The 45,844-nt window shown below is 64.6% G+C and carries 49 protein-coding genes and 1 tRNA gene (1 of these 50 only partly in view); 13 read left to right on the forward strand and 37 right to left on the reverse strand.

Features of this window, described 5'->3' with window-relative positions:
• The 4 genes in view from OJJ21_RS01110 to OJJ21_RS01125 are tightly spaced (at most 25 nt apart) and all read right to left on the reverse strand, a layout consistent with a single transcriptional unit that may run on beyond the window.
• Positions 1–533: the 5' portion of a M81 family metallopeptidase gene (locus OJJ21_RS01110; RefSeq protein WP_297682472.1), read on the reverse strand. It extends 925 nt beyond the left edge of the window; the window shows 533 of its 1,458 coding nt (coding positions 1–533); it begins with the start codon at positions 531–533; the stop codon falls past the left edge of the window.
• Positions 534–558: 25 nt separating this feature from the next.
• Positions 559–1,818 (reverse strand): cytochrome P450, encoded by a 1,260-nt coding sequence (locus tag OJJ21_RS01115; RefSeq protein ID WP_297682473.1) that lies wholly within the window; start codon positions 1,816–1,818, stop codon positions 559–561.
• On the reverse strand, positions 1,772–2,551 hold the full coding sequence (locus OJJ21_RS01120) for a DUF502 domain-containing protein (protein ID WP_297682475.1): 780 nt from the start codon (positions 2,549–2,551) through the stop codon (positions 1,772–1,774). The genes OJJ21_RS01115 and OJJ21_RS01120 overlap by 47 nt, the downstream gene beginning before the upstream one ends.
• Before the next feature lie 3 nt (positions 2,552–2,554).
• Positions 2,555–3,433, reverse strand: coding sequence for an alpha/beta hydrolase (locus OJJ21_RS01125; RefSeq protein WP_366092150.1), 879 nt, complete (start codon positions 3,431–3,433; stop codon positions 2,555–2,557).
• Positions 3,434–3,583: 150 nt separating this feature from the next.
• Between OJJ21_RS01125 and OJJ21_RS01130 the strand changes: the two genes are divergently transcribed.
• From OJJ21_RS01130 to OJJ21_RS01140, 3 genes are all read left to right on the forward strand, one after another.
• Positions 3,584–4,342 carry a glucose 1-dehydrogenase gene (locus tag OJJ21_RS01130; RefSeq protein WP_297682477.1) on the forward strand — a complete coding sequence of 253 codons (759 nt, stop codon included), beginning with the start codon at positions 3,584–3,586 and terminating at the stop codon, positions 4,340–4,342.
• Positions 4,333–4,905, forward strand: coding sequence for a hypothetical protein (locus tag OJJ21_RS01135; protein ID WP_297682479.1), 573 nt, complete (start codon positions 4,333–4,335; stop codon positions 4,903–4,905). Before OJJ21_RS01130 ends, OJJ21_RS01135 begins: the two co-directional genes overlap by 10 nt.
• Before the next feature lie 121 nt (positions 4,906–5,026).
• Positions 5,027–6,571 (forward strand): amidohydrolase family protein, encoded by a 1,545-nt coding sequence (locus tag OJJ21_RS01140; protein WP_297682481.1) that lies wholly within the window; start codon positions 5,027–5,029, stop codon positions 6,569–6,571.
• 7 nt (positions 6,572–6,578) lie between these two features.
• On the opposite strand, the gene OJJ21_RS01145 is transcribed toward OJJ21_RS01140, so the two are convergent.
• The 6 genes from OJJ21_RS01145 to OJJ21_RS01170 all read right to left on the reverse strand — a co-directional run bounded on the left by OJJ21_RS01145 (position 6,579) and on the right by OJJ21_RS01170 (position 9,449).
• Entirely contained in the window at positions 6,579–7,112 is a 534-nt protein-coding gene (locus tag OJJ21_RS01145; protein WP_297682483.1) for a hypothetical protein, read from the reverse strand.
• On the reverse strand, positions 7,112–7,312 hold the full coding sequence (locus tag OJJ21_RS01150) for a hypothetical protein (protein ID WP_297682485.1): 201 nt from the start codon (positions 7,310–7,312) through the stop codon (positions 7,112–7,114). The genes OJJ21_RS01145 and OJJ21_RS01150 overlap by 1 nt, the downstream gene beginning before the upstream one ends.
• A 111-nt stretch (positions 7,313–7,423) precedes the next feature.
• Complete coding sequence (locus OJJ21_RS01155) at positions 7,424–7,759, reverse strand: hypothetical protein (protein WP_297682487.1); 336 nt, start codon at positions 7,757–7,759, stop codon at positions 7,424–7,426.
• 1 nt (position 7,760) lies between these two features.
• On the reverse strand, positions 7,761–8,435 hold the full coding sequence (locus OJJ21_RS01160; protein WP_297682489.1) for a hypothetical protein: 675 nt from the start codon (positions 8,433–8,435) through the stop codon (positions 7,761–7,763).
• Positions 8,436–8,605: 170 nt separating this feature from the next.
• Positions 8,606–8,794 carry a hypothetical protein gene (locus OJJ21_RS01165; protein ID WP_297682491.1) on the reverse strand — a complete coding sequence of 63 codons (189 nt, stop codon included), beginning with the start codon at positions 8,792–8,794 and terminating at the stop codon, positions 8,606–8,608.
• 100 nt (positions 8,795–8,894) lie between these two features.
• A complete protein-coding gene (locus tag OJJ21_RS01170; protein WP_297682493.1) occupies positions 8,895–9,449 on the reverse strand; it encodes a hypothetical protein in 555 nt (184 codons plus the stop codon).
• Positions 9,450–9,486: 37 nt separating this feature from the next.
• On the opposite strand from OJJ21_RS01170, the gene OJJ21_RS01175 reads away from it, so the two are divergent.
• The 4 genes from OJJ21_RS01175 to OJJ21_RS01190 all read left to right on the forward strand — a co-directional run bounded on the left by OJJ21_RS01175 (position 9,487) and on the right by OJJ21_RS01190 (position 11,626).
• A complete protein-coding gene (locus OJJ21_RS01175; RefSeq protein WP_297682495.1) occupies positions 9,487–10,506 on the forward strand; it encodes a hypothetical protein in 1,020 nt (339 codons plus the stop codon).
• Between the two features lie 110 nt (positions 10,507–10,616).
• Positions 10,617–10,692, forward strand: a tRNA-Lys gene (locus OJJ21_RS01180).
• Positions 10,693–10,771: 79 nt separating this feature from the next.
• Entirely contained in the window at positions 10,772–11,263 is a 492-nt protein-coding gene (locus OJJ21_RS01185; RefSeq protein WP_297682497.1) for a PAS domain-containing protein, read from the forward strand.
• 48 nt (positions 11,264–11,311) lie between these two features.
• A complete protein-coding gene (locus OJJ21_RS01190) occupies positions 11,312–11,626 on the forward strand; it encodes a hypothetical protein (RefSeq protein ID WP_297682499.1) in 315 nt (104 codons plus the stop codon).
• A gap of 6 nt (positions 11,627–11,632) precedes the next feature.
• Here OJJ21_RS01190 and OJJ21_RS01195 read toward each other — a convergent pair whose 3' ends face one another.
• A complete protein-coding gene (locus OJJ21_RS01195; protein WP_297682502.1) occupies positions 11,633–12,034 on the reverse strand; it encodes a cupin domain-containing protein in 402 nt (133 codons plus the stop codon).
• A gap of 83 nt (positions 12,035–12,117) precedes the next feature.
• Between OJJ21_RS01195 and OJJ21_RS01200 the strand changes: the two genes are divergently transcribed.
• Positions 12,118–12,966 carry a metallophosphoesterase gene (locus OJJ21_RS01200; RefSeq protein WP_297682504.1) on the forward strand — a complete coding sequence of 283 codons (849 nt, stop codon included), beginning with the start codon at positions 12,118–12,120 and terminating at the stop codon, positions 12,964–12,966.
• A 92-nt stretch (positions 12,967–13,058) separates the two neighbouring features.
• On the opposite strand, the gene tgt is transcribed toward OJJ21_RS01200, so the two are convergent.
• From tgt to dusB, 17 genes are all read right to left on the reverse strand, one after another.
• On the reverse strand, positions 13,059–14,183 hold the full coding sequence (gene tgt / locus OJJ21_RS01205) for a tRNA guanosine(34) transglycosylase Tgt (RefSeq protein WP_297682506.1): 1,125 nt from the start codon (positions 14,181–14,183) through the stop codon (positions 13,059–13,061).
• Entirely contained in the window at positions 14,180–15,238 is a 1,059-nt protein-coding gene (gene queA, locus OJJ21_RS01210; protein WP_297682508.1) for a tRNA preQ1(34) S-adenosylmethionine ribosyltransferase-isomerase QueA, read from the reverse strand. The genes tgt and queA overlap by 4 nt, the downstream gene beginning before the upstream one ends.
• A 28-nt stretch (positions 15,239–15,266) precedes the next feature.
• Positions 15,267–15,749 carry a peptidylprolyl isomerase gene (locus OJJ21_RS01215; RefSeq protein WP_297682510.1) on the reverse strand — a complete coding sequence of 161 codons (483 nt, stop codon included), beginning with the start codon at positions 15,747–15,749 and terminating at the stop codon, positions 15,267–15,269.
• 18 nt (positions 15,750–15,767) lie between these two features.
• Positions 15,768–16,217: a peptidylprolyl isomerase gene (locus OJJ21_RS01220; protein ID WP_297682574.1), complete on the reverse strand. Its 450-nt coding sequence runs from the start codon at positions 16,215–16,217 to the stop codon at positions 15,768–15,770.
• A 119-nt stretch (positions 16,218–16,336) separates the two neighbouring features.
• A complete protein-coding gene (gene coaD, locus OJJ21_RS01225; protein ID WP_297682512.1) occupies positions 16,337–16,858 on the reverse strand; it encodes a pantetheine-phosphate adenylyltransferase in 522 nt (173 codons plus the stop codon).
• 14 nt (positions 16,859–16,872) lie between these two features.
• Complete coding sequence (gene gyrA / locus OJJ21_RS01230; protein WP_297682514.1) at positions 16,873–19,629, reverse strand: DNA gyrase subunit A; 2,757 nt, start codon at positions 19,627–19,629, stop codon at positions 16,873–16,875.
• Positions 19,630–19,783: 154 nt separating this feature from the next.
• Positions 19,784–20,608 (reverse strand): inositol monophosphatase family protein, encoded by an 825-nt coding sequence (locus OJJ21_RS01235; protein ID WP_297682516.1) that lies wholly within the window; start codon positions 20,606–20,608, stop codon positions 19,784–19,786.
• A 7-nt stretch (positions 20,609–20,615) separates the two neighbouring features.
• A complete protein-coding gene (locus tag OJJ21_RS01240; protein ID WP_297682518.1) occupies positions 20,616–21,449 on the reverse strand; it encodes an inositol monophosphatase in 834 nt (277 codons plus the stop codon).
• The gene (gene hflX / locus OJJ21_RS01245) at positions 21,446–22,774 is read right to left on the reverse strand and encodes a GTPase HflX (RefSeq protein ID WP_297682520.1); all 1,329 of its coding nucleotides are present in this window, start codon (positions 22,772–22,774) and stop codon (positions 21,446–21,448) included. Before hflX ends, OJJ21_RS01240 begins: the two co-directional genes overlap by 4 nt.
• Before the next feature lie 60 nt (positions 22,775–22,834).
• Complete coding sequence (gene hfq / locus OJJ21_RS01250; protein WP_297682522.1) at positions 22,835–23,104, reverse strand: RNA chaperone Hfq; 270 nt, start codon at positions 23,102–23,104, stop codon at positions 22,835–22,837.
• 249 nt (positions 23,105–23,353) lie between these two features.
• Positions 23,354–24,241 (reverse strand): D-amino-acid transaminase, encoded by an 888-nt coding sequence (locus OJJ21_RS01255; RefSeq protein ID WP_297682524.1) that lies wholly within the window; start codon positions 24,239–24,241, stop codon positions 23,354–23,356.
• A gap of 29 nt (positions 24,242–24,270) precedes the next feature.
• The gene (gene trkA, locus OJJ21_RS01260) at positions 24,271–25,647 is read right to left on the reverse strand and encodes a Trk system potassium transporter TrkA (protein ID WP_297682526.1); all 1,377 of its coding nucleotides are present in this window, start codon (positions 25,645–25,647) and stop codon (positions 24,271–24,273) included.
• Between the two features lie 13 nt (positions 25,648–25,660).
• A complete protein-coding gene (locus OJJ21_RS01265; RefSeq protein ID WP_297682528.1) occupies positions 25,661–27,058 on the reverse strand; it encodes a sigma-54 dependent transcriptional regulator in 1,398 nt (465 codons plus the stop codon).
• Positions 27,048–29,423 carry a PAS domain-containing sensor histidine kinase gene (locus OJJ21_RS01270; protein WP_297682530.1) on the reverse strand — a complete coding sequence of 792 codons (2,376 nt, stop codon included), beginning with the start codon at positions 29,421–29,423 and terminating at the stop codon, positions 27,048–27,050. The genes OJJ21_RS01265 and OJJ21_RS01270 overlap by 11 nt, the downstream gene beginning before the upstream one ends.
• Before the next feature lie 217 nt (positions 29,424–29,640).
• Positions 29,641–31,089, reverse strand: a complete 1,449-nt coding sequence (gene ntrC / locus OJJ21_RS01275) for a nitrogen regulation protein NR(I) (protein WP_297682532.1) — start codon at positions 31,087–31,089, stop codon at positions 29,641–29,643.
• Positions 31,086–32,207, reverse strand: a complete 1,122-nt coding sequence (locus OJJ21_RS01280) for an ATP-binding protein (protein WP_297682534.1) — start codon at positions 32,205–32,207, stop codon at positions 31,086–31,088. The genes ntrC and OJJ21_RS01280 overlap by 4 nt, the downstream gene beginning before the upstream one ends.
• Positions 32,207–33,193: a tRNA dihydrouridine synthase DusB gene (dusB, locus tag OJJ21_RS01285; RefSeq protein WP_297682536.1), complete on the reverse strand. Its 987-nt coding sequence runs from the start codon at positions 33,191–33,193 to the stop codon at positions 32,207–32,209. Before dusB ends, OJJ21_RS01280 begins: the two co-directional genes overlap by 1 nt.
• Before the next feature lie 137 nt (positions 33,194–33,330).
• Between dusB and OJJ21_RS01290 the strand changes: the two genes are divergently transcribed.
• From OJJ21_RS01290 to OJJ21_RS01300, 3 genes are read left to right on the forward strand one after another with little or no spacing between them, the layout of a single operon-like run.
• Positions 33,331–34,500, forward strand: coding sequence for a bifunctional 2-C-methyl-D-erythritol 4-phosphate cytidylyltransferase/2-C-methyl-D-erythritol 2,4-cyclodiphosphate synthase (locus tag OJJ21_RS01290; RefSeq protein ID WP_297682538.1), 1,170 nt, complete (start codon positions 33,331–33,333; stop codon positions 34,498–34,500).
• A 13-nt stretch (positions 34,501–34,513) separates the two neighbouring features.
• Positions 34,514–34,972, forward strand: coding sequence for a phosphatidylglycerophosphatase A (locus OJJ21_RS01295; RefSeq protein ID WP_297682540.1), 459 nt, complete (start codon positions 34,514–34,516; stop codon positions 34,970–34,972).
• A 5-nt stretch (positions 34,973–34,977) separates the two neighbouring features.
• Positions 34,978–35,487 (forward strand): CinA family protein, encoded by a 510-nt coding sequence (locus OJJ21_RS01300; protein ID WP_297682542.1) that lies wholly within the window; start codon positions 34,978–34,980, stop codon positions 35,485–35,487.
• Positions 35,488–35,498: 11 nt separating this feature from the next.
• Here the strand turns inward: OJJ21_RS01300 and OJJ21_RS01305 are convergent, their stop codons facing one another.
• The 9 genes from OJJ21_RS01305 to OJJ21_RS01345 form a co-directional block, all read right to left on the reverse strand.
• A complete protein-coding gene (locus OJJ21_RS01305; protein WP_297682544.1) occupies positions 35,499–36,938 on the reverse strand; it encodes a malonyl-CoA decarboxylase in 1,440 nt (479 codons plus the stop codon).
• Between the two features lie 41 nt (positions 36,939–36,979).
• On the reverse strand, positions 36,980–37,456 hold the full coding sequence (locus OJJ21_RS01310) for a type II toxin-antitoxin system RatA family toxin (protein ID WP_297682546.1): 477 nt from the start codon (positions 37,454–37,456) through the stop codon (positions 36,980–36,982).
• A gap of 6 nt (positions 37,457–37,462) precedes the next feature.
• A complete protein-coding gene (lipA, locus tag OJJ21_RS01315; protein WP_297682548.1) occupies positions 37,463–38,416 on the reverse strand; it encodes a lipoyl synthase in 954 nt (317 codons plus the stop codon).
• A 99-nt stretch (positions 38,417–38,515) separates the two neighbouring features.
• Positions 38,516–39,922 (reverse strand): dihydrolipoyl dehydrogenase, encoded by a 1,407-nt coding sequence (gene lpdA, locus OJJ21_RS01320; RefSeq protein ID WP_297682550.1) that lies wholly within the window; start codon positions 39,920–39,922, stop codon positions 38,516–38,518.
• Between the two features lie 11 nt (positions 39,923–39,933).
• The gene (locus OJJ21_RS01325) at positions 39,934–40,635 is read right to left on the reverse strand and encodes an SDR family oxidoreductase (RefSeq protein ID WP_297682552.1); all 702 of its coding nucleotides are present in this window, start codon (positions 40,633–40,635) and stop codon (positions 39,934–39,936) included.
• Between the two features lie 10 nt (positions 40,636–40,645).
• Positions 40,646–41,938, reverse strand: a complete 1,293-nt coding sequence (locus tag OJJ21_RS01330) for a pyruvate dehydrogenase complex dihydrolipoamide acetyltransferase (RefSeq protein ID WP_297682554.1) — start codon at positions 41,936–41,938, stop codon at positions 40,646–40,648.
• Between the two features lie 14 nt (positions 41,939–41,952).
• Positions 41,953–43,356 (reverse strand): pyruvate dehydrogenase complex E1 component subunit beta, encoded by a 1,404-nt coding sequence (locus OJJ21_RS01335; protein ID WP_297682556.1) that lies wholly within the window; start codon positions 43,354–43,356, stop codon positions 41,953–41,955.
• A 22-nt stretch (positions 43,357–43,378) separates the two neighbouring features.
• Complete coding sequence (gene pdhA / locus OJJ21_RS01340; protein WP_297682558.1) at positions 43,379–44,392, reverse strand: pyruvate dehydrogenase (acetyl-transferring) E1 component subunit alpha; 1,014 nt, start codon at positions 44,390–44,392, stop codon at positions 43,379–43,381.
• A 163-nt stretch (positions 44,393–44,555) separates the two neighbouring features.
• A complete protein-coding gene (locus OJJ21_RS01345; RefSeq protein WP_297682560.1) occupies positions 44,556–44,867 on the reverse strand; it encodes a septum formation initiator family protein in 312 nt (103 codons plus the stop codon).
• Between the two features lie 156 nt (positions 44,868–45,023).
• Between OJJ21_RS01345 and OJJ21_RS01350 the strand changes: the two genes are divergently transcribed.
• Both OJJ21_RS01350 and OJJ21_RS01355 read left to right on the forward strand, forming a co-directional pair.
• The gene (locus tag OJJ21_RS01350; protein ID WP_297682561.1) at positions 45,024–45,623 is read left to right on the forward strand and encodes a DUF1190 domain-containing protein; all 600 of its coding nucleotides are present in this window, start codon (positions 45,024–45,026) and stop codon (positions 45,621–45,623) included.
• Between the two features lie 19 nt (positions 45,624–45,642).
• Positions 45,643–45,844: glutathionylspermidine synthase family protein (locus OJJ21_RS01355; protein WP_297682563.1), on the forward strand; the 202-nt coding region annotated here is incomplete at its 3' end.

Below are 45,844 nucleotides of genomic sequence, written 5' to 3' on the forward strand. Positions count from 1 at the left end.
GCCAGCACGATGGCGGCTGTTTTGTCCATGTCGACATGCGGGTGTGTCTTGTAGCCTGAGGCGAAATCGACGCATTGCACCAGTTCGGGCGCAATATTGGCATGCAGGTCGAAACTGACGCCCAGCGGCGTGGTGCCAATGGCGGCACGCACGCGGCGGATCAGCTTCAGATCGGCCTGCGGCTCAGACACTGTGACCAGCGCGCCATGCAGCGAGAGATAGACGGCATCCCACGGCCCCTCGCCCAGCCCGCGCAGCATGTCGGCGACGATACGCTCGTACAGCGCATCCTCCACCGGACCGCCGGGCGGCGCTGAGGCGCAGCGCAGCACCGTCACATCCCAGTCGGGCTGCGTGTCGATGAAGGCGGCGACGGCGCCCAGTTCGGTGCCGGTGCCGCGATAGCGCGCGAGGTGATCGGCACCCTCGAACCATTCGCGGCGTTCGAAATCGGCCAGTGTGGTGGGCAATGGCGAGAAGCTGTTGCCCTCATGCCAGAGGCGGGCAACGGCGAGGCGTTTTTTTACAGTCATGAGTCCGCTTTAGCCGAATTCGCCACTAGAATTCTATGGGAAAAGACAGATAGCCCCGGAACCGCGCCCGGCCGCCGCGCACCGCCTGGCCGCTGCTGCGGAAAGCGGGGAAGCGCGCCAGCAGGCGGCCGATGGCGATCTGGCCTTCCAGCCGGGCGAGCGACATGCCGGCGCAGGCATGGATACCGGCACCGAAAGCCAGGTGGCGGTTCGGGTTGCGGCCAATATCGAGCCGGTCGGGATCGGGAAACTGGTCCGGGTCGCGGTTGGCGGCGCCGATGCACAGCGTCACCAGCGCACCGGGCGCAAACATCACCCCGCCGATCCCGGCCTCTTCCACCACGCGGCGGTTGCCGAGCTGGTTGGAGGACTCAAACCGCAGGAATTCCTCGATGGCGGTGCGGATCAGGCCTGGCTCGGCGATCAGGCGCTGTTTCTGGTCGGGCCAGTCGAGCAGCGCGGCGATGCCGTTGCCGATCAGATTCGTGGTGGTCTCATGGCCGGCATTGAGCAGGAAGATGCAGTTCTGCACCAGTTCGGCCGCCGACAGACGCTCACCGCCCGCTTCACCCGCGATCAGTGCGCCGAGTACATCGCCATAGCCATCCTCGCCGGTTTTCGACGACCAGGCGGCGATATGCTTTTCGAGATAGGTCTCGAATTCGACCGTCGCGCGGTTACCCTGCTCCGCCCGCTCGGGCGTCAGCACCGGTTCCAGCGCCCCGAGAATGGCGAGCGACCAGTCGCGCAGCAGATGGCGGTCTTCATGCGGCACCGCCAGCATGTCGCCGATGATCTCGACCGGCAAAGCCGAGGCGAAATCGGCGATCACATCCATACCGCCCTGCTTCGCCGCCCGATCCAGCATGCGCTCCACCAGCAGCATGAAACGGCCTTCGAGCAGTTTCAGTGCACGCGGCGTAAACGCCGGCGCCAGCAGCCGCCGCACGCGGGTGTGCAGCGGCGGATCGTTGAACACCAGGCTGGTGGTGTGATGGCGGTAGAGCGGCGTGTCCGCGCCGTATTTCGGCGCGAATTCGATCTTCTTGTCTGAAGAAAACTTTTTATTGTCCCGGTAGACCGCCTGCAGGTCGTCGTAACGGGTCAGGAACCAGCTGCCGTCGGGCATCTGCCGCACCGGATCGTGTTCGCGCAGCAGGCGGTAGACCGGATAGGGATTGTCGAGGAATCCCCGGTCCAGTGCGCGCAGGTCGAAGCCCGCAACGGCGTGCGGAAGATCACGGCGTGAAGTTGCCGTCTCCGTTCCCATTCCCGGGTTTGACATCGGGCTTTCCTCCGGCGGCCGTCTTGCTCGCGGCCATGACATCCGGCGGCACGATCACGCCGCAGGAAATGATCAGCTTCATCGCCTGGTCGACGGTCATCGACAGTATCTTGATGTCGCGCCGGCGGTAATAGGTCATGTAGCCGCCGGTCGGGTTCGGCGTGGTCGGCACATAGACGGTGACGAGATCCTCGCCCAATTGTTCCGATACCTCGCCCCCCTGCACATAGTTGGTGACGAAGGCGATGGTCCAGGAACCGGTCGACGGCCAGGGTACCAGGGCAACCTGGCGGAAGGAATTGCCCGACTGGCTGAACACGGTTTCGAAAATCTGCTTCAGCGCCGAATAGACGCCGCGCACGATCGGCATGCGCGCCACGATGCGCTCGCCCAGCCTGAGCAGCGTGCGCCCCATCAGGTTGGTGGCGAGGAAGCCGATCAGCGTGAGCAGCACGACGGCCGCGATCAGTCCCAGCCCCGGAATGCCAAACGGCAGATTGTAGGACGGGATGAAACGTTCCGGTTCGTAGCCCAGCGGCACCAGGCTGCGCACGTTGCGGTCGATCGCCTCGATGGTGATGAAGACCAGATAGATGGTCAGGCCGATCGGCGCGGTGACGATGATGCCGGCGAGAAAATAATTGCGCAGCCGGGTGAACAGGCTGAGCCTGGGCGCCGGGGCCAGGATATGCAACTCACCGTCGGACGGCGGGGTTTCGGGTGTCTGGGTCATGGGTTACGACCTGAAGAAATCGCGGAGCGCGACATAGGTCTCATCAGGCGCTTCCTCGGGCAGGAAATGGCCGCTGTCGACCGGGTGGCCCGACAGCGGCCCGCTCACCTTGTCGCGCCAGCAGTCGAGGACATCATAGGCCTTGTGCATCAGACCCTTCGATCCCCAGAGAATCAGGGTCGGACAGACCACCCGCTTGTCCTGATCGGCACGGTCATGTTCCAGGTCGATGGAGGCGGCGGCGCGGTAATCCTCGCAGCTGGCATGGATGGTGGCCGGATCGCTGAAGCAGCGCAGATACTCTTTCATTGCCTCCGGGTCGAAGACATGGCCGGCACCCGACCACTGGCCGGTCTTCTTGCGGAAATAGAATTCCGGATCGGCGCCGATCATGCGTTCGGGCATCGGCTCGGGCTGGATCAGGAAGAACCAGTGGTAATAGCCGGTGGCGACCTGCTGGTTGACGTTCTCATACAGCGTGCGGGTCGGGATGATGTCGAGGGTCGAGAGCTTTTTCACCCGATCGGGGAAATCCAGCGCCAGCCGATGCGAGACGCGGCCGCCGCGGTCATGCCCGGCGAGGAAGAAACTGTCGAAACCGAGCGTGGCCATCACCTTCGCCTGGTCGGCCGCCATGGCGCGGAAGGAATAACTGGAATGATCGGGCAGCGTCGCCGGCTTGGAACTGTCGCCGTAGCCGCGCAGGTCGGGGCAGACCACGGTGAACTCCTCGGCCAGCCGGGGCGCCAGCCTGTGCCACATGACATGGGTCTGCGGATAGCCGTGCAGCAGCAGCAGGGCCGGCCCCTTGCCGCCGATGCGCAGGTTGATCTCGGCGCCCTCGCCGGCAATGCGTTTCTGCTCGAATCCGGGAAACAACACGCAGCACATCCTCCATCCGGGCCCGGCCTGGGGCCTGGGCAGGCTGGCAGTCTAGCAGGGGAATCAGGCGCTTGCATGCCCCGGCCGGGCGGCTAGAGTGAGCGGAAGCCGTTTTTTAGAGAAGACCGTTTCTGGGAAGGAATCAATTTCATGCGTCTGTCGGGCAAGGTGGCAATCGTAACGGGTGGCGGATCGGGTTTCGGCGCGGGCATCGCCACGCGATTCGCGGCCGAAGGCGCCGCGGTGGTGATCGGCGACCTCAACCTGGCCGCCGCCGAGAAGGTGGCCGGCGAGATCAACAAGGCCGGGCACAAGGCCCTGCCGGTGGCCGCCGATGTGAGCCAGGCCGTGCAGATGAAGGCCCTGGTGGCCAAGGCGGTGGAAGCCTTCGGCGGCCTCGACATCATGGTCAACAATGCCGGCATGCCGCAGCGCAACGCGTCGCTGCTGGACACCGACGAGGCCACCTTCGACAAGATTTTCGCCGTCAACGTGAAGAGCATCTATCTTTCGGCCATGCATGCCGTGCCGGAGATGCGCAAGCGCGGCGCCGGCTGCTTCATCAACATCGCCTCCACCGCCGGCGTGCGCCCCCGCCCCGGCCTGGTGTGGTATAATGGTTCTAAGGGCGCCGTCATCACGCTGACCAAGGCGATGGCAGTGGAACTGGCACCGGAACAGATTCGCGTCAATGCGCTGAACCCGGTGGCAGGCCTGACCCCGATGCTGAAGGAATTCATGGGCGGCACCGAAACCGACGAGATGAAGGCGAAATTCGTCAGCACGATCCCGATCGGGCGTTTCTCGACGCCGACCGATATCGCCAATGCCGCGCTGTATTTCGCGTCCGACGAAGCCAATTTCATCACCGGCGTCTGCATGGAGGTCGATGGCGGCCGATGCATCTGATCTCCCGCATTGTCCTGCTGGGCGCGGCCCTGCTGACCGCAGCGCCGGCACTGGCCCAGCAGCCGGCGCAGCAGACCGCGCCTGCCCAGGCTGCCCAGCCCCAGACTGCCCAGCCCCAGACTGCGCCGGCCCGGACGCCATCCACGCAGACTGCGCCTGCCCAGACTGCTCCGGCGATGCAGCCCCCCGGCCAGGCCGAATCGCCCAAGGCCGAACCGCCGAAGAAACCCGCCGCCAAGAGCAGCAACAGCAGCCCGCGCGGCACCACCCGCAGCATGGCTTTCGAAGTGCCGCCGCTGGTGCCGATTGCGGAAATCCCGCGCGGCAAGGCAGTGACGATCCAGGGCGTGGTGCTGTCGCCGCAGGCCACCACCTTCGTGCTGAATGACGGCAATGCCAGCCAGGTGATCACCATCGGCCCGACCTGGCGCGACCTGACCAAGGTGAAGCCGGGCGACCGCGTGCGCGTGATCGGCCAGATGGACCCCTATGGCACGGCGGTTTTCCGCGCTGGCAGCATCCTGCTGGAAAACAACCGCATCGTGGTGGTGCCGGCGAGCTGATGGCGGCGAGTTAGGCCGCACCTCATAACCCCAGGTTAAGGCCCCTGGCCAAAAAGGCAGGCGACAGCCGCGCGCTGCGGGACAAGGATAGGCTTCGCGATTTCCTCGCCCGGAGCTTTGCATGAGCGACATCCTGATCCTGCGCGGCAAGCATCTGCTGACCGATCCGCGCCTCAAAGCCGCCGGCCTGATCGCCGATGGCGCGGTCGCCATCCAAAACGGTCGGGTGCTGGAAACCGGCGCCTTCGCCGTGCTCTCTGCCAAACATCCCGGCGCCAAGGTGCTGGGCAACGGCAGGCAGCTGCTGCTGCCCGGCCTGGTGGATGCGCACAGCCATGGCCGCGGCCTCTCGCCGATCCAGAAAGGCGTGCAGAACGACTTCCTGGAGAACGCACTGTTCGACTGGGCCTATATGCCGGTGCTGCCGCCGGAACTGACCGCCGGGCTGTGTGCCTGGCGCCATCTGCGCAGCGGCTGCACGACTTTGCACCATAACGGCTTTGACGATGATGGTCCGGAAGGCGCCCGCCGCGCCCGCATCGCGATCAGGACCTATCTCGACAGCGGTATTCGCCTCGCCTTCAGCCCCGGCTTCCGCGACGAAAGCAAGCTGGCGATGGGCGGCGAGGACTTCCTCACCACCCTGCCCGACGAGTTGCGCGACAAGGCGCAGGCGCTGTTCGCCTTCGACCGCGACGCGCTGATGGACAGCTATTTCGGTCTGTTCGACGAGCTGTATTCAGATTTCGATGGCGACGACACCAGCATCCTGCTCGCGCCCTGCTGGGCCCATGGCGCCAGCGAGGACTTTCTCAACCGGGTGCGCGAGGCGAGCGACAGCCACGGCAACGCCATGATCCACATGCATCTGCTGCAAAGCCCGGTGCAGAAGCAGTGGGGCCTGCGCCGCAACAACAAGCCGACCGTGCAGTGGCTGCACGAGCTGGGCCTGATCAGCGAACGCACCGCTTTCGGTCATGCCATCTGGGTGACGGAAGAGGATATCGCGCTGATGGGCGCGCAGGGCGCCACGGTGACCACGCATCCGAGCTGCAATTTCCACATGCGCAACGGCATCACCCCGGTGATGGCGATGCGCAAGGCCGGCGTCAACATCGCCATGGGCATGGACGACAAGACCATCAACGACGACGAAGACGCCGTGATGGAACTGCGCATGATGCACAAGGTGCACCGGCTCAGCACCTTCGACCTGCGTGAACGCCCGATGGATGCCTACGAGGCGCTGGAGACCGCCACGCTGAATGCCGCCAAAGCCAGCGGCTTCGATGGCCGTGTCGGCGCGCTGCTGCCCGGCTGGAAGGCCGATGCCATTCTGGTCGACCTGGAGCGCGTGAACAACGATCCCTGGACCGACCCCGCCTTCGATCCGGTCGAGGCCTTTGTCGAACGTGCGCTGGGCATGGATGTGAATACCGTGGTGGTCGGCGGCAAAGTCTGCGTCGAGGACCACGCCGTGAAATCCATCGACGTGCCGGCGCTGTGCGATGAAGTGCGCAAATTCTGCAGCAAGGGCCTGACACCCGAGCATCGTGCCCGCGCCGACCTGCTGGCGCGCATCAAACCCTATGTGCAGGACTGGTATGCCGGCTGGGAAACCGGGCTGATCGACCGGCCCTTCTACGCGGTGAACAGCCGGGTGTGAGCCGTACTCACCATTCCTGTTTGCGCCGCTGGGCGCCGACCGTGCCCTTCGGGCATTGCTTGTACAGGGTCTTGACCTGGCCGACTTCGGTGCGGCGGATATGCACGAGATAATCGGTCCAGGTCTTGAAGCCACCGACCAGGTCCTTCAGCACCACGCATTCGACCGGCGAGAAATCCACCAGCTGGCGCGAGGCCACGGTTTCGTTGGCGGCGCGCTGCGCGGCATTCGGATCGTCCGGCCAGTTGCGCTTGTAGGCGCCGGCGCGAATTTCCGTCGCATCCTGGAATTTTTCGGCATTGGCGGTGTCGAAGGCGGCCCAGAGATGGATGATGCTGCCATCGAGGCCGCGCCGGGCGCAGGCGCGCGCATGGTCGCGGATCACCATGCCGCCGCGCACCATGGCCTCGGCTTCGATCTCGATGGTGTTCATGCAGATGTCGGGGCGCTTGGCGCGCCGGCCCGGCCCCAGCCCTTCCTGCGCGACGGCAGGCAGCGCAATCGCGGCGATCAGCAGGCCAGGCAGCAGGCGCCGCAGCATTATCGCTTGTTCGAGATCGCGGCGACGAAGGTGGCCGCGGCATCGGCGGCCACATCGACATGCGAGGACGCCACATTGGGGGTCTGGTCGAGCGCCTGCCGCACCGCCTGCGCCTCTTGCGGCGGCAGGCGTTTGAGGATTTCAGCGGTGCGCTCCGGCCCCGCCACGCGCAGGAAAGCCACCAGCTTGTCCCGGCTCATCTTGCTTTGCTCCCACAGGTCCGCATGGACCGGACTGTATTTTAGTGCAGTTCCGCCGCAATACCAGAGCGCGGTTAAGGCCCCGTTATCCCGAGCCTGCGCTCCGGGTCCCTAGCCCTTGGCCTTGGGTGCCGATTTCATCATCGCCAGGTAGATCGGCATGACGATGTTGGTGAACTTGTTCTGGCCGTATTGCAGCTCGTCCATCGCCGCCTTGACCATTTCCACGGTCGGGTAATAGGGCACGATCACATAGCCATGCTTGCGCAGGGCGGTGACGACGGCATTCGCCTGCTTGGTGTAATTCTCGAAGAAGTAGCTGTTATCAGCTTCCTTGATGGCTTCCGAGATCACATCCACCGCGGCGATCGGCTTGATCGCCTGCGGGCGCCAGTTATAGCCCTCCGGCGGGCCATTCGGATTGTTGCGGTCGTCGGACGAGGCCATCTCAGCGGGCCGGCTTCGCCGTTTTCACCAGGGCCGGGTCGCGCAGTTCGGTCGACCATTCGCGGCCGGTATTCTTCAGCTCGGGCGGCTTCACCGCCGTCACTTCAGGCCGTTTGCTGTCGAGCGCCCGCACCGCATGGGCGACCTTGTGTTCCATCGCCGCATCGGAAGGCTGGCGCAGGCGCATCTTCAGATAGGCTTCGCGGAAGGCTTCGGCCACGCGGCGTTCCAGCACGGTGCCGGGGCCGGCGATGCGACGGCGGATGATGATGCCCAGCGCATCGATATTGAGGCCGATGATGGCATGCAGGCGATAGGTCGGGTTGGTGAGGCCATCGCAGAGATTCTTCAGGGAGTCGGCATAGAGGGTGACCAGCGGATAGCCGAACAGGCTGCCCTGCCCCTTCAGGTCGAGCGCCAGATCGCGGATCCATTCGTAATAGCGGGCGCGGCCGATCGAATTGAACGAGGCCGACCCCCAGGCTTCCTTGAGGGTCACCAGCGTTTCCCGCGCGGCGGTTTCGAATTCGGCCTGGTTCTTCACGATCACCTTCTCGATCTTGCCCCGCAGTTCGGCATTCAGACGCACGTCATGTCCGCGCGCGAAATTCACCGCCTTGCGTTTCAGGTCGCCCCGGTTGGCGATCAGCCGCCCGGCAGCGTAAGGATCGAACATCGCCCCTTGCTTTCGCATTACAACATCGCGCACCAGCGCCGCAGATCGACCATGATGGCCGAATCGGATGGTCCGCCATGAAATCATCGTGGCAGCCAAACCGCTTAGCAACAGGGAAAGCACGGCAGACCCCGGCAGACCGGGGGCGACTCCGGCCGTCTCGGGGACGATCAGGCGTCGCGCTGGATCACGCGCAGGCGGTGGTTGCAGATGTCGATCTTGTCCGCCATGCGGGCGCGCCAGATCTTGTCGGCTTCCTGTTCGCTGGGAAACGGGCCGTAGCGCTCTTCGGTTCCGGCAATCGGAGCCGGATCGGCCAGGTCTTTGAAAATCCCACCTTCGACGTAAAACTTAGCCATGGTCCTCATCCTCCCGGCTCACTGGTCCGGAATGGCAATAGTATCTCGCAACTGCGAAGGAATTTGTAGCCCCTTAAAGGTTGTAAATCGGTAATGACCGCTACGGTTTCCGGGGAAACCGGGCGATCAGGGCCGGGCCGAGGGCGGCGACGGCATCGTCCCATTGCCCTGGCCGGGCCTGCCGGAAGCAGCGGACCGAAGGATAGAACGGGCTGTCCTGCCGCCCGAGCTGCCAGTACCACAGCAGGCCGAAACCGGGCGCCGGCAGCAGCAGCCAGGTCGGCACCCCCAGCGCACCGGCCAGATGGGCGGCCGTATTGCTGGTGGTGATCACCAGATCGAGGGCGGCAAACTGGCTCGCCGCCGCATCCAGATCCAGCAGGGGATCGATGGCCGGATCGCGCCAGAGATCGACGCCGGCCGCAGCGCGTTCGGCCGCCGTGTCGCCGTATTGCAGATCGATCCAGAACAGGTCGGGCCGTGACCGCAACAGCGGCGCCAGATCGGCCAGCGCCAGCGATTTCTGCGCGCCATAGGCGGCATTGCTGCTGCGCCAGGACAGGCCGATACAGGGACGGTCGCCGGACTGCGTCGCCAGCCGGTCGCGATAGGCGGCACTGGCATCGGCATCGGCCTGCAGGAATCCGGAAATCATTGCGGCAGCTTACGGGGCAGACCATGCTGGCGCCAGCATGACTGCGAATCAGACCTCCCCTTCGCCGCACGCCGCCGGCCTGATGCAGGCCGGTATGGCGGCAGTGCAGAGCGGCGATATCGACGGCGCGCTGCTGCGTTTCGCCGCCGCCCGCCGCATGACGCCGGGCGATATCGGCCTGCTGCGCACGCTGGCCGCGCTGTACCAGCATGCCGGCCGCGCCGCTGAGGCCTGGTCGGCCGCCGAAACCGGCCTGGCGCTGCTGCCCGCAGACCCCGGCTTTGCCGCCGCACGGATTGCGGCCCTGGGTGGCGCGGGATTTGCCGATGCGGCACTGACACTGGCCCGCCTGCAGCTGCAGGACACGCCCGAAGATGCAGCCCTGCTGCAGCATTACGGCAATCTGCTGCTGCAGATCGGCGATGCGGCCGGCGCGCTGCAGGCGGCCGAAACGGCTCTGGTCCGCCAGCCCGACGCACCGGCGCTGCTGAGCATCGCCGCGGAAGCCGCCTTCCGCCTGGGCGATCACGGCGCCGCCCGCGCCCGGCTGGACCGCGCCATCACGCTGGAACCGCAGAACCGCACCCTGCGCATGGCACGTGCCACCATGCTGCTCAGTCTGGGCGAGTGGGCACAGGGCCTGCGCGATTACGAATATCGCCTGCAGCCGGATGCAACGCGTGAGATCGTGCGCCACGGCCTCGCTCTGCCGCGTTGGCAGGACGAGGACCTGCGGCAATGCCATCTGCTGGTGGTGGCTGAACAGGGCGTGGGCGACCAGATGCGCTTCCTGCGCGATGTCATCGCCCTGCATCCGCTGTGCGGCGGCATGACGATCGAATGCGCGGCGCGGCTGGTGCCGCTGTTCCGGCGCAGCCTGCCCTCTGCCGTGACGGTGGTTGCGGCGGAGGAGCGAACCGACGGGCGCCGGCATGTCTTCGATTATGGCTGGCTGGCCAGGTCAGGCGGTGCCGACAGCTGGATCGAGATGGGCAGCCTGATGCTGCGGCTGCTGGAACGCGGAGTCGCTCCGGATCGCCCTCCAGAAGGGCATTAAGTCCTTTAATTCGCAGAATATCCGGCAGGTTGACTGGGGCCGGCCGACGACCTATGGTCGCCGCGCTTTCCGGCCCCTGCCGTTATCGGGGCGGCCGGAAAAGGCCTCGTGAGCCCGTAGCTCAGCTGGTAGAGCAAGCGACTTTTAATCGAGAGGTCCCGGGTTCGAATCCCGGCGGGCTCACCACCTCTCCTTTCAGCACACGAAAAAACACGCCGTCAGGTTGCCGTGCGGTATATGCTGCCGGAAACCGGAGGAGTTGTCGTTGAATCGGCAGATTGTCGAAAGCAGGTTCCGGCTCGATCCCGACCTGAATTTCGTTCGCCCCGAACTGACCGCACTGGCCGCGCTCTGGGAAGAAAAGCGTGCCGGCCGGCCGGTGGCCGACCGCGCGGACTTCTCGCCCTTCGTCCTGCGCCCCTACCTGCCGCGCGTACTGATCTACGAAATCGTGCACAGCGAAACCATGCGGCGTTTCCGGATCCGTATCTACGGCACGCTGATCAGCCAGTATTCCGGCCGCGATTCCACCGGCCGCTTCGTCGATGAAATCATGGGCGAACAGGCCTATGCCGACTTCAATCAGGGTCTGTCCTGGGCCACCGACAACAAACGGCCGTTGCGCGCCGCCGGCAGCTATTACTTCGTCGACCGCAGTTTCGTGCAGTTTGAATCGATCACCCTGCCGCTCACTATCCGCGGCGGCAGCGAGATCGAGCAACTGCTCAACATCACCTATTACGACGACGAGGCTTAGCCGGCGAATTTACCGGCGGCACCGCCGCAGGCGTGCTATCATTTTACTATGCCCGACCCGAAAGCCGGCCTCTCGGATGCGGAACGGCAGATGGCCCGCGCCCTGCGCCGCTGGGAAAGCGAGGGCGGACATCTGGCCGGCGATGCTGTGCCCGTGCTTGGCGAGCCCGAGCGGAATATCCTGCTCTGCCTCGGCGCTGCGGCGGTCCTGACCTGGAACGATCTGCCGATGCCGATCCAGCGCGACCTGTTCCTGCGCGCCACCGCGGTGCGCGCGAATTACGATCCTGCCGCACTGAAAACGCAGATCGCGCGTTTCCTGCATCTGCACAAGGATGACACGCCCGACGACGCCGCGCCGTAAGGCAGCTCAGTCGACCGCAACGGTTTTGAAAACGGCCGGGCTGGTCACTTCCAGCAATTCTATGTCTTTTGAAAATTCCGTCAGTTCGTGGCGGATCTCGGGCGGCTGCAGCACGCAGTCGCCGGCCTTCAGCGTGAAACTGCCCTCGCCTTCATACTCGAACTTCACCCAGCCCTTCAGCACATAAACCAGCTGGAAATCCAGCTTGTGATAATGCCGGCCTGCGGGCTTGTAGTTTTTCACATTTCCGGCACGGATTACCTCGGCGTTGTAGCGGCCATGGGTGGCATCCCCGATGCCGAGATCGCGATACTCGAAGAAGGCGCGCAGGCCATCCTTGCGGAATTTCGCGCCTCTGGCGCGGCTGAGGCTGAAGCATTGTTTCTTCGGCTTATTGGCTGCGGCCATGCCATCCTCCCTGACTGCCGGCAACGCTAGCATTGCCGGCAAAGTTTCATCAACCTGCCACATCCGCGGCCTAGGCTGCAAAGATGCGCATTGCCCTGATCACCGATACCCATGTTGCGCCACATGCTCCGGCATTCAACGCCAACTGGCTCGTCGCGAAAGAATTCATCGCCGAACTCGGCACCGACTGGACCATTCATCTTGGCGACATCACCGTCAATGGCGCTCATGACGACAGCCACTACGACTGCGCGATGGCGCTGGCGCAGAATTGGCCCGGCCGTCTGCAATTCCTGCCCGGCAATCATGATGTCGGCGACAATCCGCCCGGCCCGGGCGTGCCGGTGAAGGATCTGCTGCAGCCGGAGCGACTGGCCAGATATCGCACGGTGTTCGGCCCGGATTACTGGCGGCTCGATCTGGCCGGCTGGCGGCTGCTTGGACTGAACGCACAGCTCTTCGGCACCGGCAGTGCCGAAGAGGAGGCGCAATGGGGCTGGCTGGCGGCGCAGGAAGGCGCGAAACCGACCATCCTGCTGCTGCACAAACCGCTGTTCCAGACTGCTGCCGAGGATGCCGCACCGCATATTCGTTATGTACCGCTGCACCCGCGGCGAAAGCTGCTGGCTCTGCTGCGCCGCTTTGATCTGCGCCTGGTGCTGAGTGGCCACACTCACCAGTATCTCGATCGCATGATCGACGGTATCCGCCATGTCTGGGTGCCATCCACGGCCTTCTGCCTGCCGGACGGCATGCAGGAGCGCATCGGCGAGAAGATCACCGGGCTTGCCATCCTCGACCTGACAGCCGACAGCTATCGCTTCCATATCGTCAATCCCGACGGCATGGTGCGGCACAACCTGCTCGACCATCCGGTTTATCCGGGTGTGACGGAACTGCGCGAAAAGCTGGGCAAAGCCGCGCGACTCTAGTTGAGCAACCGGAACAGCAGATGCGCCACGCCATAGGCGATGGCGGCGAAGACCGCGGCGATGCCGAAAACCTTCAGATGCCGCAGCAGCATCTATAGCAGGTCTATATCGCCGCGCGCTTCGCCGGCGTGGAACTCGGCGGCGAAAGCCGCCAGCCGGCCTTCGGCGATGGCGGCACGCATACCCTGCATCAGGTCCTGGTAATAGGTCAGGTTATGCGCAGTCATCAGCATCGAACCGAGAATCTCGTCCGAGCGCACCAGATGATGCAGATAGGCACGACTGTAGTGGCGACAGGCCGGGCAGCGGCAATGCTCGTCCAGCGGTCGCGGGTCTTCGGCATGGCGCGCGTTGCGGATATTGAGCGTGCCGCGCCGGGTGAAGGCCTGGCCGTTGCGGCCCGAGCGCGTCGGCATCACGCAGTCGAACATGTCGATGCCGCGCTGCACGGCACCGACCAGGTCGGACGGTTTGCCGACGCCCATCAGGTAGCGCGGGTGATCGGTAGGCAGATGCGGCGTGGTGACATCCAGCGTGGCAAACATCTCGTCCTGCGTCTCGCCCACCGCCAGGCCACCGACCGCATAGCCATCGAAGCCGGTGGCGATCAGGCCTTTCGCGGACTCTTCGCGCAGCGCAGCGTTTGTGCCGCCCTGCACGATACCGAACAGACCGTAGCCCTCGCGCTGCCGGAACGCCGCCCTGCAGCGTTCGGCCCAGCGCAGGGAAAGCTGCATCGCCTCGGCCACGCGCCTGTCGTCGGCCGGCAGTTTGACGCATTCGTCCAGCTGCATGGTGATGGTGGCGTCGAGCAGGAGCTGAATTTCGATCGAGCGTTCCGGCGTCAGTTCGTAGCGCGCGCCGTCGATATGCGACTGGAAGCTGACGCCCTGCTCCGTGACCTTGTTGAGCTGCGACAGCGACATCACCTGGAAGCCGCCCGAATCCGTGAGGATCGGCCCCGGCCAGTGCATGAATTTGTGCAGGCCGCCCAGCCTGGCGACACGCTCGGCGGTGGGCCGCAGCATCAGGTGATAGGTGTTGCCCAGGATGATCTGCGCACCGGTCTCGGCTACCGCCTCCGGCGTCATCGCCTTCACGGTCGCGGCCGTGCCCACCGGCATGAAGGCCGGCGTGTCGATGCCGCCATGGGCCGTCTCAAGCCGCCCGCGACGAGCGGCGCCATCGGTGGCGCTGACGGAAAAGCGAAGGGTCATGGGGGACTGCCGGCCTGTCTGAACAGCAGGCTTGTATCGCCGTAGGAGTAGAAACGGAAGCCCTTCTCCACCGCATGGGCATAGATCGCCCGCTGGGCCGGCAGGCCGACAAAGGCGGCGACCAGCATCAGCAGCGTCGATTTCGGCAGGTGGAAATTGGTCATCAGTCCGTCCACGACCCGGAATTCAAAGCCCGGGGTGATGAAGATATCCGTCTCGCCCACGAAGGGCTGGAGTTTGCCGGTGCCCCGAGCGGCTGATTCCAGCAGCCGCAGGGAGGTTGTGCCGATGGCAATGACCCGGCACCCTCTGGCCCGGGCCGTCTCAATGGCGGCGACGGTCCCGGCCGTCACCTCGCCCCATTCAGCATGCATTTTGTGGTCTTCGACACGATCGACTTTCACTGGCAGGAAGGTGCCGGCACCGACATGCAGCGTGACGCGGGCGAAGCCGATGCCGGCCGCCTTCAGGCTTTCGATCAGCGCCGGGGTGAAATGCAATCCGGCGGTGGGCGCCGCAATCGCGCCGGTCTTTTCGGCAAACACCGTCTGGTAGTCGGTTTTGTCCCGCGCATCGGCCTTGCGCTGGGAAACGATATAGGGTGGCAGCGGCATGGCCCCGGCAGTCTCCAGCGCCGTCAGCACATCCGCATCGTCGCGGTCGAAGCGCAGCACGATCTGGTCGTCGTCGCGGCCCAGCGCCTCGGCCACCAGACCGCCATCGAACAGCACGCGGTCGCCGGGCCTGAGCCGCTTGGCCGGCCTGGCCATGGCGGTCCAGCGCCGTTCGCCGATGGGCTTCAGCAGCAGGGCTTCGACGCGGACTTCAGGATCGCGCTCGCGCCGGCCATAGAGTCGCGCCGGAATGACCCTGGTGTCGTTGAACACCAGCAGGTCACTGGGCCGCAGCAGGCCAGGCAGATCGGCCACGGTGAGCGGGCGTGGATCGATGCTGCCATCACGAAAATGCAGCAACCGCGCCGCTTCGCGCGGCACGGCCGGCCGCTCGGCGATCAGCGCCGGCGGCAATTCGAAATCGAAATCGGAAACCAGCATTCGTCAGGCCCTCTGCTGAGGGCAGCGATCACTCGGCGTCGGCGGCGACACGCATCGACACGATCTTGTCGGGGTCGGTCACGCTGCCGTTTTTGGCCTGGCTGCCGCGCTTGATCGCATCGACATGCTCCATGCCGTCGGTGACCTGGCCCCAGACGGTATACTGCTTGTCGAGGAAGCGGGCATCGGCGAAGCAGATGAAGAACTGGCTGTCGGCGCTGTGCGGATTGCTGGCGCGCGCCATCGAACAGGTGCCGCGCACATGCGGCTCGTCGTTGAACTCGGCCTTCAGGTTTTCGCCCGAACCGCCGGTGCCGTCGCCGCGCGGGTCGCCGGTCTGCGCCATGAAACCTTCGATCACGCGGTGGAATTTCAGGCCGTCGTAGAAATGCTGGCGCGCCAGCTCCTTGATGCGGGCGACATGGTTCGGCGCCAGATCAGGGCGCAGCGCGATGGTGACGCGGCCGTCCTTGAGTTCGAGATAAAGGGTGTTTTCCAGGTCGGCACTCATGGCTGGTCCTTCTGAGTCTTACTTCACGTCGGCAGCGACGCGCATGCGGATGATCTTGTCGGGGTCGGTGACGGCGCCGCTGCCCGGCGCCCCCTTCTTGATATTGTCGACAAATTCCATGCCGCTGACCACGCGGCCCCAAACGGTATACTGGCCGTTCAGATGCGGCGCCTCGTCGAGGCAGATGAAGAACTGGCTGTCGGCGCTGTTCGGGTCGCTGGTGCGGGCCATGGACACGGTCCCGCGGCGATGCGGCTCGCGGCTGAATTCGGCATTCAGTTTCTGGCCCGAGCCGCCGGCGCCGGTGCCGGTGGGATCGCCGACCTGCGCCATGAAGCCGCGGATCACGCGATGGAAGCGCGAACCGTCATAGAAGCCCTTGCGGGTCAGTTCCTTGATGCGCTTGACATGATTGGGGGCCAGATCGGGACGCATCGCGATCACCACGCGGCCGCCGCTCAATTCCATGACCAGCGTGTTTTCCGGATCGGTGGCCTGCGCCAAAGCCGCGCCCGGCACCGCAAATGCCGCCAGCGCCGCGAACAGTCCGAGCGCGAGGAAATGCCGCCGGAAAAACTGGTCGGGGATCATTCTTCACCCTTGGCTTTGCGGGCCGCGATGCTGACCCGCATGCGTTCGGCCACGCGCGGCGAAACGAAGGGGCTGATATCGCCGCCCAGCATGGCAATTTCCTTGACCAGGCGCGAGGCGATGAACTGGTGGTTATCCGAGGCCATCAGGAAGACGGTCTCGATATCGGCATTCAGCCGCGCATTCATGCCGACCATCTGGAATTCGTATTCGAAATCCGACACCGCGCGCAGGCCGCGAATGATCATCACCGCGCCGAGGTCCATGGCGAAATGCATCAGCAGGTTGGAAAACGGCTTGACCTCGAATTCGGTGGCGCCGGGCATCAGCGGGCCGATTTCCTCGCGCACCATCTCGACGCGCTCTTCCATCGAGAACAGCGGCCCCTTGCCGACATTGACAGCAACGCCGACCACCAGCTTGTCGACCAGCTTGGCCGCGCGCTTGATGATGTCGTAATGGCCCTTGGTCACCGGATCGAAAGTACCCGGGTATAATCCGATCCGCTGCCTGGTCATCTGTTCCCCTCAGATTACTCGGGCGTATCGCCAGGGCTGTCTCCCGGGGCGCCGCCTTCTTCGCCAGAACTGTCGCCGGCGCCATCGTCCTGGCCGGCTTCATTCGGGCCACTTTCCGGCAAATGCGCGACCGACGCAACCTTCTCGCCATCCCCCAGTTTGAAGATGATGACACCCTGGGTATTGCGGCCGGCGATGCGGATATCATGGACCGGACAGCGGATCACCTGGCCGCCATCGGTGACCAGCATGATCTGGTCGTCATGCTCGACCGGGAAAGCGGCCGAGACATTGCCGTTCTTCGCGGTGGTCTCGATATTGATGATGCCCGAACCGCCGCGACTGGTGATGCGGTATTCATAGGCCGAACTGCGCTTGCCGTAGCCCTTTTCCGTAACGGTCAGAATGAACTGCTCGGCGGCCTGCAGCTCGGTAAAACGATCGACCGAGATATCGGCGGGCAGCTGCACGGCGGCTTCGCCATTGCGGATGCGCTCCTGGGCATCCTCGTATTTGAAATAGGCTTCGCGCTCTTCCGGACTGACCTCGATATGGCGCAGCACCGACATGGAAATCACGCGGTCGCCCTCGGCCAGCTTCATGCCGCGCACGCCGGTGGACGAACGGCTCTGGAAGGTGCGTACATCAGCGACCGGGAAGCGCACGCATTTGCCGGCGTAGGAGGCCAGCAGAATGTCGTCCTGCTCGGTGCAGGGAAACACGCCAACCAGGCTGTCGTCGGCATCCTCGCCCTCGAATTTCATGGCGATCTTGCCATTGGCATTGATCGAGACGAAATCGCTCAGATCGTTGCGGCGGACATACCCCTTGGCGGTGGCGAACATGACATGCAGTTCGCCCCACTTCGCCTCGTCCTCGGGCAGCGGCAGCACCTCGGTGATCTTCTCGCCGTCGGCCAGCGGCAGCAGATTGACGAAGGCCTTGCCGCGCGACTGCGGCGTGCCTTCCGGCAGGCGATAGACCTTCAGCTTGTAGACGCGGCCGATATTGGAAAAGAACAGCACCGGCGTATGAGTGCTGGCGACCAGCACGCGGGTGACAAAATCCTCTTCCTTGGTGCTCATGCCGGTACGGCCCTTGCCGCCGCGCTTCTGCAGGCGGTAGGTCGACAGCGGCGTGCGCTTGACATAGCCGCCGAAACTGACGGTGACGACCATATCCTCGCGCTGGATCAGGTCTTCATCGTCCTGCTCGAATTCCATCTCGGCGATCTGGGTACGGCGCGGTATGGCGAAGCGCTCGCGCATCGACACCAGTTCGCTGCGCAGGATGCCCATCAGCTTGTCGCGGCTGCCCAGGACCGAGAGATATTCGTTGATCTCGGCGGCGAGCTTCTTCATCTCGTCGCCGATTTCGTCGCGGCCCAGCGCGGTCAGGCGCTGCAGGCGCAGGTCGAGAATGGCGCGGGCCTGGGTCTCCGACAGCTTGTATTTGCCGTCGATCACCTTGTGACTGAGGTCGTCGATCAGGCCGATCATGTCGGCCACATCGGCGGCCGGCCATTCGCGGGTCATCAGCTGGTCGCGCGCCGTCTGCGGATCGGGCGCGGCACGGATGGTTTTGATCACCTCGTCGATATTGGCCACCGCGATGGCGAGACCGACGAGAACATGGGCGCGGTCGCGTGCCTTGCCAAGCAGGAAGCGCGTGCGGCGCAGGATCACCTCTTCGCGGAAGTTCACGAAGGCGGCGATCAGCTGCTTGATGTTCAACAGTTCCGGCTTACCGCCGTTCAGCGCCAGCATGTTGACGCCGAAGCTGCTCTGCAGCGGCGTGAAGCGATACAGCTGGTTCAGCACCACATCGGCCATGGCATCGCGCTTGATCTCGACCACCACGCGCACGCCGTCACGGTCGGACTCGTCGCGCAGATCGGAAATGCCTTCGATCTTCTTGGCGCGCACCAGTTCGGCCATCTTCTCGATCATCGAGGACTTGTTCACCTGATACGGAATCTCGGTGATGATGATGGCTTCGCGATCCTTGCGGATTTCCTCGAAATGCACCTTGCCGCGCACGATCACCGAGCCGCGGCCGGTCCACATCGCCGACTTGGCGCCGGCCCGGCCCAGAATGATGCCGCCGGTGGGGAAATCGGGCGCCGGCAGGATTTCCAGCAGCTGCTCCAGCGTCACATCGGTATTGTCGACATAGGCGCAGCAGGCGTCGATCACCTCGCCCATGTTGTGCGGCGGGATGTTGGTGGCCATGCCGACCGCAATGCCGTTGGCGCCATTGACCAGCAGATTCGGATACTGCGCCGGCAGCACAGTGGGTTCCTGCGTGCTGTCGTCGTAGTTCGGCTGAAAATCGATGGTGTCCTTGTCGATATCGGTGAGCAGCGCTTCCGCCGCCTTTTCCAGGCGGATTTCGGTGTAGCGCATCGCCGCGGCCTTATCGCCGTCCATCGAACCGAAGTTGCCCTGGCCGTCCAGCAGCAGCTGGCTCATCGAAAACGGCTGCGCCATGCGCACCATGGCGTCGTAGATCGACTGGTCGCCATGCGGGTGATACTTACCCATCACGTCACCGACCACGCGGGCCGACTTGCGATAGGCCTTGTCGGACAGATAGCCGTTTTCATGCATCGAATAGAGGATGCGGCGATGCACGGGCTTAAGCCCGTCGCGCGCATCGGGCAGCGCCCGCGACACGATCACGCTCATGGCGTAACCGAGATAGGAGCGCTGCATCTCCACTTCGATGGAGATGGGCTGGATGTCCTGCGGCGGCTTGGGCTGTTCGGTCACAAACTGGCGTCCGGAAATGGAGGAATCTGGGGTCTGAAAACGGGCGAATCAGGCCACCCGAAAGGGCCGGATTCGGCCCTGGAATCAGGCCGCGAAAACTACCATGCCGGGGGCCGCCGCAGCAACGTTTCGGGGGGTGTTTTACCCCCGGAAATCAGGGGTCAAAAAGACCGGTTTTCAGCCAGTTCCACTGGTCCTCGCCGCAGGCCGCCAGCAGGGGGCTGCCGCCCGGCGGATCGCCGGCCCGATAGAGCCGTCCGTTCAACCGTCGGGCGACCCCGCCGGCCTCCGAAATCAGCAGGGTGCCGGGCGCGTGATCCCAGGGAATATTGCGGCCATAAATGGCCCAGTGAATCTGCCCCAGCGCCATGGCCGGATATTCCTGGCCGGAGCATCGCAGGTTCAGGACCCCGGCGATTTTATCCAGCCGGTAGGCCATACGGGCGGCGAGGTCCCGGTCGGCCATGCGGAAATTCGCCACGCCCGACAGATGCGCCAGCGACGGCGGCTGCAGCATGGTCAGGCGCTGCGTTTCACCATCGGGTTCGCGCAGCCAGGCGCCCGCGCCCTTTTCCGCCATGAACAGCCGGCCGGTCGGCGGATCGAGCAGCCAGCTGGCCACCGCATCGCCGTCCTGCACCAGCGCCACCATGCAGCCGAACAGGGCGCAGCCGACCGCGAAACTGGCGGTGCCGTCGATCGGATCGATCAGCCAGTGCAGGCCGGTCTGACCGAGCAGCCCCAGGAGCGCCGGATCACGGCCGACCGCCTCCTCGCCCACGGTGCGCGACCCGGGCAGCAGGGCCTCCAGCCGCGGCGTGAGAAACGCCTCGGCTTCCTCGTCGGCCACGGTGACCAGATCGGCATGATGGGTCTTTTCGCGGATGTCTTCCGCGCGCAGGCGCCGGAAACGCGGCATGATGATCTCGCGCCCGGCCTGCAGCAGCAGGTCGCCGACGGCGTCCATCGGGATGTTCATGGCAGGATCAGGCGTCGAAGATGTCTTTCTTCAGCCAGTTCCACTGGTCTTCGCCGCAGGCCGCCACCAGTGGTGAAATGAAAGGCTTGTCGGCCGCGCGGTACAGGCTGCCATCCAGCCGCCTGGCGATGCCGCCGGCTTCGGTCATCAACAGGCAACCGGCCGTATGATCCCAGGGCATGGCGCGGTTATAGACCGCGTAGTGGAAATGACCGTCCAGCATGGCGAGGTATTCCTGGCCGGCGCAGCGCAGGATCATCACGCCGGCGGTCTTGTCCATGCGGTAGGCAATGCGGGCGGCGAAGTCGCGGTCGCCGTAGCGCAGATTGGGCGCGCCCGAGAGATGCGCCAGCGACGGCGGTTTGGGCATGCTGAGCCTGCGCATGCTGCCATCGGCTTCGCGCATCACGGCGCCGCTGCCTGTTTCGGCCATGGCGCAGATGCCGCGGATCGGATCGTAGATCCAGCTCGCCACCGCATCGCCGTCCTTGACCAGCGCCACCATGACGGCGAACAGCGCACTGCCGACGGCGAAATTGGCGGTGCCGTCGATCGGGTCGATCAGCCAGGCGTAACCCGGCCGGCGCAGGGCATCCATGATGCTTTCATCGACACTGCTGGCCTCCTCGCCCACGACCGTCGAGCCCGGTACCAGCGCCCGCAGCCGCGGAGTGAGGAAGTCTTCCGAAGCCTTGTCGGCCACGGTGACCACGTCATGCGGCCCGGCCTTCTGGTCGATATCGCCGGATTTCAGCTTGCGGAAATGCGGCAGGATGGTGGTGCGCGCCGCCTCTTCCATCAGCAGCCGCACAGCCTCCATATCAACCTTCACTGCCGTCATACCTGTCTGCCTTCCTGTCGTTTCAGCCATTTGCCTGCCTCGGCCTGGCTTAACGCCACCGAAAGCTTCAGGTGCCCGTCTTTTTCCTGCATCTGCAGCACTTCGCCATGGCGATGCAGCCAGGCAACCGCCGCGCCGTCGCCAGCATTCAGCGTCACATCCATCTCGACCCGGTCGGAATCCAGTCTGGCATCGATCCGTTGCAGCAGCGTGTCAATGCCGCTGCCATCGAGTGCCGAGATCAGCACGGCATCGTCCTGGCGTGCGGCCTGGTTGGCCAGCGCCTCGCGCATATCGGGCGGCAGTTGGTCGGCCTTGTTCCAGGCTTCCATCCTGCGATGGCCGCTCTCGTCGCCGATACCCAGCGAGGCCAGCACATCGCGCACGTCGGCGGCCTGGGCCTCGCAATCGGGATGCGCCATGTCGCGCACATGCAGGATCAGGTCGGCCGAGATCACCTCTTCCAGCGTGGCGCGGAAAGCGGCGACCAGATGCGTGGGCAATTCGGAGATGAAACCGACTGTATCGCTGAGAATGATGTTGCGGCCCGACGGCAGGCGCAGCGTGCGCATGGTCGGATCCAGCGTGGCGAACAGCAGATCCTTGGCAAACACCTCGGACTGCGTCAGCCGGTTGAACAGCGTCGACTTGCCGGCATTGGTATAGCCGACCAGCGCCACCACCGGATAGGGCACCTTCTGCCGCTGGCGACGATGCAGCGAGCGGGTGTTCACCACCTGCTCGAGATCGAGCTTGATGCGCGCGATGCGCTCGCCGATCAGGCGGCGGTCGATTTCCAGCTGGCTTTCGCCGGGGCCGCCAAGAAAGCCAAAGCCGCCGCGCTGGCGTTCCAGGTGGGTCCAGGACCGCACCAGGCGCGAGCGCTGGTAATTCAGATGCGCCAGTTCGACCTGCAGCCGGCCTTCCTTGGTGCGGGCGCGGGCACCGAAGATTTCGAGGATCAGTCCGGTGCGGTCGATCACCTTGGCCTTGAGGCCCTTTTCCAGGTTGCGCTGCTGCACCGGCGTGACGGCGGCATCGACGATCACCACATCGACCGGGTTTTCCTCGATCCAGGCGGCGAGTTCTTCCACCTTGCCGGGACCGATCAGCGTGGCCGGACGCCAGGTCGACACTGCCACGACATCGGCGCGCACCACATCGAGATCGATGGCGGCCGCCAGACCCACGGCTTCGGCCAGCCGTGCCTCGGGGTGGCGGCGCAGATTGGCTGCCACCGCCTTTGCATGAGCGGATTTCAGGGACGGATGCAGGACGAGCGCCTTGCGGGGGCGCTCGTCTTCCAGAGTGTCGATATCAGACATCAGCCAAACTTATACGATGCGCTGTGAATAGGCATCGGTTGGGAGGAAAACCCGGCTGGGTCAGCCCTGTTCCCCGGCAGTTGCCTTCTCGCCAGCCGCAGCCGGGTCGAAGAGCTGGATCGGGCCGGACGGCATGACCGTCGAAATGGCGTGCTTGTAGACCAGCTGCATATGGCCATCGCGGCGCAGCAGCACCGAGAAATTGTCGAACCAGCTGATGATACCCTGCAGCTTGACGCCGTTGACCAGGAAGACGGTCACTGGGGTCTTGGTCTTGCGGATATGATTGAGGAAAACGTCCTGGACGTTCTGAGGCTTGTCGGCGGCCATAGTTATGGACCTTTCTTTTCTTATCTTGTTGTCTTTATTTTGTTTTTTCACCAGCTTCCGGCAAATACGCACGAGATTACGCACTGGACCGGTGCTGCGGGGGCGGCGGCCGCTGCCCTCGCCCTTGGATTAAACCATTAATTTCGGAAAGTGGCAAAACAATGGCGTGCACTGCGGCATCGGGCCGCTGTCCTGCCCGCTGCAGTCACAGTGTGACGGCCGTCACGGGTCCTGTTACAAGGCATTCCGTCACGGTGAAATGAAGGGCGCCTGCCAGTCGCTGCTGTGGTTCGCCGCATGGGTCTCGTAGAGGCCGCGCAGCCTGGAAGCCACCACGCCGGGACCGCCATTGCCGATCGGCTTGCCATCCAGCGTCACCACCGGGATCACATAGGATGTGGCCGAGGAAACGAAGGCTTCCTTCGCCGCCAGCGCCTCGGCCACGGTGAAGGGCCGGAATTCGACCTTCAGCCCTTCCCGCTTCGCCAGTTCCAGCACGGCGGCGCGGGTGATGCCGCTGAGAATCTCGGTGGTCGGCGCGCGGGTGACCAGCACGTTCTCCTTCGTCACAATCCAGGCATTCGACGAACTGCCTTCCGTGACGAAGCCCTTCTCGTCGACCAGCCATGCCTCGTAGGCGCCGGCTTCCTTGGCGGCCTGTTTGGCCAGCGCTGCCGGCAGCAGGCCGACCGTCTTGATGTCGCAGCGGCCCCAGCGGATATCGGGCTGCGTAATCGCCGGCACGCCCCTGGCGGCATTGGCCGCCGCCTTGTTCCAGTCGAGATGGCGGGCGATCGCCACCACGGTGGGCGCGATGCCGGCGGGAAAGGCGAATTCGCGCTTCGCCGCGCCGCGGGTGATCTGCAGATAGATGCTGCCGTTGCGTACGCGATTACGCCGCACGGTTTCACGCAGCACCACACTGAGCGCCGCGCGCGTCATCGGCCGTTCGATACGCAGTTCATCCAGGCTGCGTTCCAGTCGCGCCAGATGGCCTTCCAGATCGACAAAGCCGCCATCGGTGATGGCAACCACTTCATAAACACCGTCGGCGAACTGGAATCCGCGGTCTTCGACATGCACACCCGCCTGGGCATAGGGCACGTACTGACCGTTGACATAAGCGATACGCGACATCGGGAAGGCCTCGTCGTTTTTATATGATCTCAGAAGAATTCCAGGCGGACGGCGAACAGCTTCTCCACCTTCTTCACGGCATCGCGCCGCACGAAGAGGATGACGCGGTCACCCGCCTCGATCTCGCTGTCGCCGCGGGCGATTTCGACGCTGTCACCGCGCAGGATGGCGCCGATCTTCAGGCCGTCGGGCAGGTTCAGTTCGGAGAGCGGCTTGCCGACCAGGGCGCTGGTCTCCACCGCTTCGGCCTCCATCGCCTCGGCCGCGCCGTCATGCAGCGAATGCACGGCGCGGATACGGCCGCGCCGGACATGCTGCAGGATCGACGATACCGTGGTCGAGCGCGGATTGACCACGACATCGATGCCAAGCGAACCGATCAGCGATTCATAAGCCGGGTTGTTGACCAGTGTGATGGCGCGCTGGGCGCCGGCCCGCTTGGCCAGCAGCGAGGTGAGAATATTCACCTCGTCGTCGTTGGTCATGGCAATGAAGGTTTCGGCCGCGCCAACCTTGGCTTCCTGCTGGATGTCCTGATCCAGAGAATCGCCGTGCAGCACCACCGCATTTTTCAGTGCGCCGGCAACGAATTCGGCGCGCTCGCGATTATGCTCGATCACCTTGAGCAGCACCGAAGGCTGGCTTGCCTCGATCTCGCGCGCCAGGAACAGGCCGATATTGCCGCCGCCCGACAGCACGATGCGGCGCGCCTCGCGCTCCTCATGGCCGAACAGGCGCATGGCACGCGGCAGGTGTTCGGACAATACGCAGGCATAGATTTCGTCATTGGCTTCGAGGTGATCGTCGGCATCGGGCACCAGCATGGCGCCGTTGCGGATGATGCCGCAGATATTCAGGGCCAGATCGGGAAACAGCCCGGTCAGCTGGCGCAGCGCCGTGTTCAGGATCGGGCAATCCTCGTCGAGCCGCACGCCGACCAGACGCAGACGGTCGCCGGCAAAGGGGATCATGTCGAAGGCACCCGGCGTCAGGATGCGACGGTGGATGGCGCGCGCCACTTCGATCTCGGGCGAGATGATGTAGTCGATCGAGATATGCTTCTCGTTGAACAGGTCCGACCATTCCGGCCGGAGATAGCCCTGCGCACGGATGCGGGCGATCTTGGTCGGCACGTTGAACAGCGCATGCGCCACCTCGCAGGCCACCATGTTGACCTCGTCGGCGAAGGTAACCGCGATCAGCATATCGGCGTCGGAGGCGCCGGCCTGTTCCAACACGTCTGGATGCGAGGCATAGCCGACGATGGCGCGCAGATCGTAGGTCTCGGCAGCCTTGTTGGCGCGATCGGCCGAAACGTCGATCATCGTCACCTCGTTGCCTTCAGCGGCAAGCTGGCGTGCGATGGTTGAGCCGACCAGGCCGGCGCCACAGACGATGACTTTCATGGATTTGGCACTCCTAGCCGCCGTTGCGGTCGAGGGTGACGACGCCGAGCGCCTTCAGCTTGCGATGCAGAGCCGAGCGTTCCATGCCGATGAAACTGGCGGTACGCGAGACATTGCCGCCGAAGCGGGTGATCTGCGCCAGCAGATATTCGCGCTCGAACATTTCACGGGCATCGCGCAGCGGCAGCGCCATCACTTCCGTCGTCGTTTCCGGCCGCAGTGCAACCGGCGGGGTCGCACCCAGGTCGGAGGGCATCATATCGGCATGGATCGCGGCGCCGCGCTGATCCGCCGGCAGCATGATCAGCAGGCGCGCAATGGCATTGCGCAACTCGCGCACATTGCCCGGCCATTCCGCCGATTGCAGCGCCAGCAGCGCATCTTCGGCCAGATCGCGCACCGGCACACCCTGGCGCTGCGCCTCGACCTGGATGAACTGCCGGGCCAGCAGCGGCACATCCTCGCGGCGATCGCGCAAGGCCGGCACCCGCAGCGGTACGACATTCAGGCGATGATACAGGTCCTGCCGGAACTGCCCCTGGCCGACCCGGACGGTCAGGTCATGCACGGTGCCCGAGATGATGCGGACATCGACCTGCACGCGGGTACGGCCGCCGACACGCTCGAAACTCTGCTCGGTCAGCACGCGCAGCAGCTTGGCCTGCGCCTCCGGCGACATCTCCGCCACCTCGTCGATGAACAGCGTGCCGCCATGGGCTTCTTCCAGCACGCCGATCTTGTGCTGGCGCTGGCCGTTGACCACTTCCTCGATGCCGAACAGCTGCTGTTCGATGCGATCCGATGTCATCGCCGCGACATTGAGCAGCACAAAAGGCCCGCCGGCGCGGCGCGAACGCTGATGCAGCAGCCGCGCAACCAGTTCCTTGCCGGCGCCCGGCGGGCCAGACACCAGCACGCGGCTGTTGGTCGGCGCCACACGGTCGATCGCCTGACGCAAAGCAACGATGGCCGGCGAGGAGCCGATCAGTTCGGCCACCGTGCCCGAGCGTTGCCGCAGATCCTCGTTTTCGCGCTTGAGCCGCGCCTGCTCCAGGGCACGCTCAAGCAGCAGCAGCAGGCGGTCGCTCTTGAACGGTTTTTCGATATAATCGTAAGCCCCGCGCTTGATCGCCGAAACCGCCGTTTCGATATTGCCATGGCCCGAAATCATCACCACCGGCACGGTGCTGTGGTCGCGCATGATGCGGTCGAGGATTTCCAGGCCGTCCAGCTTGCTGCCCTGCAGCCAGATATCCAGGATCACCGCACTGGGCCGACGCGCTTCCATCTCGCGCAAGGCACCATCGGAATCCCCGGCCATACGGGTCTCGTAGCCCTCATCCTGCAGGATACCCGCGATCAGATTGCGGATGTCCGCTTCGTCATCGACGATGAGAATGTCACGCGCCATGACTGCCCGACCCTAATACCTTACGCAATGCGGCATGCGCCTCCGCCGCGGGAGGCTCCGGATTAACAGAACGGCCGGCCGGCCCGGCCGCCTCGTTGCCGGGCAGGACGCCCGGCAGGTGAATGCGCGCCAAGCTACCATTTTTCAGCGCCGGATCAAACAGGGTGGCATCGGTGAGCGTGATACTGCCGCCATGTTCCTCGATGATCTTCTTGACGATGGCAAGGCCAAGCCCGGTACCCTTGCTGCGCGTTGTGACATAGGGTTCGAACAGGCGGTCGCGATTCTCCACCGGCAGGCCGCGGCCGTTATCCAGCACGGTGATATCGGCCGTGGTGCCGTTGAGCCGCAGGCCGACCGAGATATGGCCGCGCGGCAGGGTTTCGCCGGCAACGCGATCGCGGCCATCGATGGCATCCACCGCGTTCTGCAGGATGTTGGTCAGCACCTGGGCGAGCTGGCGCGCGTCGACATTGATGCGCATCGGCATTTCCTGGATATCCGTCTCGAACTGGATATCCGGGCGGGCCACCTGCTGCAGGAACACGCCCTGACGCACCAGCTGGGTGATGTCTTCCTCGCGATAGACCGGACGCGGCATACGGGCGAAGGTGGAGAATTCATCGACCATGCGCCCGATGTCGCCGACCTGCCGGATAATGGTATCGGTGCATTGCTCGAAGATTTCCGGATCGGTCTGCACTTCCTTCATGTATTTGCGCTTCAGCCGCTCGGCCGAGAGCTGGATCGGGGTCAGCGGATTCTTGATCTCATGCGCGATGCGCCGGGCGATATCGGCCCAGGCGGCATTGCGCTGCGCCGCCACCAGTTCGCTGACATCGTCGAAGGTGACGACATAGCCAAGCAGTTCGTTGCCGGTGACCTCGCGCGCGATGCGCACCAGCAGGGTGCGCGCGCCGTCCGAGCGCTGCACCACCACCTGGCCGCGCTCCACCCCTTCGGCCGGGCGCTGCGCGAGCTGGTCGAACAGCTCCGCCATCTCCGGTGCCACTTCGGTGAAGGGCCGGCCGACCATGTCGTCGAAGCTTTGCTGCAGCATCGCCTGGGCGGAGGGATTGGGCAGCGTCACCATGCCCTGCGGATCGACGCCGATCACGCCGGCCGAAACGCCGGAAAGCACGGTTTCGGTGAAGCGGCGCCGCTCGTCGAGCTGGCGGTTGGCGGCGATCAGTTCGGCCTGCTGCGCGGCCAGCTGGCCGGTCATGCGGTTGAAGGTGCGGCCCAGCGTGGAAATCTCGTCATCGTCGGCACGTTCGGTCACCCGCGCGGTCAGATCGCCGCTGCGGATTCTCTCGGCGGCCGTCACCACCTCGCCGATCGGCGTGACCAGCCGGTTGGCGATCAGCAGCGCAAACCAGATCGCGGCGAACAGCAACAGCAGCGAGACCAGCAGGAACAGGATGGCGAAATTGATTTCCAGCGTCGCGCGCGCGCGTTCCAGGCGGTTATACTGCTGGGCTGCATTGCGTGTCCGCTCCAGCTCGGCCTGTACCTTCGCGTCGATATAGCGGCCGACATAGAGATAGGCGTCGAGATAGCCGTCCAGCCGCACCAGCGCACGCACGCGGTCATCGGTTTCGGCGGTGATGATCACCACCTGCCCGGCATTGGCATCCTCGATGGCGCGCGGCGGCACGCGGTCGAATTCCATCAGCAGGCTGAGTTCGTTGCGGGCGAGGATTTCGCCGGTGGAGGTGAAGACAATCGCCTCGCCCAGGCCGCGGATACGCGACAGCTGGCGCACCGCCTGCTGGAAGGCATAGGGGTTGCGGGTCAGGTTGGGCGCAGCGCGGTTGAGATCGACCGCCATCGCCAGCACATCGGCGCGGATCGTCTTGCGATGCTCCTGGATATAGGCTTCGGCGATGGCAACCGAGGCATTGACCGCCGAATTGACGCGCTCGCTGAACCAGGTCTGCAGACCGAGATTGAAGAACAGCACGGCAAACAGGGTCATCAGCACGGTGGGCAGGGCGGTGACGCCGGCAAACATCATGACCATGCGGGCATGCAGGCGCGAGCCGGCCGCGCCCCGGCGCCGCTGCATCCACAGCACCACCAGGCGGCGGGCCACCAGGCTGGTCAGGCTGAGCAGGACGATCAGGTCGGTCAGCAGCAGGATCTGGACGTCGCGCGGCGTCAGTTCGCGATTGGCGCCCGGCGTCATCGCCAGATAGGTCAGCGTGCCGGCCACCAGGGCTGCGATGGCCAGGGCGATCTCGAGCTGACGAAGCAGGTTATGGCGGCGCGCCCAGCCGAGCGCCCCGTGCCACAGGCGCCGGGCGAACCGGGCGATCGGACGGCCGTCATCGCTGACCGCAACGAAACCCGCTCCGGATGCCACGCCGGCAGCCTCGCCCGCGGCCTCACGGGACGTCGGAATCGTCTCGCCAGTCCTATCCGGAGTCATGGTTGGTGACAGTCTGTGAATCGGGGGTACCCGGCCATTGGCCGATCATACCCCAGCCGCAGCGATCCGGCACCCATCCCCCGGGCATTCCGGGAGGGGCAAACCGGCCGTTCGCAGAACTATCCCAGGTCGCCGCGGCTTCGGGCCGCGACTACTTCAGGCCACGGATGACCTGGATATTATGGTCGCGGATCTTCTTGCGCAGGGTGTTGCGGTTGAGCCCCAGCATATGGGCCGCCTTGATCTGGTTGCCCCGGGTGGCCGCCAGGCTGAGCGAGATCAGCGGGATTTCCAGCTCGCGCAGCATCCGGTCATACAGGCCCGGCGGCGGCAGGTCGTCGCCCTGGGCGGAGAAATACTTGGTCAGGTGGCGCTCGATGCTGCCGGTCAGCGTCTCTTCCTCGCTCGGCTCGGCGTTGCGCGGTGCCTGCGGCGGCTCGGCCAGCTCGTTCTCGATCACTTCCAGGCCGATCACGTCATCGGCATAGAGCGCAGCCAGGCGGCGGACCAGGTTTTCCAGCTCGCGCACGTTGCCGGGCCAGCGGTAGCGGCGGATGCGTTCCATCGCTTCGGCCGACACCGTCTTGGTCGGCAGGCCCTGGGCGGTGGCCTGGTTGAGGAAGTGGCGCACCAGATCGGCGATATCCTCGCTGCGTTCGCGCAGCGGCGGCAGGCGCAGCGGCACGACATTCAGGCGATAGAACAGATCCTCGCGGAACAGGCCCTGGTTCACGGCCTGGCGCAGGTCGCGGTTGGTGGCGGCGACAATGCGCACATCGGTGCGGATCGGCGTGCGGCCGCCCACGGTGGTGTACTCGCCCTGCTGCAAGACTCTTAAAAGGCGCGTCTGTGCCTCGATCGGCATGTCGCCGATTTCGTCGAGGAACAGCGTGCCGCCCTCGGCCTGCTCAAAACGGCCCGCGTAACGGTTGGCGGCGCCGGTAAAGGCGCCCTTCTCGTGGCCGAACAGTTCGCTCTCGATCAGCTCGCGCGGGATCGCCGCCATGTTGATGGCCACGAACGGCCCGTTGCGGCGCTTGCCGTAATCATGCAGCGCGCGCGCCACCAGCTCCTTGCCGGTACCGGACTCGCCATAGATCAGCACGGTGAGGTCGGTGCCCATCAGGCGCGCCATCACGCGGTAGATTTCCTGCATCGCCGGCGAGCGGCCGATCAGCGGCAGCTTTTCCTCGTCGGCATCGGCGGCGGCGGCCTCGGAGGGCTGGGCCTTCGGCTGATTCATCGCGCGTTCAACCACGCGCAGCAGCTCCTTCAGGTCGAAGGGCTTGGGCAGATAGTCGTAGGCGCCGCGCTCGGCGGCCTTCACGGCGGTCAGCAGCGTCTTCTGCGCGCTCATCACGATGATCGGCAGTTCCGGCCGGATCCGCTTGATGCGCGGCAGCAGATCGAGGCCGTTCTCGTCGGGCATCACCACATCGGTGATGATCAGTTCGCCCTCGCCTTCGGAGGCCCAGCGCCACAGCGTGGCGGCATTTCCGGTCGAGCGCACCTGATAGCCGACCCGGCCGAGCGCCTGATCCAGCACCGTGCGGATCGAGCGGTCGTCGTCGGCGACGAGAATGGTGCCCTTGTTACTCATTCCTGTAACTCTCCGGATTCATCCGCTGTCGGGCTGTGAACCGGCAGACGGGCACTGAAAACTGTACGGCGGGGACGGCTGTCGCATTCGATAACGCCGCCGTGATCGCCAATGATCTTGGCAACCAATGCAAGACCGAGGCCAGAACCGCTGACTTTGGTCGAAACGAAGGGATCGAACAGATATTGGCGGATATCCTCGGGGACTCCCGGGCCATTGTCCTGAACCGAGACTTCCAGCGGCAGGTGCAACCGGTCGCGCGAGCCTCGCACGGCCAGACGCACGCCATGGCGGTAGGCCGTGGTCAGGATGATCTCGCCGCCGGGGTCGTCGCCGATGGCTTCTGCCGCATTCTTCACCAGGTTCAGGAACACCTGCACCAGCTGGTCCCGGCTGCCATTCACCGGCGGCAGCGACGGGTCATAGCGTTCGACAAAGCGGATATTCTTGGCAAAGCCGGCCTGCGCCACCTTGCGCACATGCTCCAGCACCTGGTGGATATTCACCGGGCCGCGCTCGATGCGCTTGTCGGTGAAGACTTCCATGCTGTCGACCAGCGCGCAGATGCGATCGGTCTCGTCGCAGATCAGGCGGGTCAGTTCGCGGTCAGCCTGGTTGGCATTGGCTTCCAGCAGCTGCGCCGCGCCGCGAATGCCGCTGAGCGGATTCTTCACTTCATGCGCCAGCACGGCGGCCATGCCGGTGACCGAGCGCGCCGCGCCGCGATGGGTCAGCGCGCGGTCGATCTTGGCGGCCATGGTGCGCTCGTCAAACCGCACGATCACATGATCCTGCGCTTCGGGCACCGGCGAAATCTGCACATCGACCAGACGCTCGCCCAGACGCGGCGAGCCGAGATCGACATCATATTCCGCCACGCTGTAGCGCTCGCGGAACACCTGGGCAAACAGCTGCAGCACCGGGCTGCCAAACGGCACCAGGTCGCGCAGATTCTGGCGGCACAGCACGGCTGCACCGCTGTCGAAGAACTGTTCGGCGGCTGGATTCACGTAGCTGATGTCGCCCTGACGGCCGACCACCAGGATCGGATTGGGAATGGCGCCCAGCACCTGGGCGGCATCGATAGTGCTGCTTTCGTAGCTGTCCACCGACTGCATCAGGCGGCCATCCGGTCAAGCTGCGGGGCGTAGAAATCGCGAATGGCGCCGCGCACCTGCTGCGGTTCGTCGATCTGCATGATGCGGGTGCGGAACTCGGCCGAACCCGGCAGGCCCTTGGAATACCAGGCCACATGCTTGCGGCCGATCTTCACGCCTGTGGAAATACCGTAATGCTCCAGCATCGCGTCATAATGTTCAAGCACGGTGGCTTCCTGCTGGGCCAGCGACGGATCGGGCAGCCGCGTGCCGGTCTTCAGATATTCGATCACCTGGCGCAGGAACCACGGCCGGCCATAGGCACCACGACCGATCATCACGCCATCGGCGCCCGACTGCTCCAGCGCATCCCTGGCTTCATCCAGTGTGGTGATATCGCCATTGACGATCACCGGCAGCTTGACGGCGTCTTTCACCTTGCGCACGAAACTCCAGTCGGCACGGCCGTTATACAGCTGGCAGCGCGTACGGCCATGCACGGTGAGCATCCGAATGCCCTCGCCTTCGGCGATGCGCGCCAGTTCCGGCGCGTTGCGGTTGGCGTCGTCCCAGCCGGTGCGCATCTTCAGCGTCACCGGCAGTTTCACGGCCTTCACCGTGGCGGTCAGCAGCGTTTTGGCATGCGCCAGATCGCGCATCAGCGCGGAACCGGCATGGCCGTTGACCACCTTCTTCACCGGGCAGCCCATGTTGATGTCGATGATGGCGGCGCCGCTGTCTTCGTTCAGCTTGGCGGCCTCGGCCATCACGCTGCCCTCGCAGCCGGCGAGCTGCACCGACATCGGAAATTCTTCCGGCACGTTCTGCGCCATCTTCAATGTCTGGCGCGAGGCGCGCACCATGGCTTCGGAGGCGATCATTTCGGACACAACGAGACCGGCACCGCTTCGTTTGACGAGGCGACGGAACGGCAGATCCGAGACACCCGACATGGGAGCAAGGATGACCGGATCTGCGATGGCGACGGGACCGACGTTTATGCTCATTTTTTACACAATTCTCTGGGATGCCCAGTTGTTGGTCACGATAGTGAGTTTTTTACTGCGCTGCAACATCCTTCCGCAACCGGAGCAGGTTGGGGCGACCTTTGCCTCGCCGGACCGGCTCGGGTAGGTTGCCCGGCATGACCACCGCCGCGCTGATTGTTGCGGCCGGCCGCGGTACCCGCGCCGGCGGAGAGAAACCCAAGCAATACCAAATGCTTGGTGGAAAACCTTTGCTCCGGCACAGCATCGACGCGCTGCTCGGCCACGCGGCCATAGCACGGGTTGCCGTCGTGATCCACCCCGACGATTCCGCCGCCTATGCCGAGGCCGTAAAGGGCCTCGAAAACCATCCTCGCCTGGCTTCGGCCTGCCTCGGCGGCGCCGCACGGCAGGACAGCGTCCGGCTCGGTCTGGAGACCCTGGCGCACGATCCGCCGGCAGAAGTGCTGATCCATGATGCAGCCCGCCCATTTCTTCAGCACATCTATATAGACCGCCTGCTGACCATGCTCAAACAGGCGCCAGGCGCAGTCCTCGGCATCCCGGTGGTGGATACGCTGAAACGCGACGACACCGGCTATGCGCGCAGTGGCGTGGAGCGTCAGGGCCTGTGGCGCGTACAAACCCCGCAGGCTTTCCGTTTTGGCGACATCCTGACCGCGCATCGCCAGTCGGCCGGCCTGGCGCTGACCGACGATGCCGCCGTGGCCGAGCGCGCCGGACTGCCGGTCAGGCTGGTGCCCGGCGCCGAGGAGAATTTCAAAGTGACCGAACCGGAGGATTTCGCCCGCGCCGAACGCCAGTTGCTGCTGCAGCTTGCCGATATCCGCACCGGCCAGGGCTTCGATGTGCATGCCTTCAGTGACGAGCCGGGCCGCAAACTGACCATCGGCGGCCTGGTGATTCCGCATGACCGCGGCCTCGCCGGCCATTCCGATGCTGATGTGGCGCTGCATGCGCTGACCGATGCGATCCTCGGCGCGCTGGGCGATGGCGATATCGGCCAGCATTTCCCGCCGTCCGATGCGCGCTGGAAGAATGCCGACTCCGCCGCCTTCCTGCAGCATGCGATGACACTGCTGGCGGCGCGCGGCGGCATGCTGGCGCATGCCGATATCACCATCGTCTGCGAAGCGCCGAAGATCGGGCCGCATCGCGACGCCATGCGCGCGCGCATTGCCGGGATCGCCGGAATCACCATCGACCGCATCAGCGTGAAAGCCACCACCACCGAACAGCTCGGCTTCACCGGACGGCGCGAAGGCATCGCGGCGCAGGCCGTCGCCACCGTGCGGCTGCCAGGTTAGAGAAAGCCGGCTGATGAATATCTATGCCCTGCCCTTCCTGCTCTGCACCTGGTTCGGTCTCGGCAAGCTGAAGCCTGCGCCCGGTACCTGGGGCTCGGCCGGCGCGCTGCCCTTTGCCTGGGCCCTGCAGGTCTATGGCGGGCCATGGGCCGTTGCGATTGCCGCCGCCACGATTGCGCTGATCTCGCTCTGGGCGATCCGGCTGTTTCTGGTGCGCTGGCCCGGCGACGATCCGGGCGAGATCGTCATCGATGAGGTGGCCGGCATGTGGCTGACGCTGATTTTCGTGCCGGCCGATCCGGTCTTCTATCTGGCGGCCTTTGCCGTCTTCCGCTTTTTCGATACCACCAAGATCTGGCCCGCCTCCTGGGCCGACCGCACGCTGGATGGCGCGCCCGGCGTGCTGATCGACGACCTCTTCGCCGGTGTTTACGGCATGCTGGTCATGCTGGCCGTCGTATATTTCTGGTGACTGTCATGGACGATACCCTGCTCCGCCTTGCCGAAACCCTGCTGCAGCGTTGCCGCGAAGCGAAACTGATGCTGGCCACGGCGGAATCCTGCACCGGCGGATTGATCGCAGCGACACTGACCGAGATCGCCGGCTCGTCCGACGTGTTCGAGCGCGGCTTCGTCACTTATTCCAACGATGCGAAAACCTATGTCCTCGGCGTACCGGCCGAGATCGTCGCCGGCCGTGGCGCGGTGTCGGAACCGGTGGCGCGTGCCATGGCGGAAGGCTGCCTGCGCAAGAGCAAGGCCGATATCGCGATTGCCTGTACCGGCATCGCCGGGCCCGGCGGCGGCAGCGCGACCAAGCCTGTCGGCCTGGTGCATATCGCGGTTGCCGCGCATGGCCAGGAAACCATGCACCAGCGCATGACCTATGGCGAGATCGGCCGCTCTGCGGTGCGTGCCGCCACGGTGGAAGACGCGCTCACTCTCGCCGGCGAGATGGTGGCGCAGATGCAGGCGAGCAAGAGCTAGGGATCGGCCAATTACAGATCCGCCAGCCGCTTCACCTCGCCCGACGCGGCAATGGTGCCGTCGCGCACGAAGCGCTCGTGGTTCTGGTCGATGTCGTCCAGGCGATACAGATAGTTCACCATCATGCCGGCCGACTGCTTCATGCCGTTGCGCGAGCGGTCGCCCAGCCAGTTCAGACGATAGACCATCGAGCCGTTGCTGAGATGGAAACGCGCGACGGGATCGCGCGGCTTGCCGCCCTTGTCGGTGGCGGTGAGCAGGTAACGCGCGCAGAGCCGCAGCAGCACCGGACGCAGGGCCTCGGACAGGGCCGCATTGTCGAGCCAGGCATGGTCCTTCAGCAGGCCGGGCAGCATGCCCTTGGAGAAACGCTGGCCCAGCGCATGGCTGAGTTCGTCGCGCGCCTTGCTTTCCACCAGATCGGGGGTCCCCGCAGTGACGACCTCGTCAAGCCAGCCGCGGAAACCCGGGATCGGCGACAGGGTCGAGAACTGCTTCAGGTTCGGCAGGTCGCGGCTGAGATCGTCCACCACGCGCTTGATCAGGAAATTGCCGAAGGAAATGCCGCGCAGGCCGACCTGGGTATTCGAGATCGAGTAGAAAATCGCCGTATCGGCGTCTTTCGGATCGAGGACCGGGGTGGCCTGATCCAGCAGCGTCTGCACGTTGCCGGCGATGCCCTTGACCAGCGCGACCTCGACGAAGATCAGCGGTTCCAGCGGCATGCGCGGATGGAAGAAGGCATAGCAGCGCCGGTCGGCATCCAGCCGGTTGCGCAGGTCGTCCCAGCTTTCGATCGCGTGCACGGCCTCGTAGGCGATCAGCTTTTCCAGCAGAGCCGCCGGGCTGTTCCACGAGATGCGCTGCAGCTCGAGGAAGCCGACATCGAACCAGCCGACCAGCAAGTCTTCCAGGTCGGCCTCGACAATCGCAAGCTCGGGCGACTCCTTGCGGAAGCGCAGCGCATCGGCGCGCATGTCGACCAGGAATTTCACGCCCTGCGGCAGGGCGGTGAACTGCGTCAGCAGTCTTTGCCGTGGCGGCGTCAGCGCCAGCCGCAGCGCGCGCTGGGCCTTGTGCCGCGCCACCGGCTCGGCGGCGCGCTGCACATCGGTGATGGCCTTGTCGAGCGCCACCTCATCGGCGGCAAAACCGCCGGCCAGCACCTGCAGGAAGGCGCGCTTGCCGGTATCGTCGAGGCCGAGATAGAGCCGGCCGAGCGCCGCCGCGCGGGCCCGCGCCGAAACCTCGCCGCCGCGCGCCTCCAGGCAGTCGGCGAACAGGGCGCGCAGGCGCTCGGTGTCTTTCGGATCCGCCAGCCCGTCGCGGGCCAGCTGGGCGGTGTCGTCGCCGCCGGCGATGCCACGCCAGGCGCCGACCAGGCTGCGCAGGCCGCGCTCCAGCAGCGTGCCGGAAATCGAGATATTGGGAAGCGTAGGCAGGGCCACCATACTGGACTCCGTGTTTGCCCAGCCCTAACGGCCGAGCCGGGTCAGAGTGCCGTAATCGTAACACCAGGCGGCAGGGATAATCCATTCTCGCCGTAAAGCTGCTGCGCCCGGGTCTCGAAAGCGCCGACCATGCGCCGGACTGCTTCGTTGAACAGCAGTTCGATGGTTTTCTGCAGCAGGCGCGATTTGAATTCGAAATCGACATAGAAGTCGATCTCGCAGCCGGTCGGGTGCGGATTGAAGATCCAGTGGTTTTTCAGATATTTGAACGGACCGTCGGTGTATTCGACATCGATGCGGCGGGCAGCGGGATCGAGCGTGACCCGGCTGGTGAAGCGTTCGCGGAACACCTTGAAGCCGATGATCAGGTCGGCCACCACGACAGTTTCGTTACGCTCGCGGATGCGGGCGCCGACGCACCAGGGCAGGAATTTCGGATACTGCTCGATGCCCGCGACCAGCGCATAAAGCTGGTCTGGCCGATAGGGCAGGATGCGTTTTTCGGCGTGGGTCGGCACCGGGCGTCAGGCTTCCGCGCCAAGTTTGGCCTGGCGCGCCGCCTTCAGCCGGGCGAAATCGTCGCCGGCGTGATGCGACGAGCGGGTCAGCGGCGACGCCGACACGGTGAGGAAGCCCTTGGAATTGGCAATCGTGGTATAGGCGGCGAATTCATCCGGCGTGACGAAGCTCTTCACCTCGGCATGCTTGCGGGTCGGCTGCAGGTATTGCCCGATGGTGAGGAAATCCACGTCGGCGGCACGCAGGTCGTCCATCACCTGCATGATCTCTATCTTTTCTTCACCAAGACCGACCATCAGCCCGGACTTGGTGAACATCGTCGGATCGAGTTCCTTCACCCTGGCCAGCAACTGCAGCGAAGCGAAATAACGCGCGCCGGGCCGGATGGTGGGATAGAGCCGCGGCACGGTTTCCAGATTGTGGTTGTAGACATCGGGCTTTGCTGCCACCACCGCCTCGATGGCGCCCGGCTTGCGGATGAAATCGGGCGTCAGGATTTCCACCGTGGTGGCCGGCGCGCTTTTGCGGATCGCCGCGATGGTTTTCACGAACTGCGAGGCGCCGCCATCGTCGAGATCGTCGCGATCCACGGAGGTGATCACCACATGGTGTAGCCCAAGTTTACCCACTGCCTCTGCAACATGCTCCGGCTCGTCATGGTCGACACCGGAAGGCTTGCCGGTGGTGACATTGCAGAAGGCGCAGGCCCGCGTGCAGACGGCGCCAAGGATCATCACCGTGGCATGCTTCTGCTGCCAGCACTCGCCCAGATTCGGGCAGGCGGCTTCCTCGCAGACGGTGTTGAGCTTGAGGTCGCGCATCAGCCGGCGTGTCTCGGCCACCTGCGGCGAGGTCGGCGCCTTGACGCGAATCCAGTCCGGCTTGCGCAGCACCGGGGTATCGGGCTTGTGCGCCTTTTCCGGATGGCGGACCGGGATGGGGTGAACGTTAATGGCCACGACGTCTAAATCCTCTGAGCAACCTCGATCCTGAGATAGCGTCCGGCAGTATACAGAAAAGCCCCTGCCCCCGCATCTGCCGGCACCGGCTGCAGAATCCTAGTAATTCAGCGCCTTGCCGTAAGCGTCCAGCACCGACTCATGCATCATCTCGCTGAGCGTCGGATGCGGGAAGATCGCATGCATCAGCTCGGCCTCGGTGGTTTCCAGGGTCTTGGCGATGCCGAAGCCCTGGATCAGCTCGGTGACCTCGGCGCCGATCATATGGGCGCCCAGCAGTTCGCCGGTCTTCTTGTCGAATACCGTCTTGACCAGGCCTTCCGGCTCGCCCAGCGCAATCGCCTTGCCGTTGGCGAGGAAAGGGTAGCGGCCGACACGGACTTCATGGCCCTTCGCTTTGGCAGCGGCCTCGGTCAGACCGACGCTCGCCACCTGCGGCGTGCAGTAGGTGCAGCCCGGGATGTTGCTGACATTCAGCGGATGGACATCTTTTTCGCCGGCGATCTTCTCGACGCAGATCACGCCTTCATGGCCGGCCTTGTGCGCCAGCCAGGGCGGCCCGGTCAGGTCGCCGATGGCATAGAGGCCCGGCTCGGCGGTGCGGCTCCATTCGTCGGTGACCACATGGGTCTTCTCGACCTTGGCCTTCGTCGTTTCGAGACCGATATTCTCGACATTGCCGACAATGCCGACCGCGAGGATGACGCGCTCCACGGTGATTTCGGTTTCCTTGCCGGCCTTGTCCTTCAGTACGGCGGTCACGGTGTCGATGCCCTTCTTCAGCGCCGTCACGGTGGTGCCGAGATGGATTTTCATGCCCTGCTTCTCGAAGGCCTTCTTGGCGAGAGCGGAGATCTCTTCGTCCTCGACCGGCAGCACGCGGTCCATCACCTCGACCACGGTGACGTCGGAACCGAGCTGGCGATAGAAGCTGGCAAACTCGATGCCGATGGCGCCCGAACCGATCACCAGCAGCGATTTCGGCAGCGCCGGCGGCACCATGGCTTCCTTGTAGGTCCAGACCAGCTTGCCATCCGGCTCCAGGCCGGGCAGCGAGCGTGCGCGGGCACCGGTAGCAAGGATGATATGCCTGGCGGTGAGATCGGCGACCGGCTTGCCGTCCTTGGCCACCTTCACCTTGCCGGGACCGTTGAGCGTGCCGTGGCCGTCGAACACCGTGATCTTGTGTTTCTTCATCAGAAACTTCACGCCGTTCGACAGCTGCGCCGCCACCTTGCGCGAGCGTTCGACCACTTTCTTGGTGTCGATGGTGACCTTGCCTTCGACGGTGAAGCCATAAGCCTCGGCATGCCTGATGTTGGAATAGATTTCGGCCGAGCGCAGCAACGCCTTGGTCGGGATGCAGCCCCAGTTCAGGCAGATGCCGCCGAGATGCTCGCGCTCGATGATCGCGGTTTTCATGCCGAGCTGGGCACCGCGGATCGCCGTGGTGTAGCCGCCCGGGCCGCTGCCGACGACGATCAGATCGAAACTGGTATCAGCCATGGGAGCCTCTTTTACACAGAGCGGGTGATGCCGCCGTCGACGCGCAGATTCTGTCCGGTGATGTAACTGGCCTGTTCCGACAGCAGGAAGGCGACGGCATCGGCGATCTCGCGCACGGTGCCGTAGCGTTTCATCGGGATGCGGGCCACACGTTCGTCCTTGGCTGGCAGGCTGTCGATGAAGCCCGGCAGCACGTTGTTCATGCGGATGCCCTGCGCGGCATACTGGTCGGCATAGACTTTCGAGAATGCCGCCACCGCAGCGCGCACCGGACCGGAGATCGGGAAATCCGCTTCCGGCTCGAAGGTCGCGTAAGTGAGAAGATTCACGAACGCGCCGCCGCCCTGCTTGAGCATCACCGGCGTGACCAGCCGCACCATGCGGATGACCGCCAGATGCACCAGTTCGAAGCCGGTGAGCCAGGCGGCATCGTCCAGCTCCAGCAACTTGCCCTTGGGCGGATGGCCGGTGCTGTTCACCACCGCATCGATGCGGCCGTATGTGTCGAGGGTGAGATCGACCAGCGCCTTGACGTCGTCCGCCTTGGCGTTGGAGCCGGCAATACCGACACCGCCGAGACTCTCGGCCAAAGTCCTGGCCGCACCGGACGGGGACATCGCCACCACGCGATAGCCATCGGCGGCAAGCTTTTTCAGAATCCCGGCGCCCATGCCCTTGCCGGCGCCGGTAACGATGGCGACTTTCTCCGTCATCCTTGCCGCCTCACAGCAGCATGGTCAGCGGGTCGTCGATGAAGCCCTTGAAGGCCTGCAGGAACTGCGCGCCCACGGCGCCGTCCACCGCGCGATGATCGACCGACAGCGTGCAGGTCATGATCGTGGCCGGCACGATCTGGCCGTTCTTGACAATCGGGCGCTGCTCGCCGGCGCCGATGGCGAGGATGCAGCCCTGCGGCGGGTTGATCACCGCCTCGAACTGCTTGATGCCGAACATGCCGAGATTGGAAATCGAGAAGGTGCCACCCTGGTATTCTTCAGGTTTGAGCTTGCCATCCCGCGCCCGCGCAGCGAGATCTTTCATCTCGCTCGCAATTTGCGTCAGGCCCTTGCCCTCGGCCTGCTTGATGATCGGCGTGATCAGGCCGTTCGGCGTCGCCACCGCCACCGAAATATCGGCATGCTCGTAATACATCATGCCGCTGTCGTCGTAACTCGCATTGGCCGTCGGCACCTTCTTCAGCGCCAGCGCCACGGCGCGGATGACGAAGTCGTTGACGCTGATCTTGGCCTCGGTCTTGTCGTTGAGCCGCTTGCGCAGGGACAGCAGCTCGTCGATCTCGGTGTCGATGGTGAGGTAGAAATGTGGCACCGTCTGCTTGGACTCGGTGAGCCGGCGCGCAATCGTCCTGCGCATGCCCGACAGCGGCTCCAGCCTGTAGGGCATCTTGAGCAGGTCGGCGAGCTGGCGCGCGCCCGGACCGGACGCCACAGGCGCCGCCGCCTTGCCAGCCGCAGCCGGCGCCGCGGCACTGCCTTTCGGCGCCTTCTCGATATCGGCCTTGACGATGCGGCCGTGCGGGCCGCTGCCAGACACGGCTTTCAGGTCGACGCCCGCCTGTTCGGCCATGCGGCGGGCCAGCGGCGAGGCGAAAACGCGCTCCCCGCTCTTGGCAGGCGCGGCGACTGGCGTCGCAGCCGGCGCAGCGGCAGCAGCAGGCTTCGGGGCCTCCGCCTTCGGCGCTTCAGCCTTCTTCTCTTCAGGCCTGGCGGCCGGCGCGGCAGCCGGCTTTGCCTTCATGTCGCCGGCAGACTCGCCCTCCTCCAGCAGGATGGCGATCGGCGTATTGACCGCCACGCCATCGCTGCCTTCGGCGACCAGAATCTTGCCGAGCCTGCCCTCGTCGACCGCCTCGAATTCCATCGTCGCCTTGTCGGTCTCGATCTCGGCGATGATATCGCCGGCCTTGATCTCTTCGCCTTCGCGCTTATGCCATTTCGCCAGCTTGCCCTCGGTCATGGTGGGCGAGAGGGCCGGCATCAGGATTTCGATCGGCATCCTTTGGCCCTCCCTTACTTGCGGTAGCAGACGGCTTTCGCCGCCGCGACGATTTCCGGCACGCTGACCAGCGCCAGCTTTTCCAGGTTGGCGGCGTAGGGCATCGGCACATCCTTGCCATGCACACGCGTCACCGGCGCATCGAGATAGTCGAAGGCCTTTTCCATCATCACGGCGGCGATTTCCGCGCCGATGCCGGATTGCGGGAAGCCCTCTTCCACGGTGACGATGCGGTTGGTCTTCTGCACCGACTGTATGATGGTGTCGTGGTCCATCGGGCGGATGGTGCGCAGGTCGATTACCTCGGCCTCGATGCCCTCTTCCGCCAGTTTCTCGGCGGCGGCCAGCGCATGACCGACGGCAATCGAATAGCCCACCAGCGTGACATCCTTGCCTTCGCGGGCGATGCGCGCCTTGCCGATCGGCACAACATAGTCATCCAGCTTCGGCACCTCGAAACTGCGGCCGTAGAGGATTTCGTTTTCCAGGAAGATCACCGGATTCGGATCGCGGATCGCCGCCTTGATCAGGCCCTTGAAGTCTGCGGCGGAATACGGCGCTACCACCTTCAGGCCCGGGATATGCGAATACCAGGCGGCGTAATCCTGGCTGTGCTGGGCAGCGACGCGGGCCGCCGCGCCGTTGGGGCCGCGGAACACGATGGGGCAGCCCATCTGGCCGCCCGACATGTACAGCGTCTTGGCCGCCGAATTGACGATCTGGTCGATCGCCTGCATCGAGAAGTTAAAAGTCATGAATTCGATGATCGGGCGCAGGCCGCCGAAAGCGGCGCCGACGCCGAGGCCGGCAAAGCCCTGTTCGGTGATCGGCGTGTCGATCACGCGATCGGGGCCGAATTCATCCAGCATGCCCTGGCTGATCTTGTAGGCGCCCTGATATTCCGCGACTTCCTCACCCATGAGGAAAACCTTGGGGTCGCGGCGCATCTCTTCCGACATGCCTTCGCGGATCGCCTCGCGCACCGTCATGGAGACGAACTGCGTGCCCTCGGGGATCGCGGGATCCTTCAGCTCCGGCGCCGGCGTCTTCACGGCCGTGACCGCCGATTCAACGGCCTTGTCAGCCTTCGCCTCGGCTTTCGGCGCTTCCGCCTTGGGCGCTTCGGCTTTCTTTGCCGGTACCGCACTCTTCTCTGAAGACGTACCGGGCTTTTCGTCGTCGCCGCGCAAGGAGGCAATCGGCGTGTTCACGGCAACACCCTCGGTGCCTTCGGCGACCAGAATTTTCTCCAGCACGCCTTCATCGACGGCTTCGAATTCCATCGTCGCCTTGTCGGTCTCGATCTCGGCGATGATGTCGCCGGCCTTGACCGCGTCGCCTTCCGTCTTGTGCCACTTGGCCAGCTTGCCTTCCGTCATGGTCGGCGACAGGGCGGGCATCAGAATCTCAATGGACATCGCTTAAATCCTCCCGGCCCGCTCAGGCTTCAACATAAACGTCGGTCCACAGCTCCGATGCATCGGGCTCCGGACTTTCCTGGGCGAAATCGGCGGCCTGCTGGACGATGTCCTTGACCTCCTTGTCGATGGCCTTGAGGGCATCCTCGTCGACCATCTTGTTGCCCAGCAGCAGCGCGCGCACCTGATCGATCGGATCATGCTCGGCGCGCATCTTGGTCACTTCGTCCTTGCTGCGGTATTTCGCCGGGTCCGACATCGAATGGCCGCGATAGCGGTAGGTCATCATCTCCAGGATGATCGGCCCCTTGCCGGCGCGGCAATGCGCCACCGCCTCTTCGCCGGCTTCCTTCACCGCCACCACGCTCATGCCGTCGACCTGGCGGCCGACGACGCCGAAGCTTTCGCCGCGCTTGTGCAGTGCCGGCTGCGCCGAGGAACGGTTGATCGCCGTGCCCATGGCATACTGGTTGTTCTCGATCACATAGATGACCGGCAGCTTCCACAGCTCGGCCATATTGAAGCTCTCGTAGACCTGGCCCTGGTTGGCCGAGCCGTCGCCGAAGTAGCAGAAGGTCACATTGTCGGTCTTGTTGTACTTCTGGGCGAAGGCCAGGCCGGTCCCCAGCGGCACCTGGGCGCCGACGATGCCGTGGCCGCCGTAGAAATGCTTCTCGCGGCTGAACATGTGCATCGAGCCGCCCTTGCCCTTGGAATACCCGCCGGCACGGCCGGTCAGTTCGGCCATCACGCCCTTGGGGTCCATGCCGGTGGCCAGCATATGGCCATGATCACGGTAGGAGGTGATGACGGCATCGCCGAGTTTGGCGCAGGCCTGCAGGCCGACAACGACGGCCTCCTGGCCGATATAGAGGTGGCAGAAGCCGCCGATCAGGCCCATGCCGTAAAGCTGGCCGGCCTTCTCCTCGAAGCGGCGGATCAGCAGCATGTCGCGGTAATACTGCAGCAGTTCCTTGGCCGGCGGCAATTTGCCGCCCTTGGCCGCGCTATCCGCAGCCTTACCCGCTTTTGCCATCGTTTCCTCCCGACTGACCTTACGGCATTTGCCAACAGCTAACACCGTCAGGCGTCCGTTGGCGAGGCGGAAGATTATGGCTAACTTTAGTTAAAACAAGGATTTTTAGATGATTAACTGAATTTCGGTTAATCGACGAAATTCCGTTGCGGGAAAACCCGGTTCAGCGGCCGAGAATTACCCGGTCGCCCGGTCGCAGCAGGCCCAGCACTTTCTTGCCCTGCTCTTCCAGCATGTCGGCATCCAGGCCGTCGGCGCGCAGCAGGTCGACCCGGCGCTCCAGCGTACGGCGTTCGGCCGTCACCTCGGCCAGCGCCGCCCGGGTATCCTGAATCTGCAGGGTGAGGCGCGTATAGGCATTGATGCCGTGCTCGCCTTCCATCGCATGGTAGGCGAAGTAGCCGATGGCGGCGAAGCAGATCACCGGGATAACGGCGGCAAGCGAATGGCGGCGGATTTCACGGACAGCACTCATGGTGATTCGTAAAGAATCACAGCCGAGTCGCCAGGTCAAACCCTTTCCGAGTCGGTCGCAAGATTCTCACAGGTGAGTCAAAGGATTAGCCTGAACACCGCATCCGGGGCCGAAGCATGGCTTTGCGGAAGGCGCCGGTCCGGTTATGCTCTGGTTATGCGCAAATCCAGAGTGATCCGTCTCGCCCTTCTTGGCACCGTCGGCCTTGTCGGCCTGGCCGGCTGCGACAACAACGACCCTCTCGCCGGCCATGACGTGCTGCGCGACCAGAAGGAATGCGCAAGCCGGCCCGATCCGGATGCCTGCCGCACCGCGCTGGCCGACGCCAGGGCCCAGCATGTGCAGACCGCCCCGCGCTTTGCCAGCCGCGAGCAATGCGAGGCCGAGTTCGGTGTCAGCAACTGCGGCACGCCCAGCCAGGTCCTGTCCGGCAACGATGCATTCTCGTCGGCCGCACCGGCGGGCGATCCCAACAGTCCCTCGGCACAGCCGATGCAGCAGCAGGCGCAGTCCTCTTCGGGCGGCATCTTCATGCCGATGCTGATGGGCTACATGATGGGCCGCACGCTGGGCGGCGGCCTCGGCGCCCAGCCGCTCTATCGCGACCCGTCCAACACCGCCTATTCCGGCGGCCGGCCGCTGGGCCAGCTCAGCGCCAACCGCTTCCCCGATGCGCCCAAGGCCTCGCCGCTGGCCGTATCGCGCGGCGGCTTCGGCCGCACCGGCAGCGCCCTCACCTCCTCGGCCGGCTCGTAAGCGGCATGGAGCGCCTGCCATGGAGCGGCTGACCATCGAGCCGCGCGCCGACTGGCGCGAGCGTGCCGAAAAGATCGGCTTCGAATTCCACACCATCAACGGCGAACCCTACTGGTGCGAGGACGCCGCCTACAGTTTCACCTCTGCCGAAATCGACGGGATCGACGACGCGGCGCAGCGGCTGGAGGATATGTGCCTCGAACTGGTGGACGGCATTATCG

Source organism: Ferrovibrio sp. (assembly GCF_025869515.1).
Lineage (GTDB): Bacteria > Pseudomonadota > Alphaproteobacteria > Ferrovibrionales > Ferrovibrionaceae > Ferrovibrio.

Coding starts and splice junctions, on each gene's coding strand:
- OJJ21_RS01115 (WP_297682473.1), bottom strand. CDS start 1,818: ATGTCAAACCCGGGAATGGGAACGGAGACGGCAACTTCACGCCGTGAT.
- OJJ21_RS01120 (WP_297682475.1), bottom strand. CDS start 2,551: ATGACCCAGACACCCGAAACCCCGCCGTCCGACGGTGAGTTGCATATC.
- OJJ21_RS01130 (WP_297682477.1), top strand. CDS start 3,584: ATGCGTCTGTCGGGCAAGGTGGCAATCGTAACGGGTGGCGGATCGGGT.
- OJJ21_RS01135 (WP_297682479.1), top strand. CDS start 4,333: ATGCATCTGATCTCCCGCATTGTCCTGCTGGGCGCGGCCCTGCTGACC.
- OJJ21_RS01140 (WP_297682481.1), top strand. CDS start 5,027: ATGAGCGACATCCTGATCCTGCGCGGCAAGCATCTGCTGACCGATCCG.
- OJJ21_RS01145 (WP_297682483.1), bottom strand. CDS start 7,112: ATGCTGCGGCGCCTGCTGCCTGGCCTGCTGATCGCCGCGATTGCGCTG.
- OJJ21_RS01150 (WP_297682485.1), bottom strand. CDS start 7,312: ATGAGCCGGGACAAGCTGGTGGCTTTCCTGCGCGTGGCGGGGCCGGAG.
- OJJ21_RS01155 (WP_297682487.1), bottom strand. CDS start 7,759: ATGGCCTCGTCCGACGACCGCAACAATCCGAATGGCCCGCCGGAGGGC.
- OJJ21_RS01160 (WP_297682489.1), bottom strand. CDS start 8,435: ATGTTCGATCCTTACGCTGCCGGGCGGCTGATCGCCAACCGGGGCGAC.
- OJJ21_RS01165 (WP_297682491.1), bottom strand. CDS start 8,794: ATGGCTAAGTTTTACGTCGAAGGTGGGATTTTCAAAGACCTGGCCGAT.
- OJJ21_RS01170 (WP_297682493.1), bottom strand. CDS start 9,449: ATGATTTCCGGATTCCTGCAGGCCGATGCCGATGCCAGTGCCGCCTAT.
- OJJ21_RS01175 (WP_297682495.1), top strand. CDS start 9,487: ATGACTGCGAATCAGACCTCCCCTTCGCCGCACGCCGCCGGCCTGATG.
- OJJ21_RS01190 (WP_297682499.1), top strand. CDS start 11,312: ATGCCCGACCCGAAAGCCGGCCTCTCGGATGCGGAACGGCAGATGGCC.
- OJJ21_RS01195 (WP_297682502.1), bottom strand. CDS start 12,034: ATGGCCGCAGCCAATAAGCCGAAGAAACAATGCTTCAGCCTCAGCCGC.
- OJJ21_RS01200 (WP_297682504.1), top strand. CDS start 12,118: ATGCGCATTGCCCTGATCACCGATACCCATGTTGCGCCACATGCTCCG.
- tgt (WP_297682506.1), bottom strand. CDS start 14,183: ATGACCCTTCGCTTTTCCGTCAGCGCCACCGATGGCGCCGCTCGTCGC.
- queA (WP_297682508.1), bottom strand. CDS start 15,238: ATGCTGGTTTCCGATTTCGATTTCGAATTGCCGCCGGCGCTGATCGCC.
- OJJ21_RS01215 (WP_297682510.1), bottom strand. CDS start 15,749: ATGAGTGCCGACCTGGAAAACACCCTTTATCTCGAACTCAAGGACGGC.
- OJJ21_RS01220 (WP_297682574.1), bottom strand. CDS start 16,217: ATGGAATTGAGCGGCGGCCGCGTGGTGATCGCGATGCGTCCCGATCTG.
- coaD (WP_297682512.1), bottom strand. CDS start 16,858: ATGACCAGGCAGCGGATCGGATTATACCCGGGTACTTTCGATCCGGTG.
- OJJ21_RS01235 (WP_297682516.1), bottom strand. CDS start 20,608: ATGAACATCCCGATGGACGCCGTCGGCGACCTGCTGCTGCAGGCCGGG.
- OJJ21_RS01240 (WP_297682518.1), bottom strand. CDS start 21,449: ATGACGGCAGTGAAGGTTGATATGGAGGCTGTGCGGCTGCTGATGGAA.
- hflX (WP_297682520.1), bottom strand. CDS start 22,774: ATGTCTGATATCGACACTCTGGAAGACGAGCGCCCCCGCAAGGCGCTC.
- hfq (WP_297682522.1), bottom strand. CDS start 23,104: ATGGCCGCCGACAAGCCTCAGAACGTCCAGGACGTTTTCCTCAATCAT.
- OJJ21_RS01255 (WP_297682524.1), bottom strand. CDS start 24,241: ATGTCGCGTATCGCTTATGTCAACGGTCAGTACGTGCCCTATGCCCAG.
- trkA (WP_297682526.1), bottom strand. CDS start 25,647: ATGAAAGTCATCGTCTGTGGCGCCGGCCTGGTCGGCTCAACCATCGCA.
- OJJ21_RS01265 (WP_297682528.1), bottom strand. CDS start 27,058: ATGGCGCGTGACATTCTCATCGTCGATGACGAAGCGGACATCCGCAAT.
- ntrC (WP_297682532.1), bottom strand. CDS start 31,089: ATGAGTAACAAGGGCACCATTCTCGTCGCCGACGACGACCGCTCGATC.
- OJJ21_RS01280 (WP_297682534.1), bottom strand. CDS start 32,207: ATGCAGTCGGTGGACAGCTACGAAAGCAGCACTATCGATGCCGCCCAG.
- dusB (WP_297682536.1), bottom strand. CDS start 33,193: ATGAGCATAAACGTCGGTCCCGTCGCCATCGCAGATCCGGTCATCCTT.
- OJJ21_RS01290 (WP_297682538.1), top strand. CDS start 33,331: ATGACCACCGCCGCGCTGATTGTTGCGGCCGGCCGCGGTACCCGCGCC.
- OJJ21_RS01295 (WP_297682540.1), top strand. CDS start 34,514: ATGAATATCTATGCCCTGCCCTTCCTGCTCTGCACCTGGTTCGGTCTC.
- OJJ21_RS01300 (WP_297682542.1), top strand. CDS start 34,978: ATGGACGATACCCTGCTCCGCCTTGCCGAAACCCTGCTGCAGCGTTGC.
- OJJ21_RS01305 (WP_297682544.1), bottom strand. CDS start 36,938: ATGGTGGCCCTGCCTACGCTTCCCAATATCTCGATTTCCGGCACGCTG.
- lpdA (WP_297682550.1), bottom strand. CDS start 39,922: ATGGCTGATACCAGTTTCGATCTGATCGTCGTCGGCAGCGGCCCGGGC.
- OJJ21_RS01325 (WP_297682552.1), bottom strand. CDS start 40,635: ATGACGGAGAAAGTCGCCATCGTTACCGGCGCCGGCAAGGGCATGGGC.
- OJJ21_RS01330 (WP_297682554.1), bottom strand. CDS start 41,938: ATGCCGATCGAAATCCTGATGCCGGCCCTCTCGCCCACCATGACCGAG.
- OJJ21_RS01335 (WP_297682556.1), bottom strand. CDS start 43,356: ATGTCCATTGAGATTCTGATGCCCGCCCTGTCGCCGACCATGACGGAA.
- pdhA (WP_297682558.1), bottom strand. CDS start 44,392: ATGGCAAAAGCGGGTAAGGCTGCGGATAGCGCGGCCAAGGGCGGCAAA.
- OJJ21_RS01345 (WP_297682560.1), bottom strand. CDS start 44,867: ATGAGTGCTGTCCGTGAAATCCGCCGCCATTCGCTTGCCGCCGTTATC.
- OJJ21_RS01350 (WP_297682561.1), top strand. CDS start 45,024: ATGCGCAAATCCAGAGTGATCCGTCTCGCCCTTCTTGGCACCGTCGGC.